This is a genomic window from Streptomyces sp. NPDC014623, assembly GCF_043088245.1.
Taxonomy (GTDB): Bacteria; Actinomycetota; Actinomycetes; order Streptomycetales; family Streptomycetaceae; genus Streptomyces.
The window spans coordinates 1-56,102 of the sequence record NZ_JBIBZU010000030.1 but is presented as its reverse complement, the minus strand read 5'-3'; the positions used below and the strand labels follow the sequence as shown (position 1 = coordinate 56,102).

At 68.1% G+C, this 56,102-nt stretch carries 52 protein-coding genes and 2 pseudogenes (1 of these 54 running past the window's edge); 25 read left to right on the top strand and 29 right to left on the bottom strand.

Features of this window, described 5'->3' with window-relative positions; translation table 11 throughout:
- A protein-coding gene (locus tag ACF1FZ_RS32415; RefSeq protein ID WP_391776960.1) for a hypothetical protein crosses the window boundary here: on the bottom strand, positions 1 to 384 show its 5' portion. It extends 66 nt beyond the left edge of the window; only the first 384 of its 450 coding nucleotides appear in the window; the start codon lies at positions 382 to 384; its stop codon lies beyond the left edge, outside the window.
- Positions 385 to 831: 447 nt separating this feature from the next.
- Between ACF1FZ_RS32415 and ACF1FZ_RS32410 the strand changes: the two genes are divergently transcribed.
- The 4 genes from ACF1FZ_RS32410 (at position 832) to ACF1FZ_RS32395 (ending at position 5,648) form a co-directional block, all read left to right on the top strand.
- The gene (locus tag ACF1FZ_RS32410) at positions 832 to 1,245 is read left to right on the top strand and encodes a hypothetical protein (RefSeq protein WP_391776959.1); all 414 of its coding nucleotides are present in this window, start codon (positions 832 to 834) and stop codon (positions 1,243 to 1,245) included.
- A 194-nt stretch (positions 1,246 to 1,439) separates the two neighbouring features.
- Positions 1,440 to 3,557, top strand: a complete 2,118-nt coding sequence (locus tag ACF1FZ_RS32405) for a hypothetical protein (RefSeq protein ID WP_391776958.1) — start codon at positions 1,440 to 1,442, stop codon at positions 3,555 to 3,557.
- Positions 3,558 to 3,860: 303 nt separating this feature from the next.
- Positions 3,861 to 4,457, top strand: a complete 597-nt coding sequence (locus tag ACF1FZ_RS32400) for a hypothetical protein (protein ID WP_391776957.1) — start codon at positions 3,861 to 3,863, stop codon at positions 4,455 to 4,457.
- 360 nt (positions 4,458 to 4,817) lie between these two features.
- Positions 4,818 to 5,648: a hypothetical protein gene (locus ACF1FZ_RS32395; protein ID WP_391776956.1), complete on the top strand. Its 831-nt coding sequence runs from the start codon at positions 4,818 to 4,820 to the stop codon at positions 5,646 to 5,648.
- A 157-nt stretch (positions 5,649 to 5,805) separates the two neighbouring features.
- On the opposite strand, the gene ACF1FZ_RS32390 is transcribed toward ACF1FZ_RS32395, so the two are convergent.
- From ACF1FZ_RS32390 to ACF1FZ_RS32365, 6 genes are all read right to left on the bottom strand, one after another.
- A complete protein-coding gene (locus tag ACF1FZ_RS32390) occupies positions 5,806 to 6,855 on the bottom strand; it encodes a hypothetical protein (protein WP_391776955.1) in 1,050 nt (349 codons plus the stop codon).
- A gap of 98 nt (positions 6,856 to 6,953) precedes the next feature.
- Positions 6,954 to 7,436: a hypothetical protein gene (locus tag ACF1FZ_RS32385; RefSeq protein WP_391776954.1), complete on the bottom strand. Its 483-nt coding sequence runs from the start codon at positions 7,434 to 7,436 to the stop codon at positions 6,954 to 6,956.
- 377 nt (positions 7,437 to 7,813) lie between these two features.
- The gene (locus tag ACF1FZ_RS32380) at positions 7,814 to 8,914 is read right to left on the bottom strand and encodes a ParB/RepB/Spo0J family partition protein (RefSeq protein WP_391776953.1); all 1,101 of its coding nucleotides are present in this window, start codon (positions 8,912 to 8,914) and stop codon (positions 7,814 to 7,816) included.
- A 2-nt stretch (positions 8,915 to 8,916) separates the two neighbouring features.
- Positions 8,917 to 10,131, bottom strand: coding sequence for a ParA family protein (locus tag ACF1FZ_RS32375; RefSeq protein ID WP_391776952.1), 1,215 nt, complete (start codon positions 10,129 to 10,131; stop codon positions 8,917 to 8,919).
- A 267-nt stretch (positions 10,132 to 10,398) separates the two neighbouring features.
- On the bottom strand, positions 10,399 to 12,240 hold the full coding sequence (locus ACF1FZ_RS32370) for a pentapeptide repeat-containing protein (RefSeq protein WP_391776951.1): 1,842 nt from the start codon (positions 12,238 to 12,240) through the stop codon (positions 10,399 to 10,401).
- Positions 12,241 to 12,468: 228 nt separating this feature from the next.
- Positions 12,469 to 13,107 carry a hypothetical protein gene (locus tag ACF1FZ_RS32365; RefSeq protein WP_391776950.1) on the bottom strand — a complete coding sequence of 213 codons (639 nt, stop codon included), beginning with the start codon at positions 13,105 to 13,107 and terminating at the stop codon, positions 12,469 to 12,471.
- An 83-nt stretch (positions 13,108 to 13,190) separates the two neighbouring features.
- On the opposite strand from ACF1FZ_RS32365, the gene ACF1FZ_RS32360 reads away from it, so the two are divergent.
- Positions 13,191 to 13,553 (top strand): hypothetical protein, encoded by a 363-nt coding sequence (locus ACF1FZ_RS32360; protein WP_391776949.1) that lies wholly within the window; start codon positions 13,191 to 13,193, stop codon positions 13,551 to 13,553.
- A 304-nt stretch (positions 13,554 to 13,857) separates the two neighbouring features.
- Here ACF1FZ_RS32360 and ACF1FZ_RS32355 read toward each other — a convergent pair whose 3' ends face one another.
- From ACF1FZ_RS32355 to ACF1FZ_RS32290, 14 genes are all read right to left on the bottom strand, one after another.
- Positions 13,858 to 15,246: a hypothetical protein gene (locus ACF1FZ_RS32355; protein WP_391776948.1), complete on the bottom strand. Its 1,389-nt coding sequence runs from the start codon at positions 15,244 to 15,246 to the stop codon at positions 13,858 to 13,860.
- A 68-nt stretch (positions 15,247 to 15,314) separates the two neighbouring features.
- Positions 15,315 to 15,710: a hypothetical protein gene (locus ACF1FZ_RS32350; protein WP_391776947.1), complete on the bottom strand. Its 396-nt coding sequence runs from the start codon at positions 15,708 to 15,710 to the stop codon at positions 15,315 to 15,317.
- Positions 15,711 to 16,181: 471 nt separating this feature from the next.
- Entirely contained in the window at positions 16,182 to 16,352 is a 171-nt protein-coding gene (locus tag ACF1FZ_RS32345; RefSeq protein WP_391776946.1) for a hypothetical protein, read from the bottom strand.
- 152 nt (positions 16,353 to 16,504) lie between these two features.
- Positions 16,505 to 17,035: a hypothetical protein gene (locus ACF1FZ_RS32340; protein WP_391776945.1), complete on the bottom strand. Its 531-nt coding sequence runs from the start codon at positions 17,033 to 17,035 to the stop codon at positions 16,505 to 16,507.
- 17 nt (positions 17,036 to 17,052) lie between these two features.
- The gene (locus tag ACF1FZ_RS32335; protein ID WP_073772066.1) at positions 17,053 to 17,247 is read right to left on the bottom strand and encodes a hypothetical protein; all 195 of its coding nucleotides are present in this window, start codon (positions 17,245 to 17,247) and stop codon (positions 17,053 to 17,055) included.
- A gap of 242 nt (positions 17,248 to 17,489) precedes the next feature.
- Positions 17,490 to 19,688 (bottom strand): hypothetical protein, encoded by a 2,199-nt coding sequence (locus ACF1FZ_RS32330; protein ID WP_391776944.1) that lies wholly within the window; start codon positions 19,686 to 19,688, stop codon positions 17,490 to 17,492.
- A 101-nt stretch (positions 19,689 to 19,789) separates the two neighbouring features.
- A complete protein-coding gene (locus ACF1FZ_RS32325; protein ID WP_391776943.1) occupies positions 19,790 to 21,883 on the bottom strand; it encodes a hypothetical protein in 2,094 nt (697 codons plus the stop codon).
- A 237-nt stretch (positions 21,884 to 22,120) separates the two neighbouring features.
- The gene (locus ACF1FZ_RS32320) at positions 22,121 to 24,571 is read right to left on the bottom strand and encodes a hypothetical protein (RefSeq protein ID WP_391776942.1); all 2,451 of its coding nucleotides are present in this window, start codon (positions 24,569 to 24,571) and stop codon (positions 22,121 to 22,123) included.
- Between the two features lie 88 nt (positions 24,572 to 24,659).
- A complete protein-coding gene (locus ACF1FZ_RS32315) occupies positions 24,660 to 25,229 on the bottom strand; it encodes a hypothetical protein (RefSeq protein ID WP_391776941.1) in 570 nt (189 codons plus the stop codon).
- A 116-nt stretch (positions 25,230 to 25,345) separates the two neighbouring features.
- Positions 25,346 to 25,672, bottom strand: a complete 327-nt coding sequence (locus ACF1FZ_RS32310) for a hypothetical protein (RefSeq protein WP_391776940.1) — start codon at positions 25,670 to 25,672, stop codon at positions 25,346 to 25,348.
- Between the two features lie 10 nt (positions 25,673 to 25,682).
- The gene (locus tag ACF1FZ_RS32305) at positions 25,683 to 25,898 is read right to left on the bottom strand and encodes a hypothetical protein (RefSeq protein ID WP_391776939.1); all 216 of its coding nucleotides are present in this window, start codon (positions 25,896 to 25,898) and stop codon (positions 25,683 to 25,685) included.
- A gap of 242 nt (positions 25,899 to 26,140) precedes the next feature.
- Positions 26,141 to 26,638: a hypothetical protein gene (locus tag ACF1FZ_RS32300; RefSeq protein WP_391776938.1), complete on the bottom strand. Its 498-nt coding sequence runs from the start codon at positions 26,636 to 26,638 to the stop codon at positions 26,141 to 26,143.
- Complete coding sequence (locus ACF1FZ_RS32295; RefSeq protein WP_391776937.1) at positions 26,635 to 27,168, bottom strand: WhiB family transcriptional regulator; 534 nt, start codon at positions 27,166 to 27,168, stop codon at positions 26,635 to 26,637. The genes ACF1FZ_RS32300 and ACF1FZ_RS32295 overlap by 4 nt, the downstream gene beginning before the upstream one ends.
- Before the next feature lie 180 nt (positions 27,169 to 27,348).
- The gene (locus ACF1FZ_RS32290) at positions 27,349 to 27,918 is read right to left on the bottom strand and encodes a hypothetical protein (RefSeq protein ID WP_391776936.1); all 570 of its coding nucleotides are present in this window, start codon (positions 27,916 to 27,918) and stop codon (positions 27,349 to 27,351) included.
- 484 nt (positions 27,919 to 28,402) lie between these two features.
- Between ACF1FZ_RS32290 and ACF1FZ_RS32285 the strand changes: the two genes are divergently transcribed.
- The 6 genes from ACF1FZ_RS32285 to ACF1FZ_RS32260 all read left to right on the top strand — a co-directional run bounded on the left by ACF1FZ_RS32285 (position 28,403) and on the right by ACF1FZ_RS32260 (position 34,810).
- On the top strand, positions 28,403 to 29,215 hold the full coding sequence (locus tag ACF1FZ_RS32285) for a GntR family transcriptional regulator (protein ID WP_391776935.1): 813 nt from the start codon (positions 28,403 to 28,405) through the stop codon (positions 29,213 to 29,215).
- A gap of 52 nt (positions 29,216 to 29,267) precedes the next feature.
- Positions 29,268 to 29,825, top strand: coding sequence for a UTRA domain-containing protein (locus ACF1FZ_RS32280; RefSeq protein WP_391776934.1), 558 nt, complete (start codon positions 29,268 to 29,270; stop codon positions 29,823 to 29,825).
- Positions 29,826 to 29,907: 82 nt separating this feature from the next.
- Positions 29,908 to 30,258 (top strand): hypothetical protein, encoded by a 351-nt coding sequence (locus tag ACF1FZ_RS32275; protein WP_391776933.1) that lies wholly within the window; start codon positions 29,908 to 29,910, stop codon positions 30,256 to 30,258.
- 520 nt (positions 30,259 to 30,778) lie between these two features.
- A complete protein-coding gene (locus ACF1FZ_RS32270) occupies positions 30,779 to 32,239 on the top strand; it encodes a hypothetical protein (protein ID WP_391776932.1) in 1,461 nt (486 codons plus the stop codon).
- A gap of 75 nt (positions 32,240 to 32,314) precedes the next feature.
- Complete coding sequence (gene dnaB, locus ACF1FZ_RS32265) at positions 32,315 to 33,685, top strand: replicative DNA helicase (RefSeq protein ID WP_391776931.1); 1,371 nt, start codon at positions 32,315 to 32,317, stop codon at positions 33,683 to 33,685.
- A 168-nt stretch (positions 33,686 to 33,853) separates the two neighbouring features.
- Positions 33,854 to 34,810, top strand: coding sequence for a DnaB-like helicase C-terminal domain-containing protein (locus ACF1FZ_RS32260; protein ID WP_391776930.1), 957 nt, complete (start codon positions 33,854 to 33,856; stop codon positions 34,808 to 34,810).
- 171 nt (positions 34,811 to 34,981) lie between these two features.
- On the opposite strand, the gene ACF1FZ_RS32255 is transcribed toward ACF1FZ_RS32260, so the two are convergent.
- On the bottom strand, positions 34,982 to 36,118 hold the full coding sequence (locus tag ACF1FZ_RS32255; protein WP_391776929.1) for a hypothetical protein: 1,137 nt from the start codon (positions 36,116 to 36,118) through the stop codon (positions 34,982 to 34,984).
- A gap of 235 nt (positions 36,119 to 36,353) precedes the next feature.
- Between ACF1FZ_RS32255 and ACF1FZ_RS32250 the strand changes: the two genes are divergently transcribed.
- A complete protein-coding gene (locus ACF1FZ_RS32250; protein WP_391776928.1) occupies positions 36,354 to 36,515 on the top strand; it encodes a hypothetical protein in 162 nt (53 codons plus the stop codon).
- A gap of 239 nt (positions 36,516 to 36,754) precedes the next feature.
- On the top strand, positions 36,755 to 38,230 hold the full coding sequence (locus ACF1FZ_RS32245; RefSeq protein ID WP_391776927.1) for a hypothetical protein: 1,476 nt from the start codon (positions 36,755 to 36,757) through the stop codon (positions 38,228 to 38,230).
- A gap of 141 nt (positions 38,231 to 38,371) precedes the next feature.
- Here ACF1FZ_RS32245 and ACF1FZ_RS32240 read toward each other — a convergent pair whose 3' ends face one another.
- Entirely contained in the window at positions 38,372 to 39,142 is a 771-nt protein-coding gene (locus ACF1FZ_RS32240) for a hypothetical protein (protein WP_391776926.1), read from the bottom strand.
- Positions 39,143 to 39,389: 247 nt separating this feature from the next.
- Between ACF1FZ_RS32240 and ACF1FZ_RS32235 the strand changes: the two genes are divergently transcribed.
- Together ACF1FZ_RS32235 and ACF1FZ_RS32230 are read left to right on the top strand one after the other, a co-directional pair.
- On the top strand, positions 39,390 to 39,677 hold the full coding sequence (locus tag ACF1FZ_RS32235; protein WP_391776925.1) for a hypothetical protein: 288 nt from the start codon (positions 39,390 to 39,392) through the stop codon (positions 39,675 to 39,677).
- A gap of 24 nt (positions 39,678 to 39,701) precedes the next feature.
- A complete protein-coding gene (locus ACF1FZ_RS32230) occupies positions 39,702 to 40,115 on the top strand; it encodes a hypothetical protein (RefSeq protein WP_391776924.1) in 414 nt (137 codons plus the stop codon).
- A gap of 889 nt (positions 40,116 to 41,004) precedes the next feature.
- On the opposite strand, the gene ACF1FZ_RS32225 is transcribed toward ACF1FZ_RS32230, so the two are convergent.
- Positions 41,005 to 42,012: a recombinase family protein gene (locus tag ACF1FZ_RS32225; RefSeq protein WP_391776923.1), complete on the bottom strand. Its 1,008-nt coding sequence runs from the start codon at positions 42,010 to 42,012 to the stop codon at positions 41,005 to 41,007.
- A gap of 212 nt (positions 42,013 to 42,224) precedes the next feature.
- Here ACF1FZ_RS32225 and ACF1FZ_RS32220 point away from each other — a divergent pair, with 212 nt between their 5' ends.
- Positions 42,225 to 42,647, top strand: coding sequence for a VOC family protein (locus ACF1FZ_RS32220; RefSeq protein ID WP_391776922.1), 423 nt, complete (start codon positions 42,225 to 42,227; stop codon positions 42,645 to 42,647).
- A gap of 75 nt (positions 42,648 to 42,722) precedes the next feature.
- Here ACF1FZ_RS32220 and ACF1FZ_RS32215 read toward each other — a convergent pair whose 3' ends face one another.
- Complete coding sequence (locus ACF1FZ_RS32215; RefSeq protein ID WP_391776921.1) at positions 42,723 to 44,213, bottom strand: SulP family inorganic anion transporter; 1,491 nt, start codon at positions 44,211 to 44,213, stop codon at positions 42,723 to 42,725.
- Positions 44,214 to 44,629: 416 nt separating this feature from the next.
- Here ACF1FZ_RS32215 and ACF1FZ_RS32210 point away from each other — a divergent pair, with 416 nt between their 5' ends.
- Positions 44,630 to 45,043, top strand: coding sequence for a MerR family transcriptional regulator (locus ACF1FZ_RS32210; protein ID WP_391776920.1), 414 nt, complete (start codon positions 44,630 to 44,632; stop codon positions 45,041 to 45,043).
- Positions 45,044 to 45,058: 15 nt separating this feature from the next.
- On the opposite strand, the gene ACF1FZ_RS32205 is transcribed toward ACF1FZ_RS32210, so the two are convergent.
- Positions 45,059 to 48,064, bottom strand: a complete 3,006-nt coding sequence (locus tag ACF1FZ_RS32205) for a Tn3 family transposase (RefSeq protein ID WP_391776919.1) — start codon at positions 48,062 to 48,064, stop codon at positions 45,059 to 45,061.
- A gap of 698 nt (positions 48,065 to 48,762) precedes the next feature.
- Here ACF1FZ_RS32205 and ACF1FZ_RS32200 point away from each other — a divergent pair.
- The 4 genes from ACF1FZ_RS32200 to ACF1FZ_RS32185 all read left to right on the top strand — a co-directional run bounded on the left by ACF1FZ_RS32200 (position 48,763) and on the right by ACF1FZ_RS32185 (position 50,419).
- A complete protein-coding gene (locus ACF1FZ_RS32200) occupies positions 48,763 to 49,062 on the top strand; it encodes a hypothetical protein (protein ID WP_391776918.1) in 300 nt (99 codons plus the stop codon).
- Positions 49,050 to 49,676 (top strand): hypothetical protein, encoded by a 627-nt coding sequence (locus ACF1FZ_RS32195; protein ID WP_391776917.1) that lies wholly within the window; start codon positions 49,050 to 49,052, stop codon positions 49,674 to 49,676. Before ACF1FZ_RS32200 ends, ACF1FZ_RS32195 begins: the two co-directional genes overlap by 13 nt.
- A 37-nt stretch (positions 49,677 to 49,713) precedes the next feature.
- Positions 49,714 to 49,911: a hypothetical protein gene (locus tag ACF1FZ_RS32190; RefSeq protein ID WP_391776916.1), complete on the top strand. Its 198-nt coding sequence runs from the start codon at positions 49,714 to 49,716 to the stop codon at positions 49,909 to 49,911.
- A 208-nt stretch (positions 49,912 to 50,119) separates the two neighbouring features.
- Positions 50,120 to 50,419, top strand: a complete 300-nt coding sequence (locus ACF1FZ_RS32185; protein WP_391776915.1) for a hypothetical protein — start codon at positions 50,120 to 50,122, stop codon at positions 50,417 to 50,419.
- Here the strand turns inward: ACF1FZ_RS32185 and ACF1FZ_RS32180 are convergent.
- Together ACF1FZ_RS32180 and ACF1FZ_RS32175 are read right to left on the bottom strand one after the other, a co-directional pair.
- Positions 50,395 to 51,234: a hypothetical protein gene (locus ACF1FZ_RS32180; RefSeq protein WP_391776914.1), complete on the bottom strand. Its 840-nt coding sequence runs from the start codon at positions 51,232 to 51,234 to the stop codon at positions 50,395 to 50,397. The genes ACF1FZ_RS32185 and ACF1FZ_RS32180 overlap by 25 nt on opposite strands.
- A gap of 261 nt (positions 51,235 to 51,495) precedes the next feature.
- Positions 51,496 to 52,359 (bottom strand): annotated as a pseudogene (locus ACF1FZ_RS32175) (DNA polymerase III subunit alpha); the annotation flags it as partial.
- Between ACF1FZ_RS32175 and ACF1FZ_RS32170 the strand changes: the two are divergent.
- A pseudogene (locus ACF1FZ_RS32170) lies at positions 52,360 to 52,501 on the top strand (DUF2252 family protein); the annotation flags it as partial.
- 452 nt (positions 52,502 to 52,953) lie between these two features.
- On the opposite strand, the gene ACF1FZ_RS32165 reads toward ACF1FZ_RS32170, so the two are convergent.
- A complete protein-coding gene (locus tag ACF1FZ_RS32165) occupies positions 52,954 to 53,166 on the bottom strand; it encodes a hypothetical protein (RefSeq protein ID WP_391776913.1) in 213 nt (70 codons plus the stop codon).
- A gap of 378 nt (positions 53,167 to 53,544) precedes the next feature.
- Between ACF1FZ_RS32165 and ACF1FZ_RS32160 the strand changes: the two genes are divergently transcribed.
- The 3 genes from ACF1FZ_RS32160 (at position 53,545) to ACF1FZ_RS32150 (ending at position 55,614) form a co-directional block, all read left to right on the top strand.
- Positions 53,545 to 54,330: a hypothetical protein gene (locus tag ACF1FZ_RS32160; protein WP_391776912.1), complete on the top strand. Its 786-nt coding sequence runs from the start codon at positions 53,545 to 53,547 to the stop codon at positions 54,328 to 54,330.
- Positions 54,331 to 54,645: 315 nt separating this feature from the next.
- The gene (locus ACF1FZ_RS32155) at positions 54,646 to 54,960 is read left to right on the top strand and encodes a MerR family transcriptional regulator (RefSeq protein WP_391776911.1); all 315 of its coding nucleotides are present in this window, start codon (positions 54,646 to 54,648) and stop codon (positions 54,958 to 54,960) included.
- 447 nt (positions 54,961 to 55,407) lie between these two features.
- Positions 55,408 to 55,614: a hypothetical protein gene (locus tag ACF1FZ_RS32150; protein WP_391776910.1), complete on the top strand. Its 207-nt coding sequence runs from the start codon at positions 55,408 to 55,410 to the stop codon at positions 55,612 to 55,614.
- The last annotated feature ends 488 nt before the right edge of the window (positions 55,615 to 56,102 follow it).

Here is a 56,102-nt window from a genome sequence, read left to right as displayed (position 1 = left end):
CGGGGCCTGAAGTCCGAGAGCCCAGACTGTCACCGCGTACTCGTACCCGTGCCGGTGACGGTGGTAGTCGCCCGCGGCACCCTTGAGGAAGCGGCGGACGGCGGGACTGTAGGGCTCCTGGTCGTCACCGGTGTTCTTGAGCCGGGAATCGGTGAGGAGCCGGGCGAGGGCGTCATGCCAGCGGGTCAGCTCCTCGGCCCGTCGGCGGAAGGCTTCGGCGGTTTCGTCAGTGCCGGCGAGCAGGGTCTCCAGCTCGAAGTACGCGGGGACGGGGACCTGGTCGTCGTACTCCTCAATGGCGTCGATCTCGGGGCCGGTGAAGGCTCGGACGTTGTACTGGCACAGGCTCATGGTGTTCTGCATCGACTCGCGGAAGTAGCGCATCAGTTACTGGCCTCCATCTGACGGGGAACACCTCCGGCGCGGCCGGCGCGCCGGAGGATGTGCGGATGAGGATCTACGGGAACGAACACGGGCTGCGCATCGACGTCACCGGGTGGAGCGTGCAGCTGCTGCACGGCGCGGACCGGGCGGGCCGACCATGAGGGGCAGCCGGGTGAGCCGGGTCGGCGAGAACGCCTGACGCACTGTGCCGCATCGAGGGGTTAGCCCTGCAAGCCCGGCTAAGGCCATGCCGGCCCTCTGCCGCGAGGACCGCCACCCGCGCCCGTTTTGACCGGAATGAAGTGGACCAAAGCAGATGCCACTGGATCCGCACGGACAACACCAGCAGGCGACGGCGCAGCGCGACGCTGCACCCGACACGAAGTCACCCGTCACAGAGCACTAAGTTCATGTGCTCATGGTCAGGTGCTCTATTCGGAGGGATGCATGGTGACAGTTTCAGCGAGCAGGAGGCGGTGGATCTGGGCTGCTGCGGCGGCGTCTGCCGTGGTCCTGGTCGGGCTGGTGCTACTGGCAATTTTTGTAGATCTTGATACCGCAGATCGGGTGGCCAGCATCACGGGCGCGGGGCTTGGGGCAATTGGCCTCGTTATTTCGGTGTTCGCTCTCTTTCACGTCTCCGAGTCGCCCGTGACTGGCGAACGCGGGGTGCAGGCTGGCCACAGCATTGGGCTGGTTGTGACAGGTGACAACAATCGGCGGTCTGGGCCTGCGCCGCAGCAAGCTCCCCATGATCCGACCTTGCCGGTGCGTGATGTACCGGCGGCAGGCAATCGAGGGGTATCTGCCGGTGGCTCGCTCGGTGAGGCCATCACTGGTGACGGGAACCAGCAGTTGTGACTTCCTGGTGGCGCCGAATCCGCTCCCCTCGGCCTAGACCGTCGGAATCCGTTACCGAGACAAAACAGAAGAACTTGCCCACCAAGTCGGCGGGAAACTCGGGCGAGGAGGCGGTTGTCGACCGCTCCCTGGGGGCGGTCCCTACCTCTGACGATCAAGCAGTTCAGCAGGTGAACGGAGGCGCTGGCCGGTCAGTGACCGCAGGAGAGAATCTGGGGCTGGCGGTCACTGGGAACAACAACCAGACCATCGTGCAGGGAAATCTCCTGGTCGGCACACAGCCTGCTGCGGGCCCAAGGCCGGAGTACGCATTGGAGAAAATCTCGAGCCTGCGGTCGGCCGACGCTCTCCGTTTCGAAGTACATCCTTCTCTCAGCGTCGAGGACAACAAGCAGTCGCTCTCCAAGCTGCCCCCGTACGTCCTCAGGCCTGACCGTTTGGATGATCTCCTGCGCAGCGAGGTGCGTGCGGCCAAGGATGAGAGTCGCTTGGTGATGGTCACCGGCAGTTCCTCGGGGGGGAAATCTCGAGCTTGCTGGGAGGCCATCAGGGCTGAGCTGCCCGAGTGGAAGGTACTTCATCCTCTTGTGCCAGATCGGCCGCGGGGACTGTTGCAGGCACTGGAGCAGGGTGCAGTAGGTCCGCACACAGTGCTATGGCTCAATGAAGCGCAATTGTACTTGCTAGGAAATGACCAGGTTCAGAAAATCACGTCCGCTTTGCAAGACTTGCTATGGGATCGCAGTCGGGGCCCGGTCCTAGTGCTGGGGACCATGTGGCCTGATCTGTGGGACCGCTTCTCGCAGGCCGATGTAGCAGCCGATGAGCTGCTCGACGGCGCCTCGCAGCTCGCCGATCTGGCGATTACGGTGGCGATGCCCGTTGCATTCACCAAGGATGAGTTGACAGCAGCTGCTCACTTGATCAACTCAGATCCTCGTCTGGTAATGGCTCGTAAGCAAGCCACAAGCGGACGAATATCGCAGTTTCTTGCCGGTGCGCCACAGTTGTGGCGCAGGTACGAGAACGCGAGCCCCGCCCCTCAGGCCGTGCTGCATGCCGCGATGGATGCACGGCGTTACGGGCATAGTCCTCTCTTCTCTCCCGGCTTTCTGTGCGCGGCTGCCGAGGGATACATCGACGATGCGGCCTGGCATGCACTCGATGACAACTGGTTCGGTGCCAGCCTGGATGGCCTGCTCTCACAGCATCGTCAGCTACCCGGGCCTCTGCAGCGCTACCGGCCCCGCGCGGGAGAGACGGGCCCTGCTGAACCTCTGTACCTACTGGCTGACTACCTGCATGACCGCAGTCGAGACCTTCGGGAGAAGGTAGTCCCCCCTGCTTCTTTGTGGACAGCAGCAGCCAAGTACGCACCCACAGAAAGTGATGTCCGCGCGATGGCGCGCGCCGCCCATAAGCACAAAGAACTCGGCTGCGAGCCTCTGTACATTCGGGCTGACGCGACGGGCTGCTCCGGCCCGCTTCACTGGTTCATTCGCCAGCTGATCGCTGCCGCAGACTACGCACGGGCGCGGCATCTGATCGAGGCACACTGTCCGAGCAATAGTCACCTGCTGGGTGAGCTGGCCGCTGCCCTCGCTTCTGCTGGACGGCGCCGTGAGTACGAGGAAGTCAGCCAGCTCGCCCGCTCGGCAAGCGGCGACCTGCGCGGTATTCGCCGCCTTGCCTACCATCTAGTGACTGCGGGGCTCGACGAGGAAGCTGAGCGCCAGTACTACTGGGCTGCGGAGCGAGGTGACGCGTTCGCTGCTGAACGGGTCACCTTGCGTGCAGCGAGGCGCGGTAGTCATGCGGAGGCGGAACAGATATCAAAACAGGCCTTGCTGAAGCACTACAGCCACGGCCCTCTCCTGGCACTTGCGCGACATCACGCTGCGACAGGTGCCGTATCGCAGGCGGGCGACTTGTGCAGAACCCTGGCGGAATGCGGCTTTGCTGACCAGCTTGTCGCGGCGGCCAAAGAGCAGGCTGATCGTCGCGACCACGCCAGCGCTCAGGTCTTCTATCAAGCTGCTGCTGACGTATCGCACCCTGCAGCTCTGGAATGGCTATCGCACAGAAGTGAAGGGAACGGGGACGAGGAGCTTGCTGAGCGCCTTGCCCAGGATGCGTCAAGGGCTGGCAACAGCAGTGCTCTACACGCACTCGCACACCTCCGGATGGCGAAGGGGCGGTGGGCCGACGCATACCGCCTCAACCAGGCAGCAGCGGAAGCAGGATCTTCGCTCGCTCTTGGCTGGCTCGCGCGCCATCCGCCGCCGTCAACCTGCAACTCCCCAGATGTCTGAGCCCCGCTGTGAACAGGCACGCCCATGGCAGCCGGCCACCCTCACTATGGGCATCCGGCGGCAACAACTTGGTCACCGCGCGACAGCCATGATCACTACTGTGGTGCACTCTGAGCAGGAAGAGCTCTCCCATCCCTGCTGATGCCCATCCGATGTCACCGGCGCACCCATTCACAGGCGGGGAGTGCCGGAGGAGAGCGGGTCCAGTCTGGTAGCTGGGCCCGCTCCTCTCCCGAGGGCCTGCGTCCATCCAGGTTGGCGGCTGGCAGTCCTGGCCGGGTCGGCGGTGGGACACTGCGGCGCATGTCTGGTTTCGCGAGAGATCCGAAGTACTACGGCGACCGGCTGGTGTACGAGCCGCTGGAGCGGAAGTGGGCCGGGTATCACGCCCGGCACTGCGGATGCGGCCGGGACTGGCTCCAAGCCCATGCCCTCCCGGCCGGCTTCACGGTGATCCCGCGGGGCAAGACCGGCTCCTACGGGCTCGTCGGCCCCGGTCTGACCGAAGGCGTCGACGAGGAGAAGCTGACTGCGGACGCTCTGTGGGAAGCGGTGACCGGCAAGCCGGGCACCCAGACCCGGTACGAGAGCGTGCACGTCACCTGCCGCACCCCGAAGGCGGAGGCCGCTCTCAAGGAGCACTACAAGCAGATTTACGCCCCCGCGCAGGAGCGGCGGAAGCAGGCGAAGACCCAATCGGCCACCGAGGCGCAGGTGAAATACCTGACCACGCTCGCGGAGAAGGTCGGCAAGGAGCGGTTCGACGCCGAGTTCGCCAAGGTGGTCAAGGGCAGCGACATCGCGCAGAGGGCTCCCCGGCAGCGGTGCGCGACAGCCGCGAAGCGGCTGACCAAGGAGAGGGCCCGCAAGCTCATCACCGCCCTGGTCGGCCACTCGTAGCGCTGGCCTGCAATCTCACGGCAGACAGCGGGCACGGCGGGGTGGCTGCTAGAGAGCAGCCACAGGCGCGGGGCAGGCGTACGACGGCGCCGTCGTGAAGCGGTTCTGGTCAGGGCTTTACCTGGGGCCGCGCGGTCGGGTGGTACCTGGCTTCCAGCCCGTTGAGTCTCTGTCGCGAAGCGCTCTTGCGCGCACCACGGTTGTGGGTCACCTTGAGCGGATAACGACGGGTCAGGGGCACAGCGTGGTGCCAGGGGTGGGGGACGGCTCTTGTCGAACGGACGTGTGCGGCTCAGTGGCGGGGCAGAGTGGCAGACCGATTTCCGGCGCCGGACGACAGGCCGCCCGAGTTTGAGCGCGATGGATATCGCGATGATTCGTCGCTCGCTGAACGGCACGCTCACCGAACTGCAGCGTGCGATCGACCGCTTCGACGTAACCAAGGCAGCGGACCTGTTCGAGTGGGCCTGGCATCAGGCCTCGCAAGCCCCGCCGCGCGAAACCCGGGAGCAGCGGGCCCAGCTGAAGGATCTCAAGGAGGTGCTGGGCTCTCGCCGGTGGCGGGAGGAGGAGCGGCGCCGGGCCGCGCAGGAGCCGCGGCCTCAGCCGGACAAGGCCCCGCCCGCCCCTCGTCAGAGGTCCACGAAGCGGCCGGTATCCGCACAGGCACCCGTCGTCCGGCCGAGAACGGTGTGGTCCTCCGACGCACCTCGCGCCCCCGCGCCCGACCCGGTGCAACGCACGGTGCGGACGGCCCCGCCCGCACCGGTGACCCGCGACGCTTTGCCCATGCATGCTCAGACACGTCCGGCTCCTCGGAAGGGTCAGCCAGGGCTTCTGGGAGCGGGACGGCTCGCGGAACTCGCGACCGACCTACGGCCGTTGCTGGAGCAGACCGCCCGGGCCGGTACCACCACCACGTGGACGGTGATCCGCAAACGCCTGCCCGCCCTGACGAGTCTGCACCGCGATGACGAAAGCGTCCTGCTGTGGCTCGTCGACGACGACCGCGACCAGAGCGAGCCACTGCTCTCAGCGCTGGTAACGGTCGGCGACCGCCAGATGCACCCCCGGTTCCCCACCATCGCCGAACAACTCGGAGTCCCAGCCGGCCGCTCTTCGACGCAACAGCGCTCCACCTGGAACTACGAGGTACTGAAAGCACACCAGCACTGGCGCCACCGGCACTGAGTCTGTCAGGCGGCCCAGCCGTGGGCGGCCTGACCACACGCCGACGGCGCCCGTGACCCGCCCTCCTTGCCAGTGGTTACCCGGACAGGCACCTGCCCACCTCGCCTCACCCTCGGAGAGCCGCACTCGAAAGCAGGGACCGGGGCCCCGGGACCCGTCAGCTCGAAGGGCCGCTTCGCCGCCATCCCTGCCACCACCGCCGCCACGCAGGACGAGCCGCCGCCGGACCCAGCTGACGACGAGATGGCGCCCTGTCCTCCCTCAACTTAGGCAGGAACAACTCCAGCCTTACCTGCTCGGCGGCCACCACCTCCTGTTGCTCGTTGTACTTAACGGTCAGGGAGAAGTCGTGGATGGCGGAGCGGTCAGAGGCGATCGTGACAAGGAAGCGGTCGGCCTCACCGCTCTGCACAAACTGGGAGAGTGGCACTGTGACCCTGTAGGCGCTGCCGGAGGAGGGAAGCACCGTGGAGTACCGGTGAGCGGGCGGTAGGTAGCCCCCAATCAAGGGCGAGCCGTCGTCGGTCAGGGCCAGGCGTCCCCGTACCGGGTTCGCCGCACGGACGGGAGCGCCGTCCAGGCCTGGGTGGGTGTACTCGAGGACCCCCTCGACGAAGGCCACGCCGCGTTCGGCGAAGGGGCCGAGGGCCGCGTCTAGCATCGCCCGGCTTTGGGCCGAAGAACGGGCCGGACCGATCAGGTAACTGATCGCCGCCGGGTCGACGCCACAGGACCGTAACGCGTCGGCCACGGACCACTGTGCGCGGCGCCGTCCGTTGCGCCCGGTGCCCTCGACGAGACCTGCGGAGGGCAGGACGAACGGACCTCCGACTGGCCGGGACGCCTTCGGGCCGGCGAAGAGCGAGAAGGTGAGGGTGCAGTCCTGCATCTGTCCCCACCCGTCGTTTCGCAGAGCGATGTTCATGCGGTCGTAAAGGAGGACCGGGACGGCCCGCAGGTCCGGTTCGGAGGACGTGACGTGCAGGACCGCTTCGTGGAACAGCACCGCTTCCGCGGTGTTGTTGACCACCTTGACGTCCAGGACCGGCCACCGGTGGGACTGCCAGCAGCCATCCAGCAGTTTGCCCACGCGCACGTTGTCCAGGTAGTCATCGACCGGCCGGATCTTCGTGCTCCGCGCCTTTCCTGACATCTCGTAGGACAACGAGAACGGAGGGGCCCCATCGGGGGTGATGCCCAGGACCACGGTCGGCTGGGTGGGCCTGGGCGGTTCGGGTGCGAGATGGATGCCACCGTGGACCGTGGTGGCGTTGATAGTGACGGGGCCGGTGGTCCCGGAGCGGTTCAGCCCTGTGTCCGCTCCGGCGGGATAGGGGAGTTGACCACGGCGCCTCCGTTGATCACCCCGGCGGCAATTGAGCCCGGCATGCTGCGGATCTCGGCGTCACCACCCACTGACAGGCTCCCATCGCCGCTGGAGGCACCGCCGCCACCGGATGGGGTGCCAGCCAGCAGCACCCTCAGATCCTCTGCCGCCCGCTCGCGCTGGGCGTCGTCCTGCGCTGCCGTCAGCGCCGCTTCGAATCGGGCCCGCCAGAGGGCCTCGTGGTGCGCGGCCACCTCGGCGAGTTGGTGAGGCGCCGCCCGCCCGAGCGCCCGCGCGGTCTCGTCGAGGAGTTCGAGATCGCCTGGCTCCCGCGAGCCGTCCGAGCGGCCGAACCATCCGGCGACCCGTTCCCTCGTCCCGGTCCATGCATCGGTGGCAGCGGCCTGCACGACCGCCGCACCTCCAGCTGCGGCCAACGCCGCCAGAGCCTCCGTCAGCACCGCTCCTCCTTCGATTGGGCGTGCGGGGGCAGGTCCGCACGGCGGTCGCGCGGGCAGTGACTGGGCTACTGCCCGCTCTTCCTTCACGGGCCGATGAGCCTGTGCAGGGCTGTCATGCGTTGCCTTCCAGGTGCTCAAGGTATGTGAGCACGGCGCTCCTGTCGCCGGCCCTCGCCCCAGCTGCGCTGACAACACGCCACCACGAACGCGCGGCCTGGAGCGGGCACTAGGTGCCTTGCCCAGTGGCCAAGGCGACGTTTACGAGTCTTCGTGCATGCGCTAAGTACGTGCAGTACGCCCCGTGAATGATGACGTCCATCCCCGGACGGTCTCTCACCTCGGAATCAGAGGCGCCCTGGGGACACACTCCCCTTCTGTCACGCTTTGCGTAGCTGCGTGGCGACTTGCTCCAAGATGACGGCCAATGCAGCCCTGTTCTCTGAAGTCAGATCGCCGTGCATGTCGGCGACTACATCCTCAACGCCGCGGCTGATCTGGAAGTACCGGAGAATGAAGGCGCTGCGCTGGGCAGAGTTGAGTCGAGCGAAGACGGTGTCCATGAGGGCGGCTCCGTCGGCCCATGGCATGTGGTCGGCGCCGAGGTCTTGCTGCGCAGGCGTCGAGGCTTGGTGACTGTTGCTGATGGCGGGCGGGGCTGCCGGTGCAGCCGTCTTCGCCGGGTCGGCTGCAGAGTCGGCTGGGGTGCTTACGGCGTAAGCACCCTGCTTGCGTGCTGCCCTCTTCTGCTCGCGCTTCGCGAGGGCTGCTTCCGCGGCGCCACCCTGCTGTTGTTCGGGAAGCTGGCCGACGGTACGGGCAACCTCTACCGGCAGCTTCTTGTCTTCGACGGCTTGCTGCAGATCTGGGGTGAGCTTAAGCAGTGCCAAGCGCTGTGTGACCCAGCCGCTGGATTTGCCGAGGGACCGCGCGACGGCGCGCTGCGATCCGTGAACCTCGACGAGGCGTTGCAAGGCCTTGGCTTCGTCCAGCGGATCGAGGTCCTCGTGCTGGACAGCCGCGGTAAGGGCTGTCTCAAGCAGGGTGTCGGCGTCATCTGCGAGGGAGTCGTCGATGTGGACAGGGACATCGTCTATTCCGGCGACCTTGGCACCGGCGAGGCGCCGATTTCCGTCCACGACGACGTACTGGGCTGTTCCGAGGGCTTCGTCCTGGCCGGGGTGGGCGGCGAGAAAGGCGCTGCGGGTGACAACGGTGAGGGGTTGGATGATGCCGCGTCCGGTCAGGCTGTCGGCCATCTCTTCGATGGCTTTGAGCTCTTCGCGAGGGTTGTAGGGGTTGCGGGCGATTGCGTTGATCGGCAGCCGGGGGGAAGCCGCCGGAGTTTCGGTTCCCATGTCGCCGGGCGCGGGAGGGGCGTCCTGCCCCGCAAAGCGGGCGAATGATGCTGCACGGCTGCTGAGTGGCTGTGCCACGGCTTCGAAGGTGGCGCTGCCACCGAGTGCGTCGGCCTTGCTCATGTCTACTTCAGTCCCTTTGCGATCTGGCGCATGGCATGCGACTGCTCAGAGGTGGGTGCATACGACAGGAGTGCCTTCTGTAGACGCACTGCCTCGCGCTGCTCCTTGAGGTCAGGCACGACAGCCAGGACGGGCGGGGTGCCCAGCTGCATCCACTTGTCTCGGGAGGAGGTGGCGATGTAGCCGCGGCGAGAGTCGAACTTGTTGACCACCAGGCCGAGCTGGTCGATCTGGATGTCGTAGTCCCGCGCAAGGGAGTCGACCTGGTTGATGAGCATGCCGTAGGCCTGTGCCGAGGTGTCTTCAGCCTCTACAGGAATGATCAGGCCCGAGGCTCCGGGCCTTTCGTCGTCGCGCTGGCGCCCGTAGTAGAGCCCGGCGTCCATGGAGAGGCCCAGGCTCGGAGGTGAGTCGATGACGATGACGTCGAAGTGTTCTTCGACGGGTGCCAGCGCCCGCTCGAGTGCGGCGTGCCGGGGGCCCCGGAAGATGGTCAGGCCCGAGTCGAGCAGGAAGGCGTCGAACGCGGCCGGGAGGATGTGGAGTCGGTCGCCGAAGCGCTCGCCGTCTATGGGGATGGTGAGCTCGAGCAGGGACTGGTGCGCCTGGTCCCGGTGGAGCATGTGGGTGACGAGGCTTTCCTCGCCGGCGGGGATGGCTTTGAGCCCGAGCTGGTGAGAGAGGTGGCCCTGGGGGTCGTAGTCGATGAGGAGGACACGCTGTCCGCCCGCATGGGCCAGCGTTTGCGCGTCTTTCTTCGAAAGGCCTGCGGCCAGGGACGCCTTCACGATGTGCTCAGACCCCTCGGCCAGAGCCTGGGCCAGGCCCGCCGCGACGGAGGTCTTACCGACGCCGCCCTTCTGATTGCAGACGACGAGGCGTCGGACTGACTGGGCCACATCGGCCGGGTTCTGTGTCAGCCAGAGGGCCACGGACTGGGCCAGCCCTTGGATGTACGACACTTCGCGAACGCGGCAGTCCGCCTTGAAGTCGTCATAGAGGCCCTCGGGCAGGTATGTGCCGAAGGACTCTGCGCCGGCGGTGTCGACTGCGGGGAGCTGCTCGGGGTGCTCTCGCCAGGCGTGGATGCCGGCGGCGACAGCGTCTTGGACGTCTGTGCTGAGCTGCGCAGCACGGACTTTGAGCGCTTGTCGGAGTGTGGCGGGCAGCTTCGAGACCAGCTTCTCCCGCTCACCCCCGGGGTACGGAGATGCCATGACGGCAGCTTACTGCCATGCCATCCAGTTTCTGTGCACCCTTGCGCACGTTTCATTCCACATGTTCGTTAGTAGATGCAGGTGGGGTGCTTACGCCGTAAGCACCCCACGGGTTCCTCATGGGTGCTTACGGCGTAAGCACCCATGAGGCGCGGTCCGTTCCCAGTAAGAGTGGCCACGTCCGCTCGATCTGATCGGCGAACTGTGCCGACTCGAATCTCACTTTTGTCCTCTCCCTGACGAGCTGTCTCAGATCGCGGCGGTGCGTCATCGCTTGACGCGGTTGCGGACGGCGAGGACGGCGAGCGTTAGAAGGACAGGTTCGGTCAAGCGGGAAAGCATCTCGATGTAAGTGCCGGAGGTGGTCAGGTCCTGACCGGAGGAACGGAACAGCACCGAGTTGAGCGTGACGTTCAGGGCCTTCTCTGCGCGTTCCCCGGTGAGCCGGTTGCCGGTGGGGTTCTTCGGATCGTTCTTGTCGATCTCGAAGGTGACTCTGCCTCCGTCGGCGGGGACGGTGCCGGTCGCGGTTTGCTTCGGAGTGTCCGTGGGGAGGCCGACGGCTATCAGCATCACGATGGTGAGAAGCATGGCGGCTCCGAGCCAGGCCAGGGCCCGGGAGGCGCGCATGCCGTAGCCGGACAACGCCCAGTACGCGGTCAGCAGCCTCCGTTCGCTGCGGGGGATGTCCTCGGCGCGCCGGCGCATCTCCATCTCCCCGTAGTAGAAGTCAGCGGCCCCGGGTTCGTGTTTGCTGTCCTCGAGGGCTTTGCGTAGCGCCCGGTACACCGGCGCCAGCTGCAACGGCCCGGAGCGTCCGGCGCCCAGGACGGCTACGTTCCAGCCCCGGACTGCCCCCGGCTGGCTGGCACGCCAGTGGTGTTCTTCGGCGAGGGTGCGGCGCTCGGTGAACCGCACGGGTGGCCAACGTCGCCAGTGCGCGGCGGGCGGGACCGCGTCGAACGTGCACGCGCCTTCCAGGCGCAGTTGGTCCAGGTGCACTGTGCCGATGAACAGGCACCTCGACAGATCGACGTCGGCCAGGACCAGGTGGGCTGCATCCACGCCACGCAGCGACGCCAACCTCACCTCAGGACTCAGCTCACCCGCGAGGGAAGTCTCTGCCAGCTGCTGGCCATCGGCGAGCACGAACGGATCCGGCTCTGCGGCGATCGTGAGGGGGTACTCAAAAACCGCATGAGCGAAATCCACTGTGGCGTAGCGCAGGCGTACCTCGGCTGTGGACGACCAGCGAGTCCGACGGCACTCCAGATGCTGCGTAGTAAGGGAGAGGGTTACCGGGCTACCGAAGGTCGCCCCGGACATCAGTACCCGCCCGGCACATACCAACGGCCCAATGCTGCCCGCCTTCTCGAAGGTCGCCGACACGAACGAGGCATCGTGCTTGAAGATCGCTGCCCCGAACCCAGCGGCACCTGCGAAAGTCGCGGAGCCGAACCCTGCGAAGCCTTCGAAAGTCGCCGACTGGAACCAGGCGCCGCGCTCGAAGGTAGCGAACCGGAACTCGGCGCCGCCCTTGAAGGTCGCAGACTGGAACCCGGCTCCGCCCTTGAAGGAGGCCATCCGGAAGCGGGCGGAGCCTTCGAAGGTACTCGAATCGAAGCGGACGCCGTCTTCGAAAATCGTCGACTCGAACCTGGTGGTGCCCTCGAAAATTGCCGAGTGGAACGACGTGACGTCCTTGAAGGTGGCTGTCCTGAATACCGCTTCGTCCTTGAAGGTTGCTGACTCGAACGATGCCTCGTCCTCGAAAACCGCCGACTCGCAACCGACGCGGCCCTCGAAGGTTGCCAGCTCGAAATTGGCGACGCCCAAGCGAGGGCTGCCGGTTGCGGGGTCGCGAAGTGCGTTGAGGAGAGCAGCGAAGAGGGATTCGGTGAAGGTCGTGCCGCGGTGGTCAATGTCAGCGCCGGGGGACAGGCCAGCAAGGTAGGCATCGCGGTCGGGGTCGATCAGGTGGGCGAGACACTCGGTGTGGCCCGGTACGCGGATGCCTGGACAGCCGAACCTACTTTCTTGGCTGGTGTCCTCGCCGCAGCGCGGCCGGGTGAGCGGTACTGGAGAAGGTCCTTGCGGTGGCTGAGGCATAGCCGAGAGACGAGCGAGCACAGCCCATCGGTTGCCGATCTCATCACCGTGCATAAGAAGGCTCCGCACGCCCCGATCGCAGAGCAAGGGCGGAGCCGTGCATCGGGACTCAAGCGCTCAGGCGGGAGGCGGGCTCCTCGTCACGTGGTCGCGAGGCGAGGGACTCTTTCGTAGCGACGTCGCCTGATGCTGAAGAGCCGCCTCCGGCGCTTGGGGTTGGAGCTTGAGCTAGTGGGCTGTGAGCCATGGAGTGTGCGTGGAATCCAGCGGTCGCGGAACGTCAGCTCTCAACTTCCAGGGCTTGTGGCCCTCGACCTCGCAACGGACCCACAGACGGAGGTGGCTGGGCTGATAATCCGTAGACCACTGTTGAAGCCCTCCCCCGTAGTGGCTGTGAGGGTAGGAGGGGTCAAGCCCAACGCGGAACTCCTCACCAGCGTCCAAGGCAATGGGTGCTGTAGTGCGGCCGATGGAATCGCCGTTGGCGGGAAACCGAAAACGGTAGGGCCCCCAGATCGTGTTGTCGCGCTCCTCTGCTGACAGACCGCCGGCAAGGACCGCATCGTTCGTTCGGTCCCGGTCGTCGCGAATAGTCAGGTCGAGCCGGTCGAGCCGTCCGATGGACGAGGGCCCTTGGAACCGGATGAGCAGTTCGACGCTGCCGCGTTCGTGGGTGAGTTTGAAGGCGACGATAGGCGTCAGATCTTGGTGCCAGCGATCCCGCTCGATCTGGGCAACTGAGGCCGCGGTCTGGTTAGCTGCCTCGGCTGTGCGATTCGCCTGCGCGGCGGTCTTGAAGGATCCGAACGCTGCGACGCCGCTGAACAGGGCGGCTATGGCCGCGATGCTGGTGTCTGGAATACCCATGGGGGAATCTACCGCGGCGTGCAAGGAGCGCTCGGGCACCCCGGCAGAGGCCGCATCCCTGGGACAGCGACGACGTCCCACGGATGCTGGACGCAGAGTCACCCGAGGCAGATGTGGCCGCCTCGATCGTTAACGGCGGTAATACTTCAGCTCAAGGCACACCCCGGAAGGCCCCCTGGAGCGACGAACCTCCTAATGCCTTTGATGCGCTCCCTGCGGAGACGTCCGGGGCGGCATCCTCAGCGCAGACCGTTAACGCCGTTAATGGTCAGGGCTTGGGATCCGCTCAGGCTGAGCTGGTGCTGAGCGATTCGGCTTCGCCGAATGACGTGGTTGAGGCGCTGGTTGCCCGGCTCTCAGCAGCGGAGCTGGTTGTGGTCGCGGAGCTGCTCGTGGATCGCCTCGGTCGCGCGCAGTGTGAGGTGGAGCAGACATCTGCCGTGTGACGCAGGCGAACGCACCAAGCGGCTCTCGTACCGAATCTCTCTGGCGAGAGCCGCTTCACTTGGTCGAGGCTCGAGCATTAGCGTCCGGGGCCTGGGCCGGCGAACAGGCTGACCACGGGCCTCGGGTCAGCTCGGCCGGAGGGCTCAGAGCAGGTGCCTGGTCTGCTGGTTGATCAAGTTGCTACTCACGCCGCGTGCGCGGTTGGCGACGGCCCGATGTAGGCACCCGTCAGCCGCAACCCGGTCCCGTTGGACGCGGACAGACTGCGGGCCCTAGCCACCGCTGTCCGCGGTCAAGCGGGATTTAGCTGCCGTCGGCACTCTGGGCAGAGGGCGGCAGTGCCAGGTCCAGCAGGCTGTTGATGGTCTCGCGGTCCATTTCGCTGTCGAGGTGGAGCGATCGTCGTAGGAGGCGTCCGACCTGCTCCGGCGAGAGTTCAAAGCGCAGGCGGGCTAGCAGGCAGATCTCGCCGAAGAGCCCCGGCGTGCGGTCCGGCTCCCGCTGGATGTACCAGTCGAGGAGCTCCACCACGTCTCTCCTGATGTCGCCGAGGGAGACTTCGCTCTTCTCACGCTTTTGGGCGTTGTCGACGTCGCTCGAGAGGCCTCCGAGGACGGCCTCGATCAAGACCGTGCGCACGGCCGAGATGGGGATCAGGCTGTTGGGGCCTTCGGTGAGGGCGACCGCGGGCCACCAGGCGAGGGTTGCGGCCGTCCTTTCCAGGTCTGGCTTGGCGAATCCGAGGCGGCGCTTTCCGTCGTTCCGGTCGTCCTCCAGACCGTCGCGAATGATCTTCGTGAGGCGGTTGTGGTCGGCGACGAGTCCGAGTGGTTGATCCGTTCCGAATTCTGTCGTCTGGCCGGAGAGAAGGGCCCGTGGACCGTGAGTCCTGCGGCGTTGCTCGGCCCAGTCCTGGGCTACCGGTTGTGACCAGAGCGGGCCGGCGGACGTTTCGGTCTGAGCTGGGGGCAGATCGCGGTGTCCTCGTTCAGGGTGCGGCATGTCATCAGGGGACACATCCGCGATCTTCGCCAGGCCCTCCCGGTCGACGAGACGAGCAGGCTCAAGCTCCGGTGCGCGCAGGTCAACAACGCACTGGTCGAGCGGCCGGGAGTCACGTGGCCGTCGTGCGGCCCACAGGGCTAGGTGGTCGTGCCAGTCGGACAGCGGCTCCTCCAGCGCGGTGAAGGCGGCGATCTTCACGACGTGGGCATGGTCCGGTGCACCGGGGCGGGTCAGGAGGTCGGCAGCGGTCACGGTGAGGGCGTCTTGGACAGGGCGGGCGTCGTAGCCTTCGAAAGCGTGGTCCACGACTTGGCTCGGCCGGTGCCAGGCTGTGCCGTCCCACCAGTAGCCGCCCTGCCGGTAGAGGAATCCGCTGTGCCCGTACATCCAGTCCTGGTGGAGACTGCTCATGTCGTCGTCGTGAAGCAGCAGGACCGTACGGCCGTGGTCGGGGTGGTGGTGAACGGCCCAGGCGTAGGCGGGGTTCTTCGGTTCGGTGGTGAACGCGACCCAGCCGCCATCGGTTAGGTCGTCGGTACGACCCCAGAGGCCTTCGCCCTGGTTCCGACCTGTTCTCTCGATCGCGTCGGGGTTGTCCAGGGGCAGACGTTCGTCATTGATGAATGGCAGGCCCGGAACGGGGTGGTCGGTGCGCAGACCATTGGCAACCGGATGAACGCGACTCATTGTGTTCCTCCCTCACGGCACTCGGCCCTCAGGCGGGCAACCACCCGGGGTGACTCTGAAAGTCCCGGCTACGCCCCAGCGCCGTATTGTGCGTGGATTCGGGTGAGCAGGGATTGAGCGTCGGTGGCGGAGAACGCGGTCACCTCGTCGGGCTGTGCCCCGGCGACGGAGATGTTCAGCTCGCCGTCCCCTGCCGCAGACACCTCGATGGGTGGCTGAGCCATCCACATCACGTCGATCCCGCGGCGGACCACCACGGCCAGGAGGCCGGGCAGCAGCACTGCTGCGCCGTTCGCGCCGCCGGGGCCCATCAGCAGGTCTGCGAGTGCCTCGGTCGCGTCGTCCCCGCGCACGCTCTGCGTGTTGAAACTGATCTGTCCCCCGCCTCCATCAGCGACCAGGACAGCCATGTGTGTGCAGTCCTCATTGCGCTGCCACGGCGGGGTCTTCCAGGTGAAGGTCATCTCCCCATCCTGAATTTTCGTCCGTCCGCGGCCGGAGGGTTCGGCAAGACTTGGCGCATGCGGCTTTCTTATAGGCCGAAATCAGCTGGAGAACACCCGTACGGTGATCAGCCGCGGCACTGCTTCCAACGCGCGCCATGCGCTTCCCTGACGGGACAGTCGCGGGGGCAGCGCAGGAAGCCGAAGTGGCCGTTCTCCGACCGTTCGTGGCCAGACGCCATCCAGCACCGGCGTTCGCTCCAACGCTTGTGTCGGGCGGAGACGAGCCCGAACGCAGAAAAGCCCCGCTCTGCGCCGCCTCGGAGGGCGGTGCAGAGCGGGGCTTCGTGTCGTGACAGGGTGGCGTGGCCCGGGGCGGGCGGCTGGGGCCCGATGCCAGTGACGGAACGTCCACCCCGGGCTTCTGCGTTGCAGGCGTGGGCGCCGGCGTCCTTGCGTCGGCGCGGCCGGTCGTCGGACACGAACCGGACCTCACGCGGGTTCCGGGCGTTCCAGATTTCGGCCGCAGACCTTGTGGACGACCTCTCCTGCGCGCGAGCGAAGCATCGCGGGCTTGCTGCACAGGGCGCAGGGTGCGGGCGTGGAGCGGAAATGTGAGTGGTGGCCCCAGTTGAGCAGCGTGGGCTGCTCGGAGGTGGTCATGGGCGTGTGGTGGTGCGTGCCGCGGTTCCGGGGCGGCCCTGCCTGCGCCCGTTGATGCTGGGCGCCCGGGTGTGGTCGGGGCGAGGCGGGGCGGCCGGGGACACGGAGAGGGCCCGCCGGTGGCGGGCCCTCTCCGGTGGTGCGATGTGTGGTCAGCCGTGGAAGTTGCCTCGCTTGAACACGGCCTTGCGGATGTTGACTGTCGTGCCCGGGGTTGCGTTGCGGGTGCGGCGGCCGGCCAGGAGCACGGCGGCCAGGACGGCGAGGACGGCGATGGACATGACGGCCTGGCCGAGGGCGGCGAGGATGTCGTCGATGACGGCCAAGCCGGGGGCTGCGGCGCCGATGCCGTATCCGGCGAGTGCGGCGAAGCCGCCGGAGGACAGGGCGAGCGCGCTGTACTGCCACACCCAGCCAGGTGCCCCGGGCACCGGTACCGGTGCGGCCGGAGGCGAGGGCGGCCTGACGAAGGTCGCAGGGACCGGGGCCGGGGCGTCGGTGGGCCGGACGGGATGGCCGGTGCGGGTCTCTTCCTCGCGACGGATCAGGGACCAGACCCGGGCCATGTAGAGCTCGTCGGAGAGGAGGTCGCGGGCGTCGGCCGGGTCGAGGGGGAGCCGGTCCGGGAGGACCGGCGGGACCGGTGCGGGGGTGAGTGCGCTGGAGGTGTGGGTGGTGTTCATGGCGGGCCTCCGGGGTGTCAGGCGGTGATCTGGGCGATGGCGGTGGCGAGGCTGGAGAGGGCGTTGTTGACGGCGGGGGCGATGCCGGTGGAGGCGAGGAAGAAGCCGAGGAGGACGGCGGCGAGGGCGGGTCCGAAGCGGAGCGATCCGGTGCGCAGGAGGATGGCGACGACGACCAGGAGCAGGACGACGGCGGAGATGGTGATGCCCATGAGCGCGATGTTCCTTCACGTTGGGTGACTGGTTAGGGGTGTGGTGTGGGCCGCCCACGGCGGAGCCGGAGGAGGGCCGGAGTGCCCTCGGGGGTGGGTTTCGGGGCTTCGGCGGGGGGTGTGGTGTGGGCGGCCCACGGGTCCACATGCAGGTCAGGGGCTCCCACGCGCTGTGGGGGGCCCACAGCGCGTGGGAGGGGTGTGGTGGGCGGCGTGTGGGCCGCCCACAGCCTGAGTTGTGGTTACTGGGTGTTGCGGGTGGCGTAGGCGTGGATCGCGGCGGCGAGGGTTTCCGCGAGGTAGCCGGCCTTGGACTCGCCGTCGTTTCCGGCGCGGACGCTGCCCTTGCCGGGGCGCTCGACGCCGACGGAGCGCAGGAGCCGGTTGAGTTCGGTGCCGAGGGCGACGGGGTCGGTGTCCATGCGGGTGGCGAGGTCGCCGGTGTGGATGCGGCCGCCCGCGGCGACGATGTGCTGGTGCGCTTCGGTCAGGAGCTGCGGGACGGGGTTGGGGCGGTCCTGGGGTGCTCCGGCCTGGCGGATGACGCGGCCGAAGTCGGCCTCGATGACGGTGGCGTCGCCGGGCGCGGCCTGGTCGTGCTTGCCGTCGATGGTGCGGGCGGCGGCGAGCATGTCGGAGAGCAGGTCGGAGCCGAACCGCTGCGTCTTCGCCGATGCTTCGGCCGTGGCGGTCGCGGCCGGTGTGGTGGAGCTGCTCGCGGCGCGCGGGCTGGCCGTGCCGTCCGCGTCGTCGTCCACGAGCCCGGTGTTGGGGATGCCGGTGAACTCGTCGATCGGCGGGTGGAGGATCTCCATGTCGGTGTAGGGGTGGGTGGTGTGGTGGAGCTGCTTGCCCTTGTAGATGCGGGGGAGGATGCGGCCCCAGCGGCTGGCGTAGTACTGGGCGGGTTCGGTGTCGAGGAAGACGTCTTCCAGGCGGGGCCGGCGGTCGGCGTAGGTGACGGACAGGGCCCGGATCTGCTTCGGGGTGATCCGGTATGCCTTGAACGCGGTGGGGTCGGAGACGACGTCGTCGGCGTCCGGTGAGGAGTAGAAGCCGCAGCCCTTGTACGGGGCCGACTTCGGGTTGATGCGGGCCCCGCCGGTCGGGAAGAGGTGGGAGAGTTCCTCGGGGTCGGAGACGCGCATGCCGACCCGGACGCGGGACTGCTTCTTCATCGCGGCGGTGATGACGTCCTGGGTGGCGCGCAGCCCGCAGTCGACGACGCGGACGCGGGCGGCGCGGCCGGTGTTGACGATGGTGTCGAGCTTGCTGAGGAGCTTGGGGGTGAGTTCCGCGATCTCGTCGACGAGGATCAGGATCTCGGGCAGGTCGTGGGTGACCTCCAGCTTGTCGTCGTCGACCAGCTGGTCCTGGTGCCCGGACTTGCGGGCACCGATCCCGGCGATCACGACGTCGCACAGGATGTGGGCCTCTTCGATGGTGTCGGCGGTCCAGTCGATGAGCGGGACGGCGGCGTTGCCGTCGGTGGCCCAGGCGTGGAGCCAGGGCAGGGAGATCCCGGCGCCGGTGACGTCGATGTGCATGACGACGGTGTCGTTGGTGCGCAGGGCCCCGGCGTTGGCGACGTTGACGGTGTTGGTCTTGCCGGAGCCGACCTGGCCGACGATGAGGGCGCAGTCGTCGACGACGGCGATGCGGGCCTCTTCGGCGTCAGGCTTGAGGCCGAGGGGGATGCCGTCGTAGATGCTGGTGACGGTGGTGTCGCTGGGGCCGTCGGGCAGGTCGATCTGCTGGGCGAGGACGTCCTCGGCGGTGACCCGGATGAGGATCTGCCCGTACGTCTCGCCGTCGCGGACCTCGATGCCGCCGCCCTTGGGCAGGCGCAGGTCGACGGCGAGCTTGCGCACCGCGTCGGCGGGCAGTTCGGGGGTGTCGGAGGGCATGGTGACCAGGACGGTGTAGCCGACGCCGCCCTTCCACGGGCGTACGCCCTCGACGGTGTGGTTCTCCAGGCGGAAGAGGCGGTGGAGGCGGTCGTGCCATTCGCTGGCGCGCTTGTTGGCCCACTTCTGGAGCTTGCGCTGGTGGCGTTCGGTGCGGGCGGTCTCCTCGGCCTGGACCAGGCCGCGGGCCAGGGTGATCCCGGCGGCGGCTCCGGCGGCCCACCAGCCGGCCATGCCCCAGGTGAGGGGGGTGTGGTCGGCCAGGGCGGAGGCGGTCCACCCGCCGGCGGTGAGCCAGGCGGCGCAGCGGGCGACGGTGTGGCCGCCGGGGCGCCGCTGGTAGAGGTCGGCGGCGGCCTGGGCGGCGGCTCCGGCTCCGGCGACCAGGAGGGCGTGGGAGGGGGGCAGGCCGGTGACGGAGCCGGTCGCGGCGACGGCGTAGGCGCCTCCGGCGACCAGGGCGGCGGAGGTGGCGGGGGAGTGGTGCCAGCCCCAGTCCAGGGCGGCGGAGGTCGAAGTCGTCTTGGCGGCCATCGGTGCGGGCTCCTTCGTACGGGCAGTGCGAGGCGGGAGAGAGGCGGGCGGGCCACGCACGGTGGAGTGCGCGGCCCGCCCGGGGCAGTGCTGCCGGCCGGTCAGACGTCCCACATGGCTTCGCCCTGGTCCCCGTTGCGGGGGTCCTCGTGGCGGGCGATGTCGGGGGCGTGGAGACGGCGGAAGGACGGCATCAGCTCCTGAGCCGCGGACGCGGCCTGCATGAGGAGCTGGTGGACCGTCGCGAGGGCTTCGACGACCGTCTTGTCGACCGGGTAGACCTCGTTGGAGCGGGTCTGGAGCAGGCTGATCGTGGCGGCGATGTTCTCGATCCCGGCCGGGACGCCTTCGTACTCGGCGGCGACCTGCTTCATGTGGCCGGGCTCGTAGCGGGCGTAGACGTGGGCGATGTCCTGGGTGACCGCGACAAGCCGGGAGGGCTGGCGCTGGTCGTAGCCGCCGTCCGCGCGGCGCTCCAGGATGTTCCACATGTGCTCGCCGGGCCGGGGCTCCTCCAGGCGGCGCAGGTCGTGCTCGTGGACCTTCGCGAACAGGGGGCCGACTTCCTGGGCGGCTTCGGCGGCCCGGTGGAGCAGGGCGTAGACCTGGGCGACCTGGTCGGCCATCCGCTTGTCGGCCGGGTACTTGTCGGCGGTGTTGACCGCGAGCTGCCGCACCGCCTCACCCACCGAGGCGATGCCCTCGGTCAGCCCCCAGTACTCGGCGGCCACGGCCAGCATCATCGGCGGCTCGTAGGCGGCGTACGCCTCGCGTACGGCCTCGGTCTCGGTCTCGAAGACGGACACGCAATCTCCTCCGAAGTGGTCGCTGCCGAACGGGTCGGCGGGGGTGGTGGTGTGGCCGGGCTCGTCGAAGTCGGTCAGGGCGTCGGGGCGGGTGTCCTTGGCCCAGCCGTCCTTGGCCCTGGCCATGAGCCGGGTGTGGAGCGTCTTCGCGAGGTGCATGGCCCAGCGGGTGCAGCGGACCCCCCACTTGGTGCCGTTGCGCGGTGCCAGACGCAGGAAGCGCAGCAGGCCGCCCGTGGCGGCGGCGATCCCGCGTCCGAGGAGGCCGGGGATCATGGCGAGGGCGCCGACGGCCCCGGCGGCGACCTTCGCCGCCGCGCTGCGCAGCAGGTACCGCATCCCGGCCCGGCCCTTCTTGACGGCCGCTGCCCAGGCGACGCGGGCCCGCTTGCGGGCCTGGTTGGCGGCCTTGGCCACACCGCGGCGGGCGGCGCGGGCCTTGGTGCCGGCCGAACGGGCGGCGGCAGACCCGGCGAGGGCCCGGCCCGCCTTTACGGCGGCGGCCGTGCCGCGCATCCCGGCCCGGCCCGCCCGGCGGGCGGCGGCGGCCAGGGTGCTGCGGCTCTTCCCACCGGCCTTCCCGGCTGTGCGGGACCCGCCCGTACCGGCGGAGGCCGCACCGCCGCCCGCGCCAGTGCCGCCCGCGCCGTTGCGGCGCAGGCCGAGGCGGCGCAACAGACCGCCCTTTCCGGACCCGCCAGGACCGCTCCGGCGGCCTCCCAGGCCCCCGGAGGCACCAGCACCCGTGCGGGCGCCTCCAGCGCCGCCCAGGCCGCTGCTGCGCAGTCCGGGGCGGGTCTGTCCCGTACCGGCGTTGGGCCGGGCGTTCTTCGTGAGCGACATGCCGCCCCGGCCGGTCCCGGCGCGGGGCGAGGGAACGGCGCCGCCCCGGCCTGCGAGGCCGCCGCGCCCTTGTCCACGGCCGCCGGAGACGCCAGGAGCGGAGCCGCGGCCGCCGGAGGTGGAGCGGCCCGTGCTGCCCAGCGCGGAGCGCTGCCCGCCACCGCGGCCCCGGCCTGCGCCGAAACCGCTGCCGCCTCCGCGGCCGCCGCGACCGCTGCCGAGGGCGCCCTTGCGCGCCGCGCGGCGGGCGGCGACCGCAGCGGCGAGGGCTCCGCCGCCGGCCACCACTCCGGCAGCGGTCACCAGGCCGAGGGTTCCGGCCGCCCCGTACAGGGCGGCCCCGCCGGTGGCGGCGGCCTCGGTGCCGAACAGGGCCAGCGGCAGTGCCCGGACCGGAGCACGGGAGGCCTTGCCGCCGTCGTTCGTGGTGCTGGTGTCGTCGGCGGGGGTCTGGTTGAGGGTGATCTCGATCGGGGTGGTCTGCCCGTCCGGGTCGGCCACCACCGTGGTGGGCTCGGGCGGTGCCTTCGTGCTGGTGTCGGACACTGGTGAGGCTCCTTCGGGAGTAGGGCCGCTCCCGGCCGGGCCCTGAGAAAGCGGGCCGGGAGCGGCTGGCCGGCCTGACGGCCGTGGCCCGCTACCAGAGCCCCGCCCCGGCCGGCCCGGTAGAAGAGCCGGGCGGCAGGGGCGGGGAGCTGGGTGCGGCCATGCGCGGTCAGGACGTTCGGAGGGCGGCAGCGGGTTCGCGAACCTGCGCTTCTGGTTCGCGAACCCGGGTTCGCCTCAGCCCGCTGCGCGCTGGTTGTAGGCGTCGCGGGCGTCGTTGAGGCGGTGGTAGGCGGTGGTCTTGGTCATGCCGGTTCGCTCCTGGACGAGCGGGAGTTTGACGTTGTCGTAGCCGAGTTCTTCGATGAGGTTCAGAACCTGTTCGACCTGTTCGGCCTGTCGCTGGGAACGCTTGGTGAGGTTCGCGGTTCCGTCCCGGTCCGGTTCGCTGTTCGCGTTCTGCTGGTTCGGAACCCGCCCGTTGTCCGGGGCACCGCTGGTTCGTGGTGCGCCGGGGGGAAGGGGGGTTCCGTTGTTGCCGAACCGGTGGTTCGCGCCGGAGTGGTTCGGGTTCGGCGGCGGGGGAAGAGCGGGGCGGTTCGGGTTCAGCTCACCGTTCGCCTGGTTCGGCAGGTCGGTTCGGACCAGGTTCACGAAGAGGTTCGGAACCTGCCCCGGGTTCGGCGAACCGTTCAGCGGGAGAACCCGGTAGGTCGCCGGGAGCGGCGAACCCCGGCGTGCGGAGCGCAGGTTCTTCCGGTGGGTGAGTTCGCGTTCGGCGGCGTACCAGGTGTGGTTCAGGGTCGTCAGGGACGCGTCGGTGATCGCGAGGGACCACGCGGTGAACGCGTGGCGCGGGTAGCGCAGCCAGCGCACCATGCCGATCGAGGGGCGGGCCTGGGCGACCTTGCCGCCGGCGCGGAGCGTGCGGCGGTGCAGCAGCGTTGCGTAGAGCTCCCACAGGGCCATGCCGACGATCGACATCGTGGCGAACGCCATGGCCTTGGGGGTGAAGTGCCAGTAGGTGACCTCCTGGACGAACTGGCGGGCCGCCGCGTCCCAGACCCGGGTGCCCGGCTGCGGCACCCCGGAGGCGTGCCAGAAGTTCATCAGCGCGGCGCCCATGGCGAAGATCCAGGTGGCTGCCCGGTACAGGGTGCCGGCGTCGCCGTCCTTGCGGGCCTGGTGGTACATCCAGCCCACGAAGGCGGTGGACAGTTCGAACGCGGCCGCGAACAGGACCGTCCAGGGCGCTTCCCAGCCGAGGATGTCCTTGGCGAATCCGGCCTGCCCGGTCCAGGCGACCGCCATCGGCGCGGTGATCGGCAGGATCACCAGCAGCCTTTCGGCGTTGACGAGCACGAACTTCTTCAGCCGCTCCGCACGGGTCGGCTTCCCGGCCCGGGCGGCGGCCCGCAGCTCCCGGGCCTTTGCCGTACGGGCATCACGGGACTCGCGGCGCTGATCGCGTGCCTCGCTCTTCAGCCGCTTGCGCTCGATACGCCGCTCAGTACGGTCCAGGGCCCGCCGCATCCGCTCCGCGGCCTCCGCCGCCTTGTCGTGCGCGGCTTTGAGCGTGACCTCGGCGTCGGCCTCCCTCACCCGGGCGCGGGCCAGGACCTCGGCGGCCTCCTTCAGGTCGGTGTCCTTCTGGGTGCCCGCCTTGGCGAGGATGCGGTCGGCCTCATCCCGGGCATGGCGGGTGAGGCGCTCGGCGTCCTCGGCCGCCGTCGCCTTCAGCCGGGCGATGTCCTCTTCGGCCAGCTTCCGCACCCGCGCCGCCGACTGCCGGGCCGCCTCCTGTTCCCGCCCCGCGTCCTCGCGGAGCTGGGAGGCCTCGGCCTCGGCCCGCTCGCGCAGGCGCGCCGCTTCGGTCTCGGCCTGGTCCTCGACTTCGGCGGCGTCCTTCTCGGCAGCGGCCAGGATCTCGCCGGAGCGCCGCTCGGCTGCTGCGACCTGCCCGGCCGCCTCTGCCGCCGCGCTCTGCAGCCGGGCGCGGGCCGCCTCTGCCGCTTCGCGGGCCACCTGGTCTGCGGACTCGGTGGCGGCCTGGGTGATGCTGTCCGCCTCGGCGCGGGCCCGGGTCAGGATCTCCTCGGCCTCCTCACGCGCCGCGGCGACGATCTGCCCGGCCTGGTCCTTCGCCTGGGCCTCGATCTTGTTGGCGGCGACGGCGGCCTCGGCGCGCTGGCGGGCCGCATGCGCGCGGGCCTCGGCGCGCTGGCGGGCCACATGCGCGCGGGCCTCGGTGTGCAGCTGCTCGGCCTCCGTGCGCCCCTGCTCCTTCACGGCGACGGCATCACCGGCCGCCTCGGCCAGACGCCGGCCGGACTCCTCGACGACCTCGTCCAGCACCTGCCGGGCCATCGCCTCCGCATGCGTGCGGAGCGCCTCGGCCTCACGGCGGGCGTCCTCGGTCAGTGCAGCCGCACATGCCTCGGCATCGCCCAGGAGGCGGGCGGTGTCGGCGTGGGCCTGGTCCAGGAGAAGGCCGGCGACGTCGGCGGCCCGGTCGCGGGCGTCCGCGACAACCGGATCGGCCTCGACCCGGGCCGCCGGCGCGCCGACGGCCGGGGCAACGGGCTCCACTGACGGCGTGCTCGTCGTGGTGGGCTTGGGCGGGGTGTTCTTCCGGGCCCGGGCCGGCTTGCGCCGGGCCGGGGCCTTCGTACGGGCGGCGGTCGCCACGAGGTTCTCCTTATATACGGGGGGCCACGCGCGCCGGCCCCGCCACGGTCTGGCGGGGCCGACGCGGGTACGGCGGCGGGGCAGGGGGTCAGGGGGCCAGGGCGGGGCCGTAGGTGCGGGCGAACCGGGCACCCGCGCACAGCAGGGCGGTGATGTCGGCGTGGGTGCGGTGCTGGCGCTCCGACCACGCCGTGGCGCGGGCGGAGGGCGATCCGGTGTGGGCCTGGATCAGCCGGTCCAGGACGTAGCCCGCCACCCGGTCGGTGTCGGTATCGCCGTCCACGCCCTTCTCGCCGACGTGGCGCAGCGCGGTGGAAAGGGTGCGCCGCGGGTCGAGGTCGATGTCCTCGTGGATAAACCGCAGCAGCGCCCGGACCATCTGCTTGACCGTCATGGACTCGTCGTCGGCGGGGTTCGCTTCGCTGGACTGGTCCCGGTCCCGGTTGTAGGTGTGGACCCCGGTCCAGCCGTCCTTGTCGAGCAAGGTGACGGTGGCTTCCAGGTGGCGAGCCACGGCCTCGCCGGAGGACTCCTCACCGGACGGGCCGGTCCACACCGACCCGTAGGACTCGACCACGAGTTCCTGCGCCGTGCGCAGCGTGGCGTCGGTGAACGGGGCAGCGGGGGAGGTCGTCGTCTTGGGCGTGGTCTTGGGCATGTGAGCCTCTCTCAGGGCTAGCGGGTCCGGGCTGTCCGGCTCCCCGTCACCGCGAGCCGCCCCAGCGCCGGATGGCGAGAGGTGGTTCGCGGATCAGGCAACCGTCAGACCGGCTGTCACCAGCCGTTGAGGAACGCTTCGTAGTACGGCCAGCCGAGCCGGGCGGCGGCCGCGTGCTGCCGTGCGTCCTGCGCACCGCGCCGTTGGATACCGGCGGCGATGGTGTGGCCCTTGCGGGCCAGCTCGTCGGCCAGGCGCTGCTGGCCGGCCGCCGACGCCTCCCACGCCTCGGCCTCGGCCTGCATCTCACGGTGGGTGTAGAGCGGAGGGGGAGGCGGGGCGATCTCACCGATCACCACGTAGGCGTCCAGGTCAGCGGCGGACCAGGTGGCGGGGTCGCCGTGCTGGTCGCGGAAGGTGTCGGTCGTGAGCGTGCGCGTCATTGCGTACTCCTCAGGTCCAGGCGGGGCCGTCGTACTCGACGGCGACGACAACGGCGCCGGGGTTCTCGCGCTGGGTGCGCAGCACGTCGGCCGCGACGTCGGCCAGGCTGTTGGTGCTGTTGATGCTGAGGACCTGTCCGGTCCGCTCGTCGTAGAGCCGGTAGTGCAGGTCGGTGTAGGCGGGGCCCCGATCGGGCAGGGGCCGCCCCTTCCAGATGTCGGGCACGGTGTCCTCCTGGTCAGCGGGTGCGCAGGTGGTTGAGGGTGGAGGCTGTCAGCCACCGGCAGGTTTCCGATCAGTTCGTGCGGGGTGGAGGTCGGTGACGCGGTGGCCGGCCTCCCATGCCCTGGCGGCCGCCGTGGCTGCGGCCGCGAGCAGGATGTGGGTCAGTGGGTGGGCCAGGCCGCATACGGTGGCCGCCCGCGCCGCGAGGTGCTGCGCGGCGCGGGCGGCCGGTATGTGCCGGGTCAGGGCTGGTGCCGTTCGGGTACGGCGGAGTGCGGGCGAGCCGGTGCCGGCGTCGGCTCGGTACGGCCGTCACGCTCGTGCGGTGTCGGCTCCACCGCCCTGAGCTGCTGGCAGGCGGAGCAAGTCCACCCGGCGTAGCCAAACCATGTGCCGCAGGTGTCGCACTGCACCTGGCCGGTGCTCTGCGGGGCCGGGGCGACAGCGCCGCAGCGGCACGTCCAGTACCCGCACAGCGGGCACGCGTCGTTCGCCGACCGGAAGGTCAGCGGGCGGGTGAGCAGGAGTACCGGCTGCCGTTCGTAGCCCGGCACCATCTCGGCGAGGGTGCGCCGTGCCTGGTGGCCGGCGGACCGGGCGCGGGCATCGCCGTCGACGACCAGGCGGTCGACGAGCCGGTGGAACTGGTCAGTCTCGTCACGCTCGAAGCCACGCTGGTTGTCGTCGCGCTCCTGGTCCTCCAGCCAACCGGCCTGGGGGATGAGGGTGGTGACGCTCATGCCGCCACCCCCCAGCCAGCGCGTGCCCGGCGGGCGGTGCGGATCTGGCGGATCTGCGCGGCGAGGGTACGGAGCCGGTCGTTCTGGGCGGCGGTCCTCGCGGCCATCGAGCGGACTCCGCCGTTGCGGTTGGAGTCGGGGTTCGTGCCCGCCTCGGTGTGGAGTCGGGTGGTCAGCGTGTCGAGCTGGCGGCCCTCGGTGTCGCGGTCCGCGTCGACCGCGGCCGCCAGGCGCTCGGCGTGGGCGGCGCGGACGGCGGCGAGCTCGCGGCCGGTCAGACCGGCGCGCACCATTTCATCCGCGTCGGGCCGTCCGTCGCCGTCGCGCAGGGCGAGCTCCTCGCACGCGGCCCTGACGGGGCAACCGATGCAGAGGCGGATCGCCTCGAGTCGGCGGGCGTGCCAGTCGGTGTCCGGCTCGTCATCGGAGCGGAACCAAAGGTCGGGGTCCATGCCGGTGCAGCGGGCACCGGCATCGACCGCGGCCTGGAGTACGGCCCGGCGTGTGTGCCGGGCCAGTGTGGATGTCATCCTGTGCATGCGCGTTTGCCCTTCTAGAGAGGGTGAGCTGCGAAGACGGCCCCCGGGTTGCCCCCCGGGGGTTCGTCGTGTTCAGGGCCGGTGGCCCTGTGACTGCTGTACGAGCAGCCACGGCCCTGGCCGCCCCCTTCTGCGGGGCGGCCAGGGCCGTGGTCGTTCGTACGGGGTGCTTCAGCGCGCGGAGCGCTGGGGGCGGAGCGTGTCCAGCGGGACCTCGGGGCCTTCCGTCGGGACGTCACCGGCGGGCACCACCCGGCGGTTCATGTCGGCAACATCCACGCGGGACAGCACCGCGTTCCAGTCGGCCAGGCGCCCGGCCGGCGTGCGTTCGGCACGAGCTCGCAGGGTCCGGTCGGTCCGCGGGCTGAACGCTTTAGGCAGCACTGTGGTGGCCGTCCGACTGGAGGATTCCTTCACGGCGTCGGTCAAGGCCTGGCGCCACTCGGGGATCGTCATGTCGAACTCGAGCCTGCGGTTGCTGCTCCGGCAGTGAACTGCGGCGGCGACGTGGGCCTTGCCGGTGTGGTGCGGGACTAACTTCTGGACCTTGCTCTGCATGCCGGTGATCGGCACCCAGGTCTCGCAGTCCTGGCAGACGAGTACGGCCTTGAGCGGGTTGCGAAGGTCGATGTGATGGAGCGGGAGCTCGGAGAGCTTGAGGGCGGGGAGGCCGCTGACCCGCTTCGTGCGGGTCCGGCGGGGGCGTTCCTTGGCGGTGGGCACCGCGGCGATGATGGACATGCGGGATCTCCTCATGTGCGAAGGGGAAGGGCTGCGTCGCGGTGCTCTCTCCGCCCGTCAGGCCGCGCGGGTGACCCCGGCGTCCTGACGGACGGACAGCGCATAGCGCTGCGACGTGCAGTAGAGAGTCGAGAACCCGGGGGATTTGTTGGTGCCATCAACCCCGGCCCCCTCTCTGCGAGGGGGGACGACCTCCTACGGTCTTGCGGCTGGCGCTGCGCCCAGATGTGCAGGAACAACACCGGCTACGCCCTGCAAGCGGCTACTCACTGCTCGCGGACACATCTCGATAGAACCTCACTATTGGGCCCCGGTCAACCTGTCTAGCCAAGTAGTTTCCAACACCGCATTTGACCTGCGGTTTCACCAGGACAGTTAAGTCATGGCGTGTCTCGGCTTTCAAGAAACAACTAGACATGCGATGCTGTGCGGACCGGGCAGCGAGACCCACTGGCTGCCACGACGGGTACAGAGAGGGGGAGCAGTGGCCACCAAGCAGAAGGAGCCGGGGAAGGTCGAACGGATCGCGTCCGAAATTCGGGACAAGATCGAGCGAGGCGCACTCGCACCTGGGTCGCGCCTGCCTGGCGTGCCTCAGCTCCAGAAGGAACACGGCGTCGCCTACCAGACCGCGCGCGACATCTACGGGCTGCTCGAAGATGAAGGTCTGGTCTTCTCTCGCCGGGGCAAGGGCACCTATGTGTCCCTGGTGATCGGCAAGATCATCTCGGATCGCACCCAGCGCTACCTACCGACGCTGCGAGAGGCCGGCGGAGCCGTTGGAGCCTTCGAGGCAGAGATGCGTTCGATGGGCTTCGAGAACAAGGACCCGGTCGTCACGATCGCCAAGGACGTGCCGCCGAAGAAGGTCGCTGAGCTCTACGGGATGCACCACCGTGCGAAGACCCTCAAGCGTGAACGAATCATGCGGGTGGGGCTCCCAGGCAACGACGATGCCCTGGAAGTCGTCCAGGTGGCCACGAGTTGGTTTCCACCGGACGTCGTCGACGCCTGCCCTGTACTCGCAGAGAACAACACGGGCACGGGAGGCAGTAAGTCGCGGATGGCTGAGGCTGGCTTCAGACAGGTGCGGTTGCGTGAGGAGATCGAAGTTCGTTCGCCCACTCCGGAAGAGGCCGATGCTCTCGGCATTCCGGTTGAGCGAGCCGTACTGGAGATCACCCACAAGGGACTGACTGCCGAGGGCCGCATCGTAGAGATCTGCCTGCACGTCCTGCCGCGCTCCAAGTGGCGGTTGGCCTACGAGTGGGTCATCGATACCCCGGGAACCGGCTGACAAGCACGGAACACAAACGTCCATCAACACACGAGCAAGGAGCATTCAGCACATGGCTAGCAACCGAATCGACGACAGCGGCCTGGTCCTGCGGGACGCACGCACCCGGTACACCACCGGCCAGCGTGAGGAGAACGGCGCGCACGGTGCGTTCGACGCTGAACTGCGCCGCTCCGGCCGCGCTCCGCGGACCGAGGTCTCCGTCAGCCGCACCACTGCGCCGGCGGATGTCGCTCAGCTCCTGGGCGTCGACGGCGAGGTCGTTGTGCGGGCTCGGGAGATGCTCGACGGTGAGCGCGTCATTCAGCTCGCCACGACGTACATCCCGGTGGACGTCGCAGAGGCCGCGGGGATCGAGCAGCTGGACACCGGCGTCGGCGGCATCATCAGCCGCATGAAGGAGGCCGGGTTCGACCAGGGCCCCAACGCTGTCGAGGATGTCGAACTCCGGCCCGCTACATCGGAGGAGTCGACTCGGCTCGGTCTGCCCGAGGGAGCCGACGTGCTAACCATCAACCACATCGGTGCTGCTAACGGCCGCGTGGTTGAGGTGACCCAGCACGTCCTGGGCAAGGGCTGGAAGCTGCGCTACGCCGCCCCGCTCGCCTGACGAAACACCCCGGGCGCCCCGGCCGCCGTGCCGGGGCGCCCGCCTCGCTGGCACCTCTGAGTCCCTGGAGACCGACCCCCACATGAGCACCGAGAAGCGGCTCAGCGCCCCCGAGCTGGTGGACGAGATCCGCAATTCCCTCACTGTGACGACTGGATGGATCCCCAGGCTCTCGGGCCCGGACGGTCCGACCGGCGTCCCCGACGCGGCTTCTCTCCCAGAAGTCGCACAGAGCCTGCGCGAGTTCGCCGACTCGCCGACCATGCCCTCCGAGACGGCGCAGCAACTGCGCAGAGCCTCGGAGTCAGCAACCGCAGCGGTCATTGCAAACGACGCCATGGCATACGGCTACCTGGGAGCGGCGTACGCGTACGTGGTCCAGGCCAGTCGTGCAGCTAGCAAAGAGGCAACCAGTGATTCCGAACACTTCTAGAGCTCATGACTTTCAGTGACAGGATGAGTACGTGAAAAGTCCGCCCTAGAAACGCCGAAGCGGTCCCGTCGCCACAACGGAACCGCTTCCTAGCTACCGACTCGCCCGAGCTCCTACACTCACGAGTCGTGTCCGGTGAGGTGACCTCGCCGGGGTGATACCCGTGGACCTCTCGGTCCGCGTAGTCACCTGTACCCAGGTTAAGCGCTCCGCCTCCCGGATCGCCACCATCTGGGTCTCCTGTCAGGTCACATCTGCTGGTCACGGCTCCCCTATAAGGGGAGATCCACCGCATGCAGTACCAGTTCCGTCCTCGGTGCCGGCCTCCGGCTGCACTCCGAGGTTTGTCCGCCAACCGTCCGGTGCCTGCTCACCGGATCATGCGCTCCGCTCGCACGCAGCCCGGCGTCGCAGCTGGTGCCCCGCCCTTCTTGGGTGGTGCCGCGTGAGTGATTTTCCTGTTGGCGACGCGTTCACCAGCACCACTGTCGTTAGGGCCTGGGAGCCACCTGAGGAGGTGGTGGTCCCCTTCGCTCTGGCCCATTCCGAAGGGCTCCAGCCGGAGGATTACGGCGTTCTGCTCCGACTGCTGCTCCGGGATCCGCAACGGCCGTCCAGCGTCCTGGCCCTGTCTGAGGAGTTCCAGGCGTCGGGCTGGAAGATGGGCGAGAAGCGGCTGCGGGAGGTCATGAAGCGGCTCAAGGCCGCTGGCCACGTGCAGCACCTCCGGGAGTACAACCCGTCCACGAAGCGCCCCGAGTGGCAGTTCCGCGTCTTCCGCAACCCCGCCAACAACGCTGCCTACGCCCGTCACGGCGGGGACACGTTTCCGCAGGTCAGGCCGATCGGGCGGAAACCGGCGGATCGGGGCTCAGAGGTCGCTTCCGATCCGGCGGAAACCGGCGTATGCGCAGGTCAGGCCGATCGGGCGGTATTCGGCGGATCGGCTCCGATCCGGCGGAATTCGGCGGATCGGGCCGAGGGCGTTCCCGCAGGTCAGACCGATCGGGCGGAATTCGGCGGATCCGGTGTCGCCCCCCCCACTCCCCCCCGTAGGGAGGAGGAGGATTCCTCCTCCCGTAAGTCCTCCTCCACAACCTTCGTCGCGGCTGGCGCTCAGGCAACAGACGCAGCAGCGGTCACGGCTGCTGTCGAGTTCCTCGCGGAGCTGCCGGGTCGGTGGGCGTGTGGGCGTAAGACCGCTGCCGAGCTGGGTCCGCTGCTCGCGGAGTCCGTGACCGCGCAGGGCTGGGAACTGGGCTCGGATCTGGTCCAGCAGCTGACTCGCCGGTCTCAGGCGCGTCGCAGTGCTCAGGCGGTGCTGCGGGAGCGGATCGAGGACCTGCCCCGCTACCGTGCCGCCCGCACGGCTCTGGAACAGGAACGAACCAGGGCTGCGCGGCTGGACGGCGAACAGCAGCTGAGCCTGCCGGAGGTTCAGCAGCCGGGTCCTGGCGCTGCAGAGCCGGCACCGGGTGTGACGCCCGAGCTGGTTGAGCGGGCGCGGGAGTTCCTGCTGACGCTGACAGGGCCGTGGGCGCTGGGCACGGAGAGCGCCGCCCGTCTTGCTCCGCTGCTCGCGGGCAGGGTCATCGAGCGCGGGTGGGAGTTCGACCAGGTGCTGCTGGCCCAGTTGATGTCCAACCCGGGCGGTGCGAACAACCACGAGCTGGTGTTGGAACGCAACCGCATCGGTTGCCTCCCCTTCCGCCGCAAGACGGCGCCGGGGCAGCAGCGCGACGGGCGCAATGCCCGCCAGGAGGCCATCGACGCGTGCACGGTCTGCGACGCCTACGGGCAGTACGAGATCAACGGCCGGGCCGCCCTGTGCAAGCACGACAAGAGGCCCGCACCTGCCGTACCGCAGGACCCTCCGGCCGAGGCTGCCTGCGACCCCGGCCCTGTGCGGATGCCGGATCCGGCCGGGGAGACGAACCGGCTGGAGAGTCTGCTCGCGGCGATGCGCCAGCCCGCCGTCTGACCCTGCTGACACGAGAGCGGCGCCCGGATTCCTTGGCCGGGCCCGGGCGCCGCACGACCTCTGGAGAGATCACCCATGACTGTAATTCCCAACCAGAACACCTACGACGCCGCCGGCGAGGAGAGCAGCGGGTTCAGCCGGATGCCCCCGCACAACCTGGAAGCTGAGCAGTCCGTCCTGGGCAGCATGATGTCCTCGCAGCAGGCCGCCATCGACTGCCAGGACATTCTCAAGCCGCAGGACTACTACAAGCCCGCCCACCAGGCCATTCACCAGGCGATCCTGGATTTGCGGGCCCAGGGCGAGCCCTGCGACCCGATCCATCTCGGTGCCGAACTCCTCAAGCAGGGTCAGCTCGAGCGAGTCGGCGGAGCGGCCTATCTGCACACCCTCGTCCAGGCCGTCGACACCGCGGCCAACGGTTCCTACCACGCCGGGATCGTCCGGGAGCAGGCCATCCTGCGTCGCTTGGTCGACGCCGGGATCCGCATCACCCAGTCCGGCTACGCGGGGCAGGGCGAGACCGACGACCTCGTCGCCGCCGCGGCCGCAGAAATCGCCGCCGTCGTCGAAGGCACCGGCAAGGACGACGACTTCCACACCCCCGGCGAAACGATGGAAACGACCCTGGACCTGGTCGACACCGACAACAGCGGCGCCATCATCGGCCTGCCCACCGGCTTCACCGACTTCGACTCCCTCACCAGCGGCCTGCGCCCCGGTCAGCTCATCGTGGTGGCCGGCAGGCCGGGCATGGGCAAGACCACCTGGGCCATGGACATCGCCCGCCACTGCACCATCATGAACAACATCCCGGCGGCGTTCATCAGCCTGGAGATGGGCATCGACGAACTGAACATGCGGCTCCTGTCCGCCGAAGCCAAAGTCGCCCTCCACCACCTGCGCTCCGGCAGCACCACCGACGAGGACTGGACCCGCATCGCCCGCGCCCTGCCCCGGATCACCGACGCCCCGCTCTACATCAACGAGAGCGCCAGCACTCTCGGCGTCATCCAGGCCAAGCTGCGCCGCCTGAAAACCCGCCAGCCCGACCTGGGCCTCGTCGTCATTGACTACCTCCAGCTCGTCAACGTCGCCGGCCGCCAGGAGTCCAGGGAACGGGAGGTCTCCGCCATCAGCCGCCAGCTCAAGCTCCTCGCCAAGGAACTCCAGGTGCCGATCGTGGCTCTGGCTCAGCTCAACCGCGGCCCGGAGCAGCGGACGGACAAGAGGCCCGCGGTCTCCGACCTGCGCGAGTCCGGATCGCTGGAACAGGACGCGGACATGGTCGTCCTGCTCTACCGTGACGACGCCTACGAACCGTTCTCGGGCCAGGCCGGGGAAGTCGAGCTGATCGTCGGCAAGCACCGCAACGGGCCCACCGCCACCATCACGGTCGCCAACCAACTGCACTACAGCCGGTTCATCGACATGGCTCTCACCTGATCCACCCGGCGCACCCGAGATGCCTTTAAGTGAGCCTGGACGCGCCTCTCCCCGCCTGTTTGACCTGCCGAGCTCCTCCCTCATTCGGGGTGGAGATCGCCCCGCAGGCGCCCACCTGGACGATCAGCGGGCCATCGCCAGTGATGGCCCGCACACGAGAGGAACACCATGTACGACTGCCCGGTCTGCCTCGAACCGCTGAAGCCGAACACCGGCGGCTTAATCACCGTCTCCGGTGTCACCAAAGATCGCCCAGAGAACTGGGTCTTCGGCCCATTCCCCGTCCACGACGAGCCTTGCCGCGACCGGCTTGCCGACCCCCGCTTCTCCTTCCTAGTTGGCACGGACGGGTATGAGAAGACCTCGACACGACTGCACGCAGATGCATCGGCCACCCAGGAGCTTCTCGCTCACTGGGCGAAGATCATGAACACTTCCTACGTGTCCCGGTACGCCGTGCAGTACTGGTCAGACAAGATTTCCGGCACCGACGAGCCCAACGGCACCGAGATGACGCCTTGGCCCGAAATGGATGAAGCCCTCGACCTGTCCAGCGCGCACTTCACCTGCCTCGGCACCCGCTCGCGCAGCAGGGAAGCCCAGGCCGGATACGACATCGCAGTTCACAACGCCGCACGGGGAAGGAAAGTGGCGATGTTCGCCCCCGACCTCAGCCCGCGCAACCCCGTCCCGGGCCTGACGATCGACCGCAGCCGGCCTCTAACTCCGGAGTACATCGAGAACACCCTGCAGAAAATGGCCGACCGCGGCGAACGCGCCGGCCTCGTCATCATCGACCGCCTGCAGGTCATGAGCCGACACGACGACGACGGTCCCTACCGGGTGAGCTCACCCGACGACATCGAAGTGGTGTCCAAAGAGCTCAAACACATCGCGATGACCGAATCCCTTGGCACGCCCCCAGTCTTGCTGATCGCCAGACTTGAACGGCCACGGCGGCCAGACCACGTACTGGAGCTCGACGACCTCGGTGCTGCTGCCGAGCTCGAATATCACGCAGATCTTCTGGCGCTCGCTGACCGAACCGGCCCAGCCCAAGTCGCCGTCCTGGTAGCCAAGGACCGCTCGGGCCCAGCCCCACGCCATCTGACCGTCAACTGGTAGCGGCACCAATTGCGGATGGTCGGCACATGGCTGGCGACCCGCGAAGCCCTCCAGGTCCCGAACGGTTCTCCCGAGCGGTTCGGGTGCCGGCAGGGCCTGCCCCCGTCGGCAACGTCGCAGCCTCGCGGCCCATCGGGTGCGGGCCCGAGGCAGCGGCGTGCGGTTCGCGTCTCACGCGTCCGCCGGCGCATGGTCGGCAGGGCGCTCGGGATCATCCTGCACGCGTGTCATGGCGGCATCGGCGAGTTTCTCTCGCCGATGGGTGAGTTCCCGGTCGAGCGTCTGCATAGCGTTCGCGGCGAGCCCATCGTCGGTCATCTGCCAAAAGTGCGGCTCGTAAGCCTGGCGGACGCGAGCCGGCTGGGAGAAGAGCGCCCTTATCAGGGGATCGGTGATCGTGTCGACGGCAGCTTCGAGCCCCTCGGGCGGTTCGGCGGGGCGGATGAGACCGAATTCGCGAAGGCGTCCACAACCGTCCTCCCAGGCGTCGTCACGCAGGCCGAAGACCTGCATGCGGGGCCGCGTGGTGAGGAAGATGCCCGACAGGCGGTGTTTCCTGGGCGCCCACTGGCTCATCATTCTCAGGATGAGCCAGGTGGCGACCTCAGAAGGATTGAGCACCTGGATCCAGCCCTTGAGGAAGAAGTCCTTGGGGAGCGTGATCGTCTTGGCGGCTGTCCAGCTACGGACGGGGACGGTGTAGAGGTCCGGGGTCGGCATATCGCCCCGCCCGCCTTCCTCCATGAGCGAGAAGTCCTCGTACAGCCGCTGTCCGCGCGCGCCCCGGGGCATGGAGACCAAGGCGTCTCCCTGGCCGAGTTCTTCCAGAGTTTTCAAGGCTCCCTTGACCTGTCGAAGCCGCAGATCCTCCAGTTTCCTCGTGCGCCACCGCTCCTCCGCGCGCGCACTACCGCAGAGCTCCGGAGGCATGTTCTTCAACGCGGCGTCGTACCCACTCGTCGCGGTGTCGTACGCACCGTCGATGGCAACGAGGTCGGGCCACGAGTCGGTCCCCGTCAGCGGGCGAACGTTTTGCCAGAGGTCTCCTGTGTCCAGCCGGCACTGTGCCTCGAAGACCGCCAGCAGGTAGAAGCGCAGCGCTATCCCCCGCGGAAGGACCAGCTTGGTGAGTCTCGACCGGTCACCGTCGGCCTGCAGCAAAGCGCTGCGCAGGGTGATCGAGTCCGGCTTCTTCCCGTCCTTCCAGATTCTGTCCAGGGCATCAGACGCTTTCATGACCGAGCCGGTCCTCCGCATCTGCTGCAGTCGGCGCAGTCTGCGCTCGTTCGTTTCCCGTGCATCAGCCACGAAGGAAGGTTAGCGTTTTGATCCCAACGTTTTGATCCGGGTAAAGGCTGTCGCTGACAGCCTTTACCCGGATCAAAACGTTGATCACGTCCTGACGAAGGCTCCTCCAGGCCCCTCACCATGGACTTCAGGCCCGCTCAACGCGGGCTCGGCGGCAAGTCGTTCGCACAGACGCGAACAGCCCTGGGTCCAGCCGGGGCCGCCCGCTTGAGGATCTCTTCCAGGAGGACAGCACGTGGCAAATTCCCACAACTCCCAGCCCCTGCCGCAGCGCTGGGCGATCATCCTGCTCGCCGGCGTCCTGGCGGGCGCCCTCGTCCTGAGCCTGGCAGGCCCGCTGCCCGCTCTCGGTGCCGCAGGTGCGACGGTGCTTGCCGTGCACAAGCTCATGGCGTAGCGAAACCGGTGGAGGGCGTTACTGGCACCCTCCACCGGCGCTGCTGTCAGGAGGTGTCCCTGGCCGGCCCTGTACCCAGCAGGGCGGCACCCGGGGCGCCGCCCGAACTCTTGAAGGGTCAGCTTTTGCGATACGAACTCACTGGCCGAATTCGTACGGCTGATCCCTGTGTCTGACGAATTGTCAGTGCCTGGTTCTACCGTCTTTAAGGGAAGCCCCTCCGAAGGTGAAGGCGGTGCGTGTTGGCGAACATTGTCTGGCACACGAAATTGGGTATCGAGCTGGATCTGACCCGTGACGATCTCGGGCACGAGACCTTGCCGAACCTGTGGGAGACCCTCTACCAGACAGACCGGCTGTACGCGGCGAGGAACGTGCCCGTGGCCGAGCGGGGCCTTCAGTGCGGTGGGGTGTGCCGGAAGGCGGGCGTCACTGCCTGGATGTACCTGCGAATGCGCGCCAATGGGCGTCGTGAAGCTGTTCACGAGCGCGCCGAGGACGAAGACCGCCACCACGCGGCTCTGTCGGACGAGCACAAGGCGTACCAGGAACGGATCGTGCGGGCAGCGGAAAGTGGCGGCTTCCACGCTGACAACGAGGTGAGGACGAGCGTGGGGCCACGGTCGTGGATCCAGACCGACACGCTCGTTCAGGGGGAGGGCGGGCTCCGGATCGGGTGGGAAGTGCAACTGTCCACCGCTGGGGTTCAGGGGCCTCGGAGCGTCCGCGCCCGAGCGAGCCGGGCTGCGAAGCACGGGATTACTCCAGCGTGGCATACCGACCGCGGGGACTACGCCAGCCGCAACGATGTCCACTGGACGCGAAGCGACCATCTTCCCGCGCAGGTCATCGCGAAGTCGGGCGACCTGCGCGTCGTCTCCGGCTTCCGTATTCTCGACTTCTGGAAGTGCGATGTCCGTGCCTTGTACCGGTGCCCGGACACCCAGAGCCGCTGCGGCAAGATGCACACCACCCCCAAGCCCCGAGACGTCTTCTTCGACGACCTGGTGCGAAAGACCGCAGCGGGGCTCATCGTTCCGGTCGAGTTCCGAGGCGAATCACGCACCCACAGGTTCTGGGTCACCGACAGGGACCGAGACCGGTACGCAGATCTCAACAACGGCCTGCCCGTACTTCCATCCGCGCAGGCCGAAGACCACGACCAGAACCCTCCCGGGGCCAGCCGCCGCGCCCCGACCTGCCGGCCGCACACAGCGACGCCCGCCATGCCCTCCCACACCGCGCCCCTCCTGTCGATCCCAGCACAGGCTTCGGCTCCACGACAAGAAGTGACTTCGGCGTCAGCAACCCGCCCGCTTCAGCCCTCTGCTCCGCAGCCTGTGGTGGTGCAGGCGCCGTTCCCCGATGATCTGCGCACCGCACAGATCCGTCTGCACCAGACCACCGCGGAGCTCGTGACTCTCGGGCGCAGCTTGCCCTGGTCGGTGGATCCCCACGACGGTTGGCCCGGGAACGAACATCCGCGTACCGGCGAAATCACGGGCGGCAAGCCGCCGTCACCTGGATGGACCGACGAGCAGAAGGCGGCCATCCACCGGCTCCGCCAGGAATGCCTGGCCCTATCGGAGACGGTGGCCACGCACGCGTACTGGCAGTCGCTAAGCGGCGAGAGTCTGGTGCAGCGCCGCATGGAGCTCAAAGCGGCCACCCGCACTGAGACTGCCGCCGCTGTCGACGTCACGACCACCGCCTGACCTGAAGACGTACACCTTTGACCTCTATCTGGCTGCGGCCTGCAGAGTGCCCCACTCGCTGTGCCGAGTTGGACCGCTGAATCACGGGGGAGGTCCTTACAGCTGAGGCTGCCTGAGTTACTGGGGGCTGTAGTTCACCACTCAACTGGCAGACACCGGGACAGCGACGCCTAGCTCCTCGGTGACCTCGAAGTGGCCCGCTGCACATTGCCCCTGAGGCAGGGTCGTGACGTCAGGCTGGCTGAGGTCCCCGCCTACTGCCGATCCTTTAAGCACCATGTTGAAGCACGCTGTCTTGAGCCCTGCGGCCTTGAGCTTCGCAGCGGATCCACTGAGGAACACCTGGACGGGGAAGGGCTTCGTCACCTTCGGCGGCTCCTCAGGCGGGTGTGAGGCCCACATGAACCCAGCCAGGCTTAAACAGATGACTGTGCCTGCGGCCGCTAGAACCTTCGTGAGTCGGCCGTACAACTGCCGCGACAGCCAAGCGTTGGCCTGGCGTAGACAGACGTCCGCGACAGCTTCGAGCTGGGCCACCTGCTCGCGCAGGCCCTCACTAGGATGCGCGGCGAGGTCCTTGCGGGCAGCCAGTAGCTGCTCTCGCAGATCCCGCGGGCTGTTTACTTGAATGGGCTGCATCTGAGTCGAGGCCGCGAGCTCTGCCAGCAAAGGATCGCTCAGCCCGCCTCTGGTCAACCGTTGGAGTGGTGTGACCTGCCTGTCTGAGATCATCAGCCGTGTCTCTCTGGTGATCAGATCAGACCAGGTCAGCGACGGTGCAATAAGCACTCGAGAGGCGTAGACGATCACCCAGCCCGTTGCCAGTAGAGCCATCAAGGCAGCGCTGAGCGCCACTATCAGATGAGCTTGCGATGTGACCTGCATCACAGTCTGGATCTGGATACTGGCCACTAAGACTGCTCCGATGGCGGCAAATGAGGTCACCATCCAGCGGGCAGCTCCCCGCACAGATGCGCCATGATCCTCTTGTTGGGGCTGGTCAGGAGGTGCGGGATCGCCAAGGGCCATGACTGGTGACACACTCCGATGCCTGAAGGGCCAACAGCTTGCGGTAGCTGTGGATGACTGATTTGGGCCTGCATTTGTCGCTTGGTTGTGGGCATAATTGTAGGTACATTCTCGGAAGGGAGGTAGGCCCATGCCTGATATCAGTCTGGGAAACGCCCGCATCGTCACGATGCGCGAGCTCGCCAACAGTGCCAGCCAGATCATGCGAGAGCTGAACGAGTCCAACCGGCCGGCGGTCGTCACCAAGCACGGGAAGTTTGTTGCCGTCATCCAGCCGCTTGCCGGTGCGCAGGTGGAAGCGATCTCGCTAACGAACCTAGCCGTGAGTCTTGCCGACGACGCAGCTGAGGACGCCGTGGATGGCACGGAAGTGCGTCGCCGCTTCGGGCTCAACGTCCGCAAGCGTGGCGGCAACTGACAGTAGCTGGGTTATAACTGAGCTGTGAGCTCCATACCCTTCCGCTTCAGTGCTGCAGCGATGGCCGATGCTGGGCAACTGAACAGAGATGTCTTCGAAGACATCCTTACTGTCATCGAGACCGGGCTGTCTCGCGCTCCCGACAACTCGGTGGATCCAGATGAGGGACGTGCCCAGCACTTGCTTTGGCGGCGAGGGCTGACGAAGGAGAAGCGTCACCAGCTCGATGCGGCTGAGCACCGAGACGAGGACGACCTAGACACCAAAGGGCCTGGAAACCACGCGTGGCAGTACATCATCCTCTATCGGCCTTTAAATAGGGGCGAGTTGAACGGCTATGCGCAAGGCTATGGGAACATGATCCTCCGCATCGTGGGGGAATCCGAGGTAGCCACCAGGTATTTGCTGGCTCGCGATGATGACGAACTCGTCCGCTGATGCCACAAGGCTGTGACGATGGAGGGCGGTACCCGCACCGGGTGCCGCCCTCCGGTGCGTCCGCTCCTGCGCGTTGCAGGCCGACAGGCTACCGCCGCCTTGACAGCCGGCCCCACCACGCGGTCGCCGCTTCCACGGCCTAGCGGTCACGCTCCTCCCGCTCGCCTGTTCCGGAGCAAGGCGCTGGCCTTCCTCGGCCTTCTTCCGCTCACGGCGCGCCTTCTCCATGGCCCCGTTCCCACTGCTCCATGCGGACATGTGCCTCCCGCGCCGCCTTCGGCAAGCGTCTCGCCCTGGTGGCGCCGCTCAGCAAGGCGACGAGCCGGCCCCGGCTGCCCGCACAGGCCAAGGTCCTGGCACCGATCGTCGAGACCCACGGGCAGGACGTGGCCCGCGAGGTGCTGGAGAGGGCGGAGGCGGACGGCGGAAAGGTCACCGTCGCGTCCCTCAATGCGGCGGCGCAGGAACTGGAACTTGAGGTGACCACGGCAGAGAAGAGCCCGGCACCACGCCGCTCCGCCCCGGCGCCCTTGGACGTCCTTGAGGCCGGGCTCCTCGCGCTCTGCGATGTCCGGGCCGCGCTCGACAGGGCCGCGTTCCGTGCAGGATGGGAGGCGGCGGCGACCGGCGGGAAGCCGGCGCCGAGCGCTTGGAGCAGCTTTCCGGGCAGCTGTCTCCGACGAGGCCCGCGCCATTGGTGCTGCTGCCGGGTGGCAGCCCGAGACACCGAGGCGTCTTGCCGCCCCGCGACTCTGCTGACTCACACCGCACGCCCGCGGAAAGGATGGCGCTCCCATCACGGGTGTCGCCGACGCTGGAATCAGGCATGCGAGCGGGAACCTCGGAGAAGGCCCTGTTCTCGTATAGCTACGGCGAGGGGACATGTAGCTCAGCGTGATTTCAGGGCCTCTGCTTGAGTGCGAGGCTCGGGGACCGCTCCGTTGTTCAGGGCGGCGAAGTCGGCGTGCGCGCCCGCGATTGCTTCGGGGTATGCCTCTCGCTTGGCGTGTTCGGCGAGGGCCCGGTAGATGCTGGCGACGGAGGGGTTCTGTCCCTTGCGCTTGCCGGTGGGGATGATCAGGTCGGGCTGGATCTGCTCGACGGACTCCCCGAGCGCCCTGCGCCGCAGCACGGTGTGCAGCATGTCGTCGGTGATGACCGGCGGCCGGCCGCCGTGCTTGCCCTTGCGGGCCGCGGTGTCGAGCCCTTCGAGGGTGGACTCGCGGATGTTCTCCCGCTCGGTCTCCGCCATCGCCGCGAAGAACGCGAACAGCAGCTTGCCCGGCCCGGTCGGGTCGTAGATACCGGGCAGCGGACCGGCGAGCATCTCCAGGACCAGGCCGTGGGCGGTGAGGTGGTCGGCGAGCGCGGTGAGCTCGGCGGCGTCGCGGCCAAGTCGCTTCATCTCGTACACGGTGAAGATGACCCGGCAGTGCGGGGCGTGCGCCTTGATCTCCCGCGCGGTCTTCAGCGCCTGTTCGAACTGGGGCCTCACCCGCAGACGGATGCTGATCTTCTCGCTGAAGATCTTGTCCCTGGGGATGCCGTGGGCGGTGAGAGCGTCCAGCTGCGAGTCGAGTTCTTGGCTTCGGTGCGAGCATCTCGCGTAGCCGATGCGGATGTCGGCGCTCGGCAGGTCGGGGTTGATGGGTGCTGGGGGCGGGGTGCCGGGCCGCCACGGCTGGCCGGGTGCGCGGTCGGCCGGGGTGGGCACCCTCAGTTCCTTCGTGAGGCGGGGCACCTTGGTGAAGCGGCCGGTGTGGTAGGCGGAGGTGACCGCGCCGCCGCGCGAGCGGCACGGCGAGCCCGGCTGTGCGTCACACTTCGGACAGGTGTGCCGTTCGACGTCGTCCGCGTCCGACCGGTCGGACGGGAAAGGCTGCTGAGGGTCCGTCATGGCCCAGATTTTCGCACAATGCAAGTCTCAGAAGGGGGTCCCGCTCACTTTTGGGTGAGAACGGGTTCTGAGAACCGATCGAAGATCAAGTGGACTCCGGCGGACAGTCGTTGATCTTGCTTGGGCAAAGGGCCGTTTGTGAGAGCCCAGGTGTCGCGTCGGCGGCCGTGGGGCTCTTGGGGTGTGGTGCCTGCCTGCCTACGATGAGCGGCATGTCGCCCGATGCCTCCCCATCCTCCGTCTGGCCGGTCCTGCACTACGACGACACGAAGGCGGCGCTGCGCTTCCTGGTCGACGTGCTGGGGTTCGAGCAGGTGGTCGCTGCGCCGGATGAGCACGGCGGGGTCGGGCACGCGGAGCTGCGCTGGCCTGGCGGTGGTGCGCTGGTGTTCGGCTCAACCCGGCACACGGACAGCGTGCACGGGCGGATGCGGGCGGGCACCAGCGCGGTCTACGTGGTGAGCGACGAGGTGGACGCGGTGCACCGGCGAGTGGTGGACGCGGGCGGCGAGGTCCTCGAAGCGCCGCACGAGACGCGGTTCGGGTCGGGGACTGCGGCATACGTGTGCACGGTGCAGGACCCGGAGGGCAACTTGTGGACCTTCGGCACCTATCGGGGTCCTTCGCCGGCGTAGGGCGCTGGGAAGAGACGACAGGACCCCGGCCGGTGGCGGCCGGGGTCCTGTGCTGTGGGGGTGTGGTGCCGGGGGTCAGTGGCTGCCGGTGAGTTCGCCGGTGAGCTTGCCGTGGAGGTCGGCGCTCAGGTCGTTCAGCCCGGTGATTTCCACGGTCTTGCCGCGCTGGGCGTACTTCGTCTCGATCGCGTCCAGGGCAGCCACGGAGGAGGCGTCCCAGACGTGGGCCTCGGACAGGTCGATGACGATCTTGTCCGGGTCGCCGGCGTAGTCGAACTGGCCGACGAGGTCGTTGGAGGAGGCGAAGAACAGCTCGCCGGTGACCCGGTAGACGACCGTGGTGCCGTCGGGGTCGAGGACGCTGTGCACGCGGGCGAGGTGGGCGACCCGCTTGGCGAAGATGACCATCGCGGTGACGGAGCCGACGACGACGCCGATGGCGAGGTTGTCGGTGGCGACCACCACGATCACGGTGATGGCCATAACGGCGATCTCACCGGCCGGCATCCGCTTGAGGGTCTTGGGCGCGATGGAGTGCCAGTCGAACGTCGCGAAGGCCACCATCACCATCACGGCTACCAGGGCGGCCATGGGGATGTCGGAAACGACCGGGCCGAAAACGATGCACAGCACCATCAGGAACGAGCCCGCCAGGAACGTGGAGAGGCGGGTGCGGGCGCCGGAGACCTTCACGTTGATCATCGTCTGGCCGATCATGGCGCAGCCGCCCATGCCGCCGAAGAAGCCGGTGACGATGTTGGCGATGCCCTGGCCGATGGACTCACGGGTCTTGGAGGAGTGGGTGTCGGTGATCTCGTCGACCAGCTTGGCCGTCATCAGCGACTCCATCAGGCCGACCAGCGCCATCGCGAACGCGTACGGGGCGATGGTGGTCAGGGTGTCCAGGGTGAAGGGAACGTCCGGCAGGCCCGGCACCGGCAGCGAAGAGGGCAGTTCGCCCTTGTCGCCGACGGTCGGCACCGCAATCCCGGCCGCGACCGTGATGACGGTCAGGATGACGATCGCCACCAGCGGAGCCGGGATCACCTTGGTGACCTTCGGGAAGAACACCATGAGCGCGAGCCCGCCGATGATCAGCGGGTACACCGCCCACGGCACGTCGTGCATCTCGGGCACCTGCGCCATGAAGATCAGGATGGCGAGGGCGTTGACGAAGCCGACCATCACCGAGCGCGGCACGAACCGCATCAGCTTCGCCACCCCGAGCGCACCCAGGATCACCTGGATGACACCGGCCAGGATGACCGCGGCGATCAGGTAGCCCAGGCCGTGCTCGCGGTTGAGCGGGGCGATGACCAGGGCGATGGCGCCGGTGGCGGCGGAGATCATCGCACGCCTGCCGCCGACGATGGAGATGACCACGGCCATGGTGAAGGAGGCGAACAGGCCAACCGCGGGGTCGACACCGGCGATGATCGAGAAGGAGATTGCCTCGGGGATCAGCGCGAGGGCGACGACCAGGCCGGCCAGGACCTCGGTGCGCCAGACCTTGGGGTTGTTCAGCCAGTCAGGCTTGAGGCCGCGCAGCCGCGCGGCGGGAGTCACAGCAGCAGAAGACAAGGAGATGCGTACCTGTCGTGCTCGGGCACACTGCCGGACGGGCCGGGAGCGTGCGGGAGAAGGCGCGGGAAACCGGCCGGCATCCCGCGGGCGGCCCGAGTCGGGCCGGGAAGTCGTGGAGGACGCGAGCCGGGGGCCTGGGCGGTGCCCGGCCGGGTGGGTCACGTCCGAAGGCGAAGGGTCACGGCGGGCAGGCGGCGGCGGTCGGCGTCATGGGCTCGCGCACGCTCTCTCCTGCAAGAATCGGATCTTCGCCGGGGGCGCCATCGGCCCCGGAACGGCAGTAGCGGGGCAGCCGGGCCGCCCTCACCATCATCAACTCTACCCTAACGTTAGAGTAGAGGTCGGTGGGGTCGCACGGGACGCGGCCCGCCACAACGGGAAGGGCCAGGGATACGGGCGTGGACGACAAGCACATGCAGATCGGCGAGGTCGCCGCGCGAACGGAGCTGTCGCTGCGCACCATCCGGCACTACGAGGAGACCGGCCTGGTCATCCCCTCCGCCCGCTCCCAGGGCGGCTTCCGCCTCTACACCGAGACCGACGTCCAGCGACTCATGGTCATCCGCCGGATGAAGCCGCTCGGCTTCACCCTGGACCAGATGCGCAACCTCCTGGACGCCACCGACCGCCTCGACAGCGACGACGCTCCCGACACCGACGAGCGCGAGGCCCTGCTGGAGCGCGTGCGGACCTACCAGCAGGCCGCCACCGAGCAGGTGGAGAAGCTGCGCATCCAGTTGGAACGCGCCGAGGACTTCGCCGACACTCTGGGCGCCCGACTGGAGCAGAACGCTCCGGCCGCCCGCGTCTAGAACCGCACTGCGGCGTCACCTCCCGGCCGGTGCCGCCTCGTCCTGCGGGCTGCGCGGGCCGGGCACGGCCGTGGCGGTCAGGTCCAGCTGAAGGCGGCTGTTCATGTCCAGCTCGAACCGGCCGTAGGGGTTGACGTGCGTCCAGAACAGCGGTGACAGGGCCCGACGGTCGGCGTCGGTGAGCATGTCGGCCCACTTCTCGTCGGCGAGGACCTGCTGCATCAGCAGCGTGTTGACGTGCACCAGGGCGGACTGGAGCAGGTGCAGGGCGAGCATGGACACCTCCTGGGACTCCTTGTCCGCCCCGGCCAGGTCGCCGTCCTTGCCGTAGAAGAGGCCCTTGTTCGCGCTGTTCCAGTTCTCGACGACCTGCAAGCCCTCGTGGATCTCCTGGCGCAGCTCGACGTCGGCCAGGTAATCGCAGACGAACGCCGTGCGCACCGCCCGCCCCAGTTCCTCGATCGCCTGGTAGGTGGGGTGCTTGGGCCCGCCGCGGGTGAAGCGGCGCAGAACCTGCTCGGCCTCGGCGGTGCCCAGGCGCAGGGCGGTGGTGTACTTCACGATCTGGTCGTACTGCTGGCGGATCAGGTCCCAGTTGATCGTCTTGGTCGACAGCACCGGCGCGAGGTTCGGCCAGTTGTCGTCCTCGCCTGCGGCCGGACGGTACAGCTTCGCGGAGCCGATGTTCTTCAGCCTGGGCATGAGCTTGAAGTCGAGCATGTGGGCGAAGGCGAAGCCGACGATGGACGCACCGTGGGTGTCGGTGTACTGCCGGTCGGCCTCCATGTCGGTGCAGTGCCGCAGCACGCCCTCGATCATCGAGGCGACCTCGGAGGCCGAACAGGACTTGAGCTGGGAGTAGATGCACACCGACTTCCGCTCGACATGCCAGTAGATCATCACGCCGGGGCCGCGGTAGCGCTGGTGCCACTCGGTCATCAGGTTCGAGGACCAGGCGCCGAACTTGCGGCTGTCGGAGGCGCACGCGGTGCCGGTGCCCCACCACATCTCGTCGCGGGCGGCGAAGGTGGCGTTGACCAGCTTGCGCAGGGCGGCGCGCATGTTGGCCCGGTTGACGAACAGGTGCCGCACCCGGCGCAGCGTCGCCTCGGACTCGCCGTGCTTGCCGGTCACCGCGACCCGCTTGATGCCCATGTTGGTGCCCAGGCCGAACAGCACCAGCAGCAGCCGGCGCCGCAGGACGTCCTTGGACAGGTTCTCGCGGGTGGCGACCGAGGTGAACTCGGCGATGAAGTCCGTGTCGAACTCGGCGTACTTCAGGATGTCCAGCAGGTCGATGGTGCCCCAGCGCCGTTCGATCTCCGTCTTGATCGCCACCAGGGACTCCGGCTCGTCCTGCTTGCCGCGCGGAGAGACCCGGATCCACGGCTCGCCGTGCTTCCTGACGATCGCGACCCCGCCCGTGGTGCCCTCCGCCAGAGCCTGCTCGAAGCGGTCCAGCGACGTGCGGAGCCTGCCCTGGAGGGTGGCGATGAACTCGCCGGCGTCCTGCGGCTGGCCCAGGGCGGCGTAGTGGACGTCGCGGTTGTCCTCGAAGTCGGCGGGCAGGTCGTCCTCCGGGTTACGCCACCGGTTCGCGCCCACCACCCAGATCTCCCGCCGGCGCAGCGCGTCCCGCAGTGCCACGAGCACGCACAGCTCGTACGGGACGCGCTCCACCCGGCCCTTGTCGTCGACGACCGCCGCCCGCCACTGCTCGGGCACCACCCCCTCCAGTGGCACCGTCTCCGCCGCATCGAAGAACGCGCCCTCCTTCAACGGCTGCTCCAGATACCGCTTCAGCAGGTCGATCGCGTCCATCACCGGCCGGTAGGCGGTGTTGTTGCACTTCAGCTCCAGCGCCCGCAGCAGCGGCGACAGCATCCGCCGCCAGTGCGCCGAATACGAGGAGCGCAACACGGTGCGGACCCGGGCCTTGTAGCGGGCCTCGTTCGCCGCGGCCTCCGCCGCCAGGGCCTTCAGCGTCTTTTCTCCGCCCACCACCGGGAAGATCACCCGCCGCACGGTGCCGGACGGCTCCGACAGGGCCGCCTCCGCGACCCGCAGCAGCATCGCCTCCTTGCCCCGGACCTTCTTCAGCTCCGCCCCCAGTTCCTTCTCGACCCGCCGCTCGGCACGCGTGTTGATCTTCAGTACGAGCTGGATGAACAGGTCCACCAATGAGTCGGTGATCTCCGTCTGCCGCACGTGGCACAACGTGGCCAGCAGTGTCAGGCGCCGTGGCGGCTTCATTCGCTCCAGATTCGCCGGGTACTCCTTCGACGCCCGCGCCCGCCAGGCGTCCACCAGCTTCTCCGACACGTCCGCGAACAGGTCAGCGGGCAGTTCCAGGCGCCGCACCCGCTCCAGCTTGTTCACCTCAGCCAGCAGGCTTTCCAGGCCCGGGGCACCTGGGTCGGTCTTCAGCTCGGTGAAGTGCGACCGCCCACCCCCGGCCTCCGCGCCGTCGCCCGCGATCAGGTCCTCCAGCCGCGAGCGGGTCGCGTGGCTGAGCCGGTCCAACGTGCTGCGGCAGAACCGCTTCTCGAAGTCCTTGACCGCCTTGCCGACCAGCCGTCGCACCTGCCCGGGCGCCGGCGGTTCGACGTGGTCGTTGCGGCACCGGGCCACCACCGCGGCCGCCAGCCGGTCCCGCGACAACTCCACCGGACAGAGCTCGGTCGCCAGCCACGCGGCCAGCCGGTCCTGGTCCTCCTCGGTGTTCGCACGGAACCCGTACGCCGCCCGGATCTCGCCCCGATGCCGCTGGATCGCCTTGCTCTGCCAGTCGTACTCCGCCCACGCGGCGGCCGGGACCTTCACCTGCTGGGCCACGTACTCCACTGCGGCAGCCGGCACCTCCCGGGCCGACTCCGGGAACCGAGCCTCCACCTCGAAGAACTTCAGCAAGAGCGCGAACCCGAGCCGGGTCGCCCCGGACTTGTTCCGCACCCGCTTCATGTCGTCTTCCAGCAGCGTCCAGACCTCGATCAGGTCTTCCGGCTCCCAGTCCTGCCGCACCCTGTTTCCCTCCACCCCGACCGAGATCACTCGTTCAGCTCAACGAGGCGCCCAGCAAGGAGAAACGAGCACCAGGGCAATCACACAGAGCTACATGTCCGTTCGCCGTAGCTATACGAGAACAGGGCCGAGAAGAGGGCGGCGCCGTCTTCTCCGAGGGCTCACCTGCAGAAAGTGCTTGCTGAACAGCAAGAAGCCCGCGCTGTGAGCACGGGCTTCCGCAAAAAAGTGACATCCGTCACAAGGAGAGTGCTGCGAAACACTTCTCCATCGAGCGCGTCCAGGCCATTCCAAACAACCGCTCGTGTGACACCGAGTTTGGCTGCCATTGTCTACCGAAGTCGAACTTTCGGACGCTGTCGGACACTTTCGGACGCGGTATACGCCCACCAGTGCATTCCGTCAGGGCGTGGAGCATGTGGTCGGAAGCTGCCGGACACTTTTGGACGCGCGGCAGGGGAACGGGAGTGAGTGGCTGCGGCAAGACGCCTGTCAACCCTGGTGCTCAGTCAGGAACGTTCAACAGCGACACTCCTGACGTGCTATCCGGACCCTAGAGGTCCGCTTGGAAGCAGGTTGATCCTGCTGTCCCGGCTCGGCCAAACTTGATGTTGCGCACTCCGATGGTGCGTGAGGGACCTGCGAAGCCCTCGTTCCACATCTGCGTCCAGGCCATGTCCGCGAAAGGCGGTTAGCTCGTGCTTCCCATCTACATTCCGGGGGTCGGCTGGGTCTTCCAGCCCGTCCTCCCGATCTCCCCCGGGTGCGTGTACGCCCCCATCGAGCAGCCCAAGAGGTTCGGGTTCCACCAGGCCGCCATCGGCGTCCTGGCCTCATTCGTCCTGCTATGGCTGTTCCTCACCCACCCTGTCGAGGTGGTCGGCGCCATCGCCGCTGCAGTCGCCCTCGATGCCCTGGTCCGTCTGATCCGCGAGACTCCCCGGGCGCTGAGCCGCCGACGCATGGCCAAGAAGTGGGGACGGCCGTGGGCGGAGTAGACAAGCACGCGCTCGCTGTCCGCCTGAAGGAGATCTTCGACAAGGATGTCCAGGCGGGTAGGCAGCCTTACCGCCGCGCCATGCAGGCAGGCCTTGATGAGGATGTGGTGACTCGAATCCTTAACGGACGGAGGATTCCCAGCGCGAGTACTTTGGACACGCTGCTGAACGGCGTGCTCATCGCCGACAAAGAGCGGGCGGAGCTCCAGGCGATCCGCTCCTCTGTCGTCCGGCTCTTCAAGGCTCAGCAGGGTGAAGGTGCCGTCGCGCGGCGCGAGCCCTCCTATGTACCGAAGGCCGGCCAGCCCGACCCCATCGGGATCTCGAACCCGCTCGAGCTCCAGCAGGCGTTGCAGGCAGTACATGTGTGGGGCGGCCGGCCCTCGCTGAGGAAACTGGAGCGGCGCAGTGACGGCGTACTGCGCCGCAGCACGGTCAGCGACATGCTGCGTGGACAGCCGACCGTGCCGGACTACGACCGCTATCTCGCGTTCCTGGGGGCATGCGGTGTCGATAACACCAGCCTGGACGCGTGGGTGTACACCTGGCGCCGCCTGTCGGCACAGAAGCAGCCCAAGATCACGTCATGGATGGGCGGGATGACCTCGGCGTAGAGCCCTGCACACCAGCATGTCGAAGGCTCGCACCAGCATGGTGCGAGCCTTGCCGCACCCGAGGGGGACGCTCCCGGTACATCCGGGCCTGCTCGTTGCGCTCCTCGTGGTTGTCGTCACCGTCCAGACGGGCCTACTTGCGCACCGGCACCCCAGGTCCATCCAGCCGCTCGCGCTCGCCGTGGCCGGCATCGCTGTCATGGTGGCCGTCGTGATGCCGATCGCCGCCCGGTGACGGCCCGCCCGGCGCAGAGCGGCGCCGCAAGTGACCGTTGAAGGTTCGTGATGGGCTGGAAAGCCCTTCAGGACCGAGGACACTCTCGGTCTGCGCTCTGAGGTGGGAGCGCAGACCGAGGACCCTGCGGCGGGGCGTCTCCGCCCCTCGTCACGGCCTGGCGGCCCCTGTGGTCGTCAGTCGGGCTTTCCTGCGCTTCCGGACCCACTTGATCGAGCTGAAGACCGAGGTGACTGCGATGGAGAGGATGGTGCACCGGCGCGAACTGCCGCGCCAGCTCGATTACCTGATCCATCCGGAACCGCAGCAGGAGCCCTACAGCCGTGCAGAGCAACACGAGCACGGTGACCCCTACACCCGCGTGGTGGTCCTGGACCCATACGTCAGCGGCCGTCAGCCGGCGCCGCGCGTATGCCGGCGCCCCCTTCAGCATCTGGGCAGCACGCCATGTCCGCGCACGGACATCCAGGGAACTGAGCCGGCTCATACGGCAACCTCCTCGGCCTGACACGGCGCCTTCCGCGTGTGCAGCTCCTTCGGGATCCAGATACGGCCATCACGCGCAGCCTGGTAGAGCGTCGTCCTGAAGCGCGTCAGCCGATTCCGCACGGTCCCGTGGGGCATGTTCAGCTTGTCGGCGATCTCCGTCCCCCCGAAACCCATGACCGTCAGCCGCACGACGGCCTGAGTCGCCGGCGCCTGCTCATCGAGGATCTCCTCGAAAGTTGTGCCGAAGACGTCCTCCACCACGTAGTCGGTGGTGGCGAGCAGGCGCCCGATGCCCACCTCGTTTGCCGCGTCCTCCGTGAAGTCGTAGACGGAGTGCAGCCGCGCCCACTCCACCCGGTCCTGTGCCCATTCCACGTAGGCTCGGCGGAACATCCAGACGCACAGGGTGATGAAGTACGACGTCAGGCAGCTGGCCCCACGGGGGCCGTTGTAGTCCGCCCTCCAGCCGCGCCCCTGCTTCAGGTCGCGCTGAAGCTTCTTCAGCGCCTGCATCACCATGTCCACCATGACCGTGTCCCGCGCTTCGCTGCTGCTCTTCAGCAGGAGCAGGTCGTCGGGGTGTACGAAGAATCCCCGCCCGTGACGCTCGGCATGCTTCTGGGCGAGCCGGGCGAGCGTCCCTTTGCGGATCATTCCGAGCACGATCGGCTGTACCTCCCGGTACAGCTCGCCCTCGAACACCTTGTAATCCCGTCCCTCGAACCGGTGGTAGGCCAGTTCCTCGATCCGCTCGGCGTCGTGTCGGATCCGAACCGCCTGGTCCTCGGCCAGCTTCGCGGTCACGATCTCGTTGATCTCGTCTTCTGCCCTCATGGCAGAACCCCCCTCGGTCTGGCCCCCTGCCAACTTCGGCGATGTTCCTATCGCGCGAGATGGTTCTGGAGGCGCCTGGTTGTAGAGGAGGTCTGTGCGAGAAGATCCTGGAAATGTCACACGTGATTTGAACTTTTCTCAAAATAACGGAGTGAAATCTCGGAGCACGGCTCTGACCAGGAAAAACGTGATCCGAGGTCAGGTCGGCGAACTTGCCGCGCTCCAGGAGGGGCTGTCGGTCGGCCGAACCATCACGAGCGAGCTCCGCTTGGCTTTGATCTTGCCGTAGGTGCCGATCATGGCGACCTTGTCGGCGCCGTACTTCTCGGTCACGTACCGGATCACCTCGACGCGCCGGCGCTCGTCGAAGTCGATGTCGACGTCGGGCATGGACACGCGCTCGGGGTTGAGGAAGCGCTCGAAGATCAGCCCGTGGGTGATCGGGTCGAGGTCGGTGATGCCCATGGCGTACGCGACGATCGAACCGGCGGCGGAGCCACGGCCGGGGCCCACCGCGATGCCGTTGTTCTTGGCCCACATGATGAAGTCGGCGACGACGAGGAAGTATCCCGGGAACCCCATCTGGATGATGATGTCCATCTCGTACTCGGCCTGCTTCTGCCGGTCCTCGGGGACGCCTCCGGGATACCGGCGCTCCATGCCGGCCCGGACCTCCTCCTGGAACCAGGTGACCTCGGTGAAGCCCTCCGGGATGTCGAACTTCGGCATCAGGTCGCGCTTCTCGAACATGCCGGCGGTGTCGATCTGCTGCGCCACCAGGAGGGTGTTGGCGCAGCCCTCCTGCCAGGCGTCGGAGGAGTCGACGCCGTACATCTCCTCCGTCGTCTTGAGGTAGTAGCCGGTGCCGTCGAAGCGGAAGCGGTCGGGGTCGGAGAGGTTCTTGCCGGTCTGGATGCAGAGCAGCGCGTCGTGCGCGGTCGCCTCGTGGGCGTAGGTGTAGTGCGAGTCGTTCGTCACGAGGGGCGGGATGTTCAGCTTCTTGCCGATCTCCAGCAGCCCGTCGCGGACCCGGCGCTCGATCTCGATGCCGTGGTCCATCAGCTCCAGGAAGTACCTGCCCTCACCGAAGATGTCCTTGTAGTCGGAGGCCGCCTGGACCGCCTCATGGACGCGAACAGTCGGTTCGTGTTCAACGTGAACGACTTCGACGAGAGGCCTATGCGGGCCCTTCACTTGGGTCCTCAAGCGCTTCGCGGCGTCCGTCGCTCTGATCGGCTATGCGAAGGCGCTCGGCGACGACCAGCTTGGGAAGACGTCGTCGCCTTCCTCCATCCCCTTGTGGGTCTCGACGGCCTTGTAGGCGAAGTCGACGACCTCGATTGCGTACTCCACATCCTCAGCTCCGTCGCCACCACCGACATCGCTCGCTGCCCGCCGACCGTCGTCGGCTCTTCCTCGAGGGCCCCGCTGATCCGCCCTCCGGCTGCGCCTGCCCCAGCATCGACGGCTGCCCGAGCACCGGCAGCCAGCACCCCCGCGAGAGCCCGGGGCAAGTCGCGCGCAGCACAGCGACGTCCTCTTGGAGGTGCCCGCCCCCTCGCAGGTGTGGTCCCCGTGGTCACCAGGCGCGGTAGGTGCTGCCCGGGCCGGGCAGCGGGGTGGCCGGTTGAACGGTGGGTGGTCCGGTAGGTGATGAAGCCGATGTGTCCTCCACCTGGTAGCCCGTGTACGGGACCAGGCGGAGGACGGCGGGGCTTGTTAGAACCGCATCGTGATCCAGGCCAGTACTTCCTCGGCGAAGTACTGGCCGAAGACTTTGCCGAAGCCACTGAACAGTCCGAGGAGGACAGCTCCGGTGGCGGTGCTCAGAACGCGGTGCCGGGTGATGAAGCCGCGGACGGCTTTCCACACCGATCGCGTCCGAGCCCAGGCCGGCGCGGAGCGGCGGGCGATGAAGGCACGTGAGGACATCTGCCACGCCCTCCAACGGGGGATGCGGGTCGACGGCAGGCCAAGCGGCCCCGTAACCTCGGGGTTGGAACTGATAGGTCTTCGTCCTTTCGTGAAGTGCGTTAGTTGCTTCGAGACCAGGTGATGGACCCGTCGGACTGCTGTGTGGCCCCCCGTTGGCGCGGGGGGCCACAGTCGTTTCACCTCCAGGTAGTTGACCGGACCGGACTGCTGTGCGCTGAGAACCCGTTGGCGCGGTGCTCCGTCGAAGACCGTCTTCTGTCCTCGGCGAGGCCGCTCTGCGGCGCGTTAGGAGTTTATTGGGCGGGACCGACAACTGAGGGACGTGCAAATATGTCGCGAGACATCAAATGCTCTGGAAGCGAAGGAGCTTGAGAAATGCCTGCTCGGCCGCGCATTCCCGACCCTCGTAAGGGCGATCTGGAGAAGTTCGCCTTCGATCTCCGCGAACTCGGCGTGGGCAAGGTCGGGGTCAGCTGGATCGCCGCCCAGCCGGACACCGAGGTCTCACGACCGGCCCTCTACGCGGCTTTGTCCGGCACACGGCTCCCCTACGCCATGACGGTCAGCACCCTGCTCCGATGGTGGGCGGGCAACCCCGATGACGAACGGGCGAGTGTCTACCCACGGGACCCGATCTGGGGCTGGATACAGCGCCTCCCCGCCGATCACGAGGCCCGCGCCCAGGCAATCGAGTGGAAAGACCGCTACCGGCGTCTCGCCAGGTCTGAGGAGCAGCGACGGTGGGCGAGGGACCGAACGTGGAAGTCGACGCCCTCCGTACAGATCGACATTCCTCGTGAACAGCACATCCTGATCGCGCAGCTCAAAAACATGATCGAGCGGACCGGTCTCGACCAGGACATGTGGCTGCTCTTCGGATCCGACACCCTGCGGATCGAGCGGTACCTGGGCGGCAAAGTGATCCCGAACTACAACTGGTGTGTTCGCATCGTGAGGATCTGCGAAGGCTTCGCCCTGGATCAGGACCTGGATACGCAGTACGAGATCGACCGCCTCTGTACAGCTGCCGATCTTGCCCGACTGGCCCGCGTGCGGGAGCGCAGGATCGCCCGCAAGGCATCACGAGCCACCGCCCACGCCCCTGGGCCCCGCAGCGCCCGCAGGGAGACGCCCGGCGAGAGCCCTGCGGCCCGCGGGTGACGCTGGCGCTCAGCCCTCTTGCAGGCTTCGATGGCTATGCAGTGCGTGAACAAGGTGAAGGTGATGACCTCGATCGCGGCTCGTCGCCGATGTAGAAGGTTGTGTACTCGGCGGGCCAGAAGTCGGGGAACTTGACGGCCCGAGGCGTACCTCGTACGCCGTGAGTATCGGCTCGGCATGCTGCCGGCAGGTTGGGAGGCCGCATCTCGCTGGACAGGATCGTCGTTTAGCGCGACACTGGTGTCAGCAGTACAGCTGTGCCCGTACGAGCCCCTGACCGGTGTCAGGGGCTTTTTTGTGTCCTGGAGGATGCCCATGGACACCGATCTCCTCACGACCGCTGAGGCGGCCGCACACATCACCCGCGCCCGCCAGTTCCTCAGCGCCGGGGCCGCCGCCATCCGCAGCTGGGCCAACCGCGGATACCTTGCCCGCGCCGGCCTCACCGAGACCGGCCGCCCTCTCTACCGCCTCGCCGACGTCGCCCGAGCCGAGGCGGTCACCCGCAGCCGCGCGCTACGCCTCGTCGGCATCCGCGAGAAGGCACCCCTCGGCGCTTCGATCTCGCACCCGGCGCAGCGGACGTCACAATCGGGCACGACGACCCAGGACCCCTCTCTCGGGAAGTAGCCGGCGTGCCGGACGGCCGAAGAAACCGGCGCTGACCCAAGGACGGTCAACGCCGCCGGCCCACAGAAGCGCCCAGCGCCTCTAGCGGTTGTAATGAACTTAATCTACAATCACCGTCATCTGGCGGCTATGCCCTCTCCACGCGGTGGAGGCCCAGGTACTCAGCTGGCCGCCCCGTGTCAGTTTCGGCCCAACCACCGTCAGTGTGTGAAGGCTTGACGGGGCGCCTCTGGTCCCGGATAGTGGTGACCAGCCCCAGCGTGCCCGCAGGGGTTCAAGAAACTGCACCACAAGTCTGTCCGCAGACAACGAGCTCTCGTCTTTTCATCTGACGGGGGCTCTTTTTTATGCCCGCATCAATGAGTAGGCCCTGGTTTCCCGCCGGGGCCTTTTTTGTTCCCGCAGCCCGCCATCACCCCACCGCCCCACCAACCGAGGAGTCCTGCCGTGCCCACGCCTGTCCTGTTCGCTCTCGCCCTGCTCGTTGTGCTGCTCCTGTTTCTGGTCGGCATCCTGTTCCTGGCCGGGGTGGCGTACCTGGCCTACCGCCACCCCCGGCTGGAGAAGCCCTTGGGCCTGGCCGCCGCCGTCGCCACCGTCCTGGTCGCGGCCGTCGCCGCCGTGGCCGCGGTCGCGGTCCTTGCCGCCCGGTGACCCGGGCGCCGGGCGGCGGGTCCGGGGCCCAGGACGCGGCGCCCGGTAGGGCGGGCGGATACCGGCTCGTCGGTGGCGGCCGGGGTGGTCGGCAGGCGTTGTGCGGTGAGGCCGACGCGCGTCGCCCCGTTCGGGCGACAACCCGGGGTTGTCGACGGGCTCGGGGCCGGTGCCCAGCGAGCGGCGGTGGGTGGTCACCGGGCCGGCTCTCCGCCGCTCCGGTGACCACCACCAGGAGCAGCGGCCCGTGAAGCCGACGCGGAAGTTCCTCACCGCCCCGGCCGCTTGCTCCGGGACGGACCCAAGACCGGCACGGTCGCGGCCGGGCTTGCGGCCCTAACCCCTCGCTGCGCCACACTGCGAGGTCAGGCGCTCTCGCCGGTCCAGTGGAGCCGGTCGGGGTCACCGGAGCGCCCTTCGTAGTGGGTTCGTCCGCCCGGCCCGTACGTACCGAGTTCGGCGATGAGTGCCGCGCCCTCCAGCAGCTC

What these genes read in the sequence shown, in the direction of transcription:
- ACF1FZ_RS32300 (WP_391776938.1), bottom strand. Translation starts at nt 26,638, where the DNA reads ATGAGCGTCACCACCCTCATCCCCCAGGCCGGTTGGCTGGAGGACCAG.
- ACF1FZ_RS32220 (WP_391776922.1), top strand. Translation starts at nt 42,225, where the DNA reads ATGTCGCCCGATGCCTCCCCATCCTCCGTCTGGCCGGTCCTGCACTAC.
- ACF1FZ_RS32365 (WP_391776950.1), bottom strand. Translation starts at nt 13,107, where the DNA reads ATGGGTATTCCAGACACCAGCATCGCGGCCATAGCCGCCCTGTTCAGC.
- dnaB (WP_391776931.1), top strand. Translation starts at nt 32,315, where the DNA reads ATGACTGTAATTCCCAACCAGAACACCTACGACGCCGCCGGCGAGGAG.
- ACF1FZ_RS32315 (WP_391776941.1), bottom strand. Translation starts at nt 25,229, where the DNA reads ATGCCCAAGACCACGCCCAAGACGACGACCTCCCCCGCTGCCCCGTTC.
- ACF1FZ_RS32370 (WP_391776951.1), bottom strand. Translation starts at nt 12,240, where the DNA reads ATGCCTCAGCCACCGCAAGGACCTTCTCCAGTACCGCTCACCCGGCCG.
- ACF1FZ_RS32280 (WP_391776934.1), top strand. Translation starts at nt 29,268, where the DNA reads ATGGCTAGCAACCGAATCGACGACAGCGGCCTGGTCCTGCGGGACGCA.
- ACF1FZ_RS32155 (WP_391776911.1), top strand. Translation starts at nt 54,646, where the DNA reads ATGGACACCGATCTCCTCACGACCGCTGAGGCGGCCGCACACATCACC.
- ACF1FZ_RS32335 (WP_073772066.1), bottom strand. Translation starts at nt 17,247, where the DNA reads ATGGGCATCACCATCTCCGCCGTCGTCCTGCTCCTGGTCGTCGTCGCC.
- ACF1FZ_RS32340 (WP_391776945.1), bottom strand. Translation starts at nt 17,035, where the DNA reads ATGAACACCACCCACACCTCCAGCGCACTCACCCCCGCACCGGTCCCG.
- ACF1FZ_RS32350 (WP_391776947.1), bottom strand. Translation starts at nt 15,710, where the DNA reads ATGACCTTCACCTGGAAGACCCCGCCGTGGCAGCGCAATGAGGACTGC.
- ACF1FZ_RS32375 (WP_391776952.1), bottom strand. Translation starts at nt 10,131, where the DNA reads ATGGCATCTCCGTACCCCGGGGGTGAGCGGGAGAAGCTGGTCTCGAAG.
- ACF1FZ_RS32165 (WP_391776913.1), bottom strand. Translation starts at nt 53,166, where the DNA reads ATGTCCTCACGTGCCTTCATCGCCCGCCGCTCCGCGCCGGCCTGGGCT.
- ACF1FZ_RS32160 (WP_391776912.1), top strand. Translation starts at nt 53,545, where the DNA reads ATGCCTGCTCGGCCGCGCATTCCCGACCCTCGTAAGGGCGATCTGGAG.
- ACF1FZ_RS32355 (WP_391776948.1), bottom strand. Translation starts at nt 15,246, where the DNA reads ATGAGTCGCGTTCATCCGGTTGCCAATGGTCTGCGCACCGACCACCCC.
- ACF1FZ_RS32410 (WP_391776959.1), top strand. Translation starts at nt 832, where the DNA reads ATGGTGACAGTTTCAGCGAGCAGGAGGCGGTGGATCTGGGCTGCTGCG.
- ACF1FZ_RS32180 (WP_391776914.1), bottom strand. Translation starts at nt 51,234, where the DNA reads ATGAGGGCAGAAGACGAGATCAACGAGATCGTGACCGCGAAGCTGGCC.
- ACF1FZ_RS32295 (WP_391776937.1), bottom strand. Translation starts at nt 27,168, where the DNA reads ATGACATCCACACTGGCCCGGCACACACGCCGGGCCGTACTCCAGGCC.
- ACF1FZ_RS32225 (WP_391776923.1), bottom strand. Translation starts at nt 42,012, where the DNA reads ATGACGGACCCTCAGCAGCCTTTCCCGTCCGACCGGTCGGACGCGGAC.
- ACF1FZ_RS32290 (WP_391776936.1), bottom strand. Translation starts at nt 27,918, where the DNA reads ATGTCCATCATCGCCGCGGTGCCCACCGCCAAGGAACGCCCCCGCCGG.
- ACF1FZ_RS32395 (WP_391776956.1), top strand. Translation starts at nt 4,818, where the DNA reads ATGGATATCGCGATGATTCGTCGCTCGCTGAACGGCACGCTCACCGAA.
- ACF1FZ_RS32400 (WP_391776957.1), top strand. Translation starts at nt 3,861, where the DNA reads ATGTCTGGTTTCGCGAGAGATCCGAAGTACTACGGCGACCGGCTGGTG.
- ACF1FZ_RS32360 (WP_391776949.1), top strand. Translation starts at nt 13,191, where the DNA reads ATGCTGGACGCAGAGTCACCCGAGGCAGATGTGGCCGCCTCGATCGTT.
- ACF1FZ_RS32345 (WP_391776946.1), bottom strand. Translation starts at nt 16,352, where the DNA reads ATGACCACCTCCGAGCAGCCCACGCTGCTCAACTGGGGCCACCACTCA.
- ACF1FZ_RS32330 (WP_391776944.1), bottom strand. Translation starts at nt 19,688, where the DNA reads ATGGCCGCCAAGACGACTTCGACCTCCGCCGCCCTGGACTGGGGCTGG.
- ACF1FZ_RS32260 (WP_391776930.1), top strand. Translation starts at nt 33,854, where the DNA reads ATGTACGACTGCCCGGTCTGCCTCGAACCGCTGAAGCCGAACACCGGC.
- ACF1FZ_RS32380 (WP_391776953.1), bottom strand. Translation starts at nt 8,914, where the DNA reads ATGAGCAAGGCCGACGCACTCGGTGGCAGCGCCACCTTCGAAGCCGTG.
- ACF1FZ_RS32310 (WP_391776940.1), bottom strand. Translation starts at nt 25,672, where the DNA reads ATGACGCGCACGCTCACGACCGACACCTTCCGCGACCAGCACGGCGAC.
- ACF1FZ_RS32235 (WP_391776925.1), top strand. Translation starts at nt 39,390, where the DNA reads ATGCCTGATATCAGTCTGGGAAACGCCCGCATCGTCACGATGCGCGAG.
- ACF1FZ_RS32275 (WP_391776933.1), top strand. Translation starts at nt 29,908, where the DNA reads ATGAGCACCGAGAAGCGGCTCAGCGCCCCCGAGCTGGTGGACGAGATC.
- ACF1FZ_RS32190 (WP_391776916.1), top strand. Translation starts at nt 49,714, where the DNA reads ATGGTGCGAGCCTTGCCGCACCCGAGGGGGACGCTCCCGGTACATCCG.